The sequence below is a fragment of the Roseofilum sp. SBFL genome (assembly GCF_017746885.1).
Lineage (GTDB): Bacteria > Cyanobacteriota > Cyanobacteriia > Cyanobacteriales > Desertifilaceae > Roseofilum.
In genome coordinates this window covers 1-42,399 of sequence record NZ_JAGHZH010000013.1, presented here as the reverse complement: position 1 = coordinate 42,399, position 42,399 = coordinate 1, and the positions used below count along the sequence as shown (strand labels likewise).

Sequence of the window (42,399 nt, the reverse complement as noted above, 5' to 3'; positions counted from 1 at the left end):
GGTTAGGAATGGCGATCGCTAAATCAATCATTGCCCAAAAACATGGCGGTAAGATTACCTGTACTTCTCAATTGGGTAAAGGCACTGAGTTGGAAATCTCCATACCCATCGGCAACTAGCCCGTCGATTCTAGATTGCATACCATACCCCAAAGATGAGATCGCGATCGCATATTAGCGGCGATCGCTCCACTAGATTGAGATGAATATAATGGGTATGATGTTAGCCCAACCAGAAGTACCAGACAAATGCTCCCAATGCCCTCCAAGTTACCCGAGTTACCCGGTTATCAAATAAGAGAAAGCATATACGAAGGAGAGCGCACCCTGATTTATCGCGGGATTAGGATTTCCGATTCTCTAAAAGTAGCCATCAAATTGTTGCGTAACCCATACCCGGATTTTAGCGAACTCGTACAACTTCGCAATCAGTATGCTATTGCCCAAAATCTCAATCACCCTGGCATTGTGATGCCTTTAAGCTTAGAGCATTATGGTAATGGTTACGCCTTGGTTATGCCCGAAGAGGGCGCTATCTCTCTCGACAAAGCCCTAGCACAAAAGGAGCCATTAGACTTAACAAGCTGCTTGCAAATTGCCATTCAACTGGCTGATATTTTACAGGAACTCGATCGCCAGCGAGTCATCCACAAAGATATCAAACCCGCCAACCTTCTCATTCAACCAGAGACCAAAAACATTAAACTTATTGACTTTAGCATCGCCTCTCTACTATCAAGGGAAGCTCAGGAAATCTACAATTGCAACATTCTAGAAGGAACCCTAGCCTACATCTCCCCAGAACAAACCGGTCGCATGAATCGAGGCATCGACTATCGTAGCGACTTCTATTCTTTGGGAGTCACCTTATACCAACTGCTAACAGGACGCTTGCCCTTCACCAGCAATGACCCCATAGAGTTAGTCCATTGTCATATTTCACAACAGCCCATACCGCCAGCATCAATTCAACCCAATCCATCCAACCCGGCAATTCCCCTAGCTGTTTCGCAGATAGTCATGAAACTAATGGCTAAAAATGCCGAAGATCGCTATCAGAGTGCCTTGGGATTAAAATTTGACCTGGAAAAGAGTCTCAAGCAATGGCAAGAAACTGGCAAAATAGAAGCCTTTGAGTTAGCAAGTAGGGATATTGCAGATCGCTTCCTCATACCGGAAAAACTTTACGGAAGAGAAGTAGAGGTAGAGACTCTACTGGCAGCATTCGAGCGAATCGCTGAAGGAAAAACCGAAATGATGCTCGTTGCTGGATTTTCCGGCATTGGCAAAACGGCTGTCATCAACGAAGTCCACAAACCCATCACCAGGCAAAAAGGATACTTCATCCAAGGAAAATTCGACCAATTCAATCGCAATATTCCCTTTTCTGCCTTCGTCATCGCCTTCCGTAACTTAATCGACCAACTCCTGAGCCAATCTGATGCCGAGTTGGCCGATTGGCAAGACAAAATCCTTGCTGCTGTCGGCAATAACGGTCAAGTTCTCATTGATGTTATACCCGAACTCGAAAGCGTCATTGGCCAGCAGTCTCCCGTCCCAGAACTATCCGGGAGTGCCGCCCAAAACCGTTTTAACCTTCTGTTTCAGAAATTTATTGCCGTCTTTACCCGCCAAGAACATCCTCTCGTCATATTTCTCGATGACCTGCAATGGGCAGATTCTGCCTCGTTAAACCTGATGAAAGTCTTGATGAGGGAGAACAATACCGGGTATTTACTGCTGTTAGGTGCCTATCGAGATAACGAAGTCTTCCCAGCCCATCCTCTGATGTTGACCTTGGCCGAGTTGGAAAAACAAGAAGCTGCTATTTCAACTATCGCCCTGACTCCCTTAGCCCAACATCATATCAATCAGTTAGTGGCCGAAACCCTCAGTTGCAAGATGGAGCTAGCCGCTCCTTTAACCGAGTTAATCTATTGCAAAACCCAAGGCAATCCTTTCTTTACCACCCAGTTTTTGAAAGGGCTGTATAAAGATGAACTGATTGTATTTAATCGCTTGGGATATTGGGAATGCGATTTGGTGAAGGTGCAAGATGCAGCTCTCACAGATGACGTGGTCGAATTCATAGCGGGACGCTTGCAAAAGTTACCCGAAGTTACGCAAACCGCATTAAAGTTAGCGGCTTGTATTGGCAATCAGTTTGACTTGGAAACTTTGGCGATAGTGAGGGAAAGTTCCTTGGAAGAAGTCGCTGCGGAAATTTGGAGCGCACTTCAAGAAGGTATCGTTTTACCCATCAGCGAAGCCTACAAGTTCTTCCAAAGCGAGATAGAGTCTCCTCAAAGCGAGATGGTAGTTGTAGAGTATCGATTTCTCCACGATCGCGTGCAACAAGCCGCTTATACTCTCATTGCCGAGCTTGACAAAAAGACGACTCATCTGAAAATCGGTCAACTGCTGTTGACTAATACGCCAGACAGCCAAAGAGAAGAAAAATTATTCGATATTGTCAATCAATTGAATTATGGCGTTGAGTTAATTTGCCAGTCAAGAGAACGTCAGGAATTGGCAGAATTAAATCTCAAAGCTGCACAGAAAGCCAAAGCATCGACAGCCTACGCTGCTGCAGTTGAGTATTTGAATGCAGGCATCGATTGGCTTTCTCGCGATGGCCGATCGAACTGCGATTGTTTAACCCTAGCCCTTTACGAATTGGCAGCAGAAGTCAACTATCTCAATGGCGATATCGAGCAGATGGAATACTTTGCTTCCATCGTCATGCAAAATGCGAAAACGTTGCTCGATCGCGTCAAAGTCTGCGAAATTAAAGTGCAAGCGGCAATCTCCCAAAATCAACTTAACGATGCCATTCAATTGGGTTTGGATTTTTTGGGCAATCTCGATATTCACTTGCCCCAACAAGTAACGAGTTCGCAAATTGATGAGGCTTTTGCTGAAAATGATGTCTTATTGGAAAAAATTGTCATTGAAGAGGTGGTTCATTTTGATCGCATGAGCGATCCCAAAAAAGAAGCAGCCATACGAATGATTACCATCGTCGGGCTCGCCATGTATATTGCCAATCCAGAACTATTAATGTTAGGCGTGGCGCGACAAGTCAATCTATGTTTGCAATATGGCAACACTTCGACTTCTGCCGATGCTTATGCGACCTATGGTCTGTTCCTTTGCGGGGAAAGGGGAGAAATCGAAAAAGGCTATCGGTTTGGCAAACTGGCTGTGGCCGTCCTTGAAACCCTGCAAACTCTCGAAATTAAATCCTTAGTTTACGTCCTATTTAACGGCTTTATAAAACATTGGCACGACCCCTGCCGGGATACTCTCGCAGACTTGCAAAATGCCTATCACTGGGGTCTGGAAATGGGGGATCTGCAAAATGCGGCGCTCTCTGCCTACTGCTATTGCAGTCATAAATTTTTGTGTGGGATCGATCTTGGAGATATTCACAAAGAGATCGATAGCTACGTTCGTGCTGTTAAGTCCATTCAACAACTGGGAATCAAGGGTTGGCTCGACCCCTTAGCCGCATTAACGGGAAAACTCGTCGAACCCTCATCAACTTCGCTCCTTTTGTTATCGTCGATTGCTGCAGAAGAGCAAGCCCTTGAAGCGTATCGTCAGGATAACGATCGCACGGGAATCTTTATCTTTGCTTTTAGCAAAATGCTGTTAGCCTATCTGTGGAATCAGATCGCCGAAGCAATTGCTTATGCCAACATCGCCCGAGAACATCTTGATGGCATCACGGGCATGGCCTTGGTTCCTTGTTTCTATTTCTACGATACCGCTATTCTGTTAAGCGCAGAACCCACTGCCCTCTCATTTAAAGAGACAACCAAAATCAGCGAAAATAAATGCAAACTTCAAGAATTATCGCAGTATGGTTCGCAAAACCTACAACACAAATCTCAATTGTTGGAAGCAGAGTCTTGCCGTTGGAGTGGAGATCGTCTTCTGGCGATGGAACTGTACGATCGCGCCATCGCCGGAGCAAAAGAAAACGAATATATCCAAGAGGAGGCCCTCGCTAACGAACTCGCTGCTAAATTTTATCTCGACTGGGGCAAAGAAAAATTTGCCGCACTTCACATGCAAGAAGCCTACTATTGTTATTCTCAATGGGGAGCTAAGGCCAAAGTCCAAGACCTCGAAACACGCTATCCCGAACTGTTAAAGCCAATTTTGCAACAAGATAGGTTGCTGCGCGATCGCAAGTCTTTATCTTCAGGTGCAAGCATTTCTAAAATTACCAGTAATTCTCAGACCCAAACGGCAACTCTCGCCAATCTTTCCTCCCTTCTCGATTTCTCATCTTTATTGAAAGCCTCTCAAACTCTTTCAGTAGAAATCGAAATCGAACGCTTGCTTTCCACCCTCATAAAGATTATCCTCGAAAATGCCGGAGCAACTAAAGGAGCATTATTATTAAGTAACGAACAAGGATTAACTGTAGAAGCGATCGCGACTCGCACCGATGCGGAAAATGAGTTAAAACTCGATTCCCTGCATCAATCCATTCTCCTTGAAAACTATCCAGATTTGCCTGCCGGATTGATTAATTATGTCCGACACACGACAGAAACCGCTCTTTTAGATGCCAAGACCGCACAAGCTCGATTTGCCGCCGATAACTATTTACTGTGCTTTTCTCCTCAAAGTTTACTCTGTTTGCCGCTACTCGAACGGGGAAATTTAATCGGCATTCTCTACTTGGAAAATACGCTAATGGCGGACGCTTTTACCCGCGATCGCGTAGAGTTATTAGATGCCCTCTGCGCTCAAGCAGCGATTTCATTAACCAATGCGCGGCTTTACGAACAGGCACAACAGGCACTCAAAGACTTACAACAGGCACAGTTGCAATTGGTTCAGAATGAAAAAATGGCAACTTTGGGAACCCTGGTTGCGGGGGTTGCTCACGAAATTAACAATCCTGTCGGCTTTATCGGTGGGAATGTTGGTGTAGCGCAAGAACATTTGCGGGATTTGCTGGAAATCCTTTCTCTCTATCAAGAAAATGCGTCCCTTCCCGAGTCAATAGCCGAAGATATCGAAGACCTCGATCCCGATTTTATTGCCGAAGATTTTCCCAAGCTCATTGCATCGATGCAAACGGGATGCGATCGCATCCGCCATATCAGCCGGTCTTTACGGACTTTTTCGCGCACGGACAAAGAACATAAAGTCTCCTTTAACTTGCACGAAGGTATCGACAGCACCCTATTAATACTCAAATATCGCCTCAAAGCTAACGAAGAACGACCGGCTATTAAAATTGTAAAAAATTACGGCAATATTCCTGTATTAAAATGCTATGCGGGGCAGCTAAACCAAGTTTTTATGAATCTGATTGCCAATGCGATCGATGCTTTAGATGAAAAGAATCAGGAACGCAGTTTTGACGAGATTGCCAATCAAATTAAGATTACCACCTTTGCCACGGCACAAGAAGTAACCATTTGTATTGCCGATAATGGCATGGGGATGCTAGAAGAGGTGAAACGGCGCATCTTCGAGCAAGGGTTTACAACTAAAGCGGTGGGTAAAGGTACGGGGTTGGGAATGGCGATCGCCCGTCAGATTGTCGAAGAAAAACACGGTGGGGTGCTCTCTTGTCAGTCAGAGTTGGATAAAGGTACGGAGTTTACCATTTCTTTACCAGTTCATTAGCAGACTTTAACCAATAATGTCGGACATCTCTAGGTCACCAATTCAAAATATAGAGTCATGAATATATTTGGCAAAAAAAACGAAAACTCTAATCAAATCTCTTTACAAGTTATTCTCCTAGTTCCCTTCATTTTGCAAATGTTGGCCCTTGTGGGAGTAATCGGTTATCTCTCTTTCCATAATAGCCAAAAGGCAATTGAACATCTAACTCTTCAATTACAAGCAGAAGCCAATGAAAGGATCGAACAACATCTCCAGGAATACTTGAATACATCTAAAATCATTGTACAAGAAAATGCCGATGCTTTTTCTCAGGGAATCCTCAATCCTAACAATCTTAAACAAATTGGTCGCTATCTTTGGAAAAGGAGAGAAGTGCGAGACGGGGAATTAGGCTTTTTCTTGTTTGGCAGTATCAACCAGGATCATATTTCAGTTGGAGAGCATTTTGACGACGGTAGAATTACAATAAACCAAATTGATAGTCAGAGCAGCGATCGCCGTTTTAAAATCTATGAAGCAGACGGACAAGGAAATCAAAAAAATCTGCTTGCAACCGATCCAGACTATATCAATCAATTTCAGAAAGAGGCTTGGTATGCAGAAGCGATCCAGCACAAAAAACCGCTTTGGACTTCTATCTATCAATGGGAAACTGATCCATATCCTCTCAGTATTGCTGCTAGTTTTCCGATTCGCGATTCAAACCAAAATATTATTGGCGTTCTTGCGATTGAAAAGCGTTTATCTAATATTAGCGATTTCTTGAAAAAGCTTGAACTTAGTCCATCTGCTGAAATTTTCATTATCGATCGTAAGGGATTAATTGTGGCCAACTCTACTTCTGAAGAAGGTTTTATCTTAAGGGAGGGGAAGCCTCAACGATTGAACATTATAGATAGCCAAGAGCCTTTAGTTACAGCGTCGGCAAAATTCGTATTACAAAAATTCGGAAATTTCAATGCGATTCAAGATAATCGACAGCTTGAATTTGAGACAGAAGATGGTCGGCAGTTTATGAGCGTTACGGTATGGAAAGACTCTTGGGGAATAGATTGGCTAGTGGCGATTGTCATTCCAGAAAAAGACTTCATGGCAAAAATTTATGCCAATACTAGAACGACGATTATACTGTCTGCCCTCGCTGTCTTATTAGCCTTAATATTGGGGGTTTATACATCCCGTTGGATTGCCAAACCTATTTTTAATCTCAGTCGAGCTTCTGAAGCAATCGCGAATGGTGAATTAAGCCAAACGATTCAGCCATCCAAAATCAGTGAATTTTCCATATTAGCTCAATCTTTTAATCGAATGGCACAACAACTACAGGAATTTTTCACGGCTTTAGAAAAAAGTAAGGAAGAACTCGAACATAAAGTACAGCAACGAACTGCCGAACTAGAGCAAGCGAAAGAAAAAGCAGAAGTGGCGAACGAAGCAAAAAGTGTATTTATCGCCAACATGAGTCACGAGTTGCGATCGCCCCTCAACGCCATTCTCGGGTTCACGCAAATCCTGACTCGCTCTCAAACCCTACCCCCAGAACAACAACAAAATGTCAGCATTATTAACCGCAGTGGCGAACATCTCCTGACATTAATTAATAATGTCCTCGATCTCTCCAAAATTGAAGCCGGGCGTATCGTTCTAAACGAGAATAATTTTGACCTCTATCGCCTTCTCGACGACATTCACGATATGTTCCAACTCAAAGCAGCCGATAAAGGCTTGTACTTATTATTGGAACGGGCCGAAAATCTTCCCCGCTATATTCGCACCGATGAAGTCAAACTTCGGCAAATTCTGATTAATCTCATTAACAATGCCCTGAAATTTACTTCAGAAGGAGGGATTTGTATCCGACCAACCCACCAGTCACTCACCAATAATCAAGGGATAACAGTACATTTTGAAATTGAAGATACCGGGCCGGGAATTGCCCCAGAAGAACTTGACCAGCTTTTTGAAGCGTTCTCGCAAACCGCAAGTGGCAAATATGCCCAAGAAGGAACGGGCTTAGGACTGTCCATCAGCCGTAAATTTGTACAACTGATGGGAGGGGAGATGCACGTTAAGTCTAAATTGGGAGCCGGAACCGTTTTTAGCTTTGAGCTTAAAGTAGAAGAGGTTGCTGAGAGTGAAATAGAAAGCAAAAATATTCAACGTCGTATTATCGCCCTAGAACCCGGTCAACCTCGCTATCGCATTCTGATTGTTGACGATAAGTCTGTCAATCGGCAGCTTTTAATCCATTTGCTCAATCCCTTAGGCTTCGAGTTGCAACAAGCCAGTAACGGCAAAGAAGCTATAGAAATTTGGGAACAATGGCAACCTCATCTGATTTGGATGGATATGCGAATGCCTGTAATGGATGGGTTTGAGGCCACTCAAAAAATTAAAGCAACCACTCAAGGACAAGCAACGGCAATTATCGCCCTGACAGCCAGCGTTTTGGAAGAAGAACGGGCAGTCGTTTTATCGGCAGGATGCGATGATTTCCTACGTAAACCCTTTCGAGAAGAGCAAATATTCAAAGTGATGGAAGAGCATTTAGGTGTGGGTTATGTTTATGAAGAGCCAGTCTTCCTGATAGAAAATAAGCCTTCGATACTTGAAGCACTAACAGCAGAAAATATTCAGGCGCTTTCAGCAGAATTGCAGCAGCAATTGCGCCAAGCTACCCTCACAGGTAACCAACAGAAAATGGCTGAAGTAGTTCGGGCTATTGCTGAAGAGAATACTGCTTTGTCCGAGGCGATATCGACTTGTTTTCAAAACTTTGAATATGACAAAGTTTTGAACTTAATTCCCCAAAAAGATGCTTTAAAATAAATTTTTATGAAAACTGGCATTATCTATCCCTCTTCTGTCACTTTCGGAAAAAGGGGGGTGAAACCCTCATTCTTTCGTTGGCGATCGCGGGCTGTAATGAGGGAAATTAATCATCTATTTCAACTTTTGGCCAAATATGAATTTTTCATCAAGGGGTGATAATAAGGCTAAAAAGCAGATTGTATAAGGAATAGAGCCTATAGCCCTTTCTGAAAAAACAACCCCTTATGAGGTTTGCACTCCATTAATTCTTCAGCTAAAGAAGAGCAACATTGGAAGGAGTAAATCCACAATAATCCGTAGCATCCGATGTAAAAGTGACTATTAGGTTGGCTTTGTATCCAGATCAACAGTTATCGTTGTTTTAACACCAATAATGAGTCAGGATGGTCAAGGTTGAATCGATGAAGGTCTATGACTCGTATCCCCAAATTAACTTACGATCGCGGTACGCTGATTTTGCATCCCCCACCGAGGGGAAAAACTTGGGTTGATTATGCCACTTGGGACGATCGAGTAGAAAAATTTCGTATTTTGGGGATTCATTATCGCCGGTTAATAGAAACGTTGTGGGAGGAAAAGGCCGTATTTGACGATCGCGCAAAAGAATTTTACCCCATAGAGTTAATTCCTGCCTTAGAAATGACTCCCTATCCCCACCAGGTGGAGGCTCTGCAAGCGTGGCGGGATGCCCAACGTCAGGGGGTGGTGGTTCTGCCGACGGCTGCGGGAAAGACCTATTTGGCTCAATTAGCCATGCAGATTACGCCCCGAACGACATTGATTGTTGTTCCAACGTTAGATTTAATGCATCAATGGTATGCCCATCTGAAGGCAGCTTTTCCAGATGTGGAGGTGGGGTTATTGGGGGGTGGATCGCGCGATCGCTCTCCTGTCCTTGTGGCAACCTATGATAGTGCGGCGATTCATGCGGAGGCGTTGGGGTCTCGCTATGGGTTGCTCATCTGCGATGAGTGTCATCATTTACCGACTGAGTTTAGTCGCGTGATTGCTGAATATGCGATCGCTCCCTATCGGTTAGGCTTAACTGCGACGTTAGAGCGAGCGGACGGACGACATCAAGATTTAGCCTTCTTGTTGGGGGAAACGGTGTATCAGAAAACGGTGCAAGAGTTATCGGGTAAGGCTTTAGCCCACCATGAGGTGGTGCAAATTAAGGTGAAATTGTCCCAACAGGAAAAGCAGCGATATGAAGTATTAATTGAAGAGAGGAATCAATTTCTGCGATCGTCTAACATTTTCCTGGGTTCCGTGAAAGGCTGGCAACTCTTTGTCCGCGCCAGTTGCAGGTCTCCAGAAGGCCGTAGGGCGATGTTAGCACATCGTGAGGCCAAGGCGATCGCCCTGTCAACTGATAGTAAACTCCGCGTTCTTCAAGACCTCCTCAGTCAACATTATCCCGAAAAAATCCTCATTTTTACCGCTGATAATGCCACTGTTTATCAAATTTCCCAAACTCTCCTTATTCCCGCTATTACCCACCAAACCCCCGTCAAAGAACGCCATGATATGCTTACCCGCTTCCGTCAAGGAGAATATCAAACTTTAGTCGCTTCCCACGTTTTAAACGAAGGTGTTGATGTTCCCGATGCTCGCATTGCTATTATTTTATCCGGAACTGCATCCAAGCGCGAATATATTCAACGGTTAGGGCGAGTTTTGCGTAAAGGTTCTCAAAAAAATAAACAGGCTATTCTCTATGAAGTGATCGCTGAAAACACAGCAGAAGAGCGCACCTCAGAACGTCGCCGAGGAGAACCCAAACAAGAATCTACTTCCCTCACTCCCTTACGTTTGATTTATGGTCAAGGAGAGACTCAAACCCAGCGAGCAGCCGAACACTCTTCATCCTATTCCACAGATATAGAAAAGAACAAAGGCAAAGACGATCTCTAAATTATGCCTGATTGCGATTAGAATGATCGGCTAACCAATGGGATAAATCTTCCAGAGCAGCTAATTGAAAAATAGCAACGCTGAGTAACTCTAAATCAGATGAAGATAACTCTTCTATCTGTTTTTTGAGACTCTGTTCCAGCTCTCCAAAACGCTGTTCAAGTAACCGCAATATTAATTTAAGTTGTCCCAAAAATTCTCCCTCTGCGCGTCCTTCTTCACGTCCTTCTTCACGTCCTTCTTCACGTCCTTCTTCACGTCCCTGTGCAAGTCCTTCTTCACGTCCCTGTGCAAGTCCATCTATTCTCGCTTGCACCGCGTAACCTTGCTGGTCTAGCAGCCAGATTTCATTTTGGTGTAACTCTTCTGCTTCCTTTGGACTTAAATTAGCTCGATTAGCAATTTCTAGAGCTTTGCCAATTTCTGGCACTTCTTCTAGACGACTGGGAATCATCTGTAAATTAGGTGCTTCTTTCATAAAATAAATCCATTTGTCGGTCAAGGTATCCAATTCGTCCAGGGATTTATTAAATTTTTGTAACTCTACAAATATCAGTTCGATCTGTTCGCCCGGATAGTCAAATGATAATTTTTTTTCCTTTAAACAAAAGTGAGTGATAATGGGGTCAACCTTTGGAAACAGAGGAAAATCGACAATCGTTAGGGAAATTACCGGTTGCAGTCGGGTATAACTTTGGGCAACACTGAGTTGATTACCATAGGTTTTAGCACAGTTATATAAGACTCGCTTTTTAAATGCAGGGGTATTATATAATTGCATTTCGATCAGGACCGTGGTGCCGTTGTTTAAGATGGCTTTGACATCAAGATAGCTGTCTTTGATGATTCTAATGTCACTTTGATTAGAAGGATCGATAATGTCTAGGTCAGTAATTTCTGAGCGACCTTCATAGATAAGAGCGTTTAAGAAGCTAATCAGGATATCTTTACTTTGTTGGGAGCCAAAAATACGCTTAAAGGCGAAATCGGTTTTGGGACTGATAAATTCCATGATTTTATCCTCTAACTTTAGAATCCTGAAACTTGCTGGAGTAGATTTATTAATCCTACTTCTTTTAATTGTGCCAATTGTTGAGCATCTCGGACTAATAAAGCTCCAGCAAATCCTAGGGAATTGACAGAAATAGAGTGCCAAGAGTCCTGGGAGCGGGGAATGACCATCATCCAGCGGCGGGTCATAAGTAAATTATAGGCTCCGGTTTGTTGAATGCCTGGGTTGTCTTGTTCTAAGCGTCCCACATGCCGCAGGAGCTGATAGTAGCAGTTAAGGCTCACCTGAGCGGCGTTTTCTGGACTGTTAATTATCTGAGGGTCAAAAAAGCGAATCGCATGGGGAAAGGGCAGTTGATGGCTTTGATAGGGACTACTCTGAGGTGATTTGGAGTCGAATACCATCTCGATGGGAATGGCAATGCCTTGGGGAATCAGGGGAAGGGGAACGAGTTGTAGGTGTTTGTGGGGTTGACTTGCCCCCGCATCGGTTCCACCATTGTAGAATCCGAGACCGTCAATTTCCGCTAGGGCGAACCACAAAGCTTGAAAATCGGCAAGGGTAAGCCAATTGTCCTGGGGTTCAAAGTCACGGGTGACAATCAGGATATGGCGATCTACGACGTTGTATTTGTTGAGCAGACAGTGGTGGGTGGGGGAGATATTGGTAACGAAGAGGTCGCGATCGCAGGGCAAAAATGGATTAACTGGTTTGCTAGACTCTGAAGAGACTTGTTGCTTGCGTTTTTGGGCTTCTTTGCGGGCTAGGTTAGAAATAATTCTGACAAGAAAGGGAATACCCCGATCTTCGATGATTTCGTAGTCAGTGAGAATGGGATGTAGGGCCCCGCAACTTAAAGCATACTGAGTTTGTTGGCGAATTCGGTCACTTAATGTGCCAGGGGTGAATAATGGGGAATTCGTTTGCATCCGTAAATTGGGGGCCCTTAGTTTCTTCAGCCTTATGATAGGGCTTTCAGGGGTAGATTTAAACGGCCAGAGCTTCAGGTTCGCTGATGCAGAGGCGATCGCATAATATCTCAGTCACTAACTTGACATTTTCTGGCTCATGCCCTTGATAAATTTCCAGATGTGCAGAAGGGGGAGCTTCAAATAATAGGTATTCTTGGGGGAATACCACCCGTTCAAAATACCAGTTGGGAATATTGGTAATTCGGGCAATCTGAATCGATTCAGTTCCGTTTTTATAGCTACAGACTAAACGCTGAGACTGGAGTTGAGATAAGGCATCAAGAATTTGGCTCATGTTAAGAGGAGATTAATTGACTTTTAACTAAATGGTCTGCATCTCTGAGAACGGGATCAGAGCAGGGCTATATCCCAAAAAAACATAACCCAATACTATCATACCTATTTTTTTATCTTTAGGTCGATCATGGAAAAAATACATAACCAACATGCGAATTCAGGTGATTTTTGTCTGGAAAGTAAATATTCTAGGAAAAGATCGTGCTTAAATGTTGATCCTAAAATCTAGGATGAGAAATTGCCAATTGCCCGTTTGAGCGGTTGCGATCGCCCCCTTTTCCCCATATGCTAAATAAATCTAGACCAAATCTTACATAACTTGGGTCAATCGAGTTTAATTAACCATATGGGACAAAAACGTAACTTAACTGCAATCATCACAGGCGCATCCTCTGGAGTCGGCTTATACGCAACTAAGGCTATGGCTAAACGGGATAACTGGCATGTTATCATGGCTTGCCGTAACCTAGAGAAGGCTGAAGCGGCGGCTAGGGAATTGGAGATTCCCAAGGATGCGTATACAGTTATGCCTTTAGATCTAGCAGATTTACAGAGTGTGCGTAACTTTGTTAATACCTTCCATGAAAGTAAACGGCCTCTAGATGTACTATTGTGCAATGCGGCAGTATATCTACCGTTGCTGAAAGAACCCCAGCGATCGGTAGATGGTTATGAGGTTAGTGTCGCGACGAACCACCTGGGTCATTTTCTTCTATGCAACCTACTCTTAGACGATCTGATTCAGTCTAAATTCTCCAACCGTCGCCTGATTATCCTGGGCACAGTGACGGCAAATACGAAAGAGTTAGGAGGTAAAATTCCCATTCCTGCCCCTCCCGATTTAGGAGATATGAAAGGATTAGAACAAGGATTTAAAGCCCCAATTTCCATGATTGATGGTAAGAAATTTAAGTCAGGTAAAGCCTACAAAGATAGTAAACTTTGTAATATGCTTATTACCCGCGAACTCCATCGCCGCTATTATGAATCGACTCAAATTGTGTTCAATTCGCTCTATCCCGGATGTGTAGCGGATACGCCTCTATTCCGCAATCATTATCCCCTATTCCGTACAATTTTCCCCCTATTTCAAAAGAATATTACGGGTGGCTATGTTTCCCAAGAATTAGCTGGAGAACGGGTTGCCGACGTAATGGCAGAGCCAGAATATCAACAATCTGGAGTTCATTGGAGTTGGGGAAACCGGCAAAAAGAAGGTCGCCAAGCGTTCGCGCAAGAACTTTCAGCCGAAGGAAGTGATATGGAAAAGGCAAAACGTTTATGGGACTTGAGTGAAACGTTAGTGGGATTGTCTTAATCAGAATTGAGGAGGGAAAGTGCCTCTCTCACAAGAGAGGGCAATATCTTGTCGATTCACCAAACCAATCGTATCAAGAGGGGCAAACGGCTGTTCGCCCCTATACCCTGTCTGCTTTTCATTTAAAAACGCTATAGAACGCCTTTAGCAACTTCTCTTTCAAGGATCGATGACAGTACAAAGCGCTAATGTAGCGATGGATTTATGTTAACCATCAGTGTCCTCACCTGTTTCGTATCATTGTGTTAAACTCTGTTGCAGTTTAGTTACATTACTCCCCAACTGGCCCAGAAAATCCCCAGGAAATGGTAGGATTCGATCCGTGTTGTGTAACGATTGTGGAGAAAACCTTTGGGTATAAGGGTTGCTGTAGTAGGATCGGGGCCAGCAGGTTCAAGCACTGCTGAGACCCTAGCAAAGGCAGGGATTGAAACTTATCTGTTTGAGCGTAAGCTAGACAACGCGAAACCCTGCGGTGGAGCCATTCCCCTCTGTATGGTAAGTGAATTTGACTTACCCCCTCAGATTATTGACCGGCGCGTGAGAAAGATGAAAATGATCTCACCGTCTAACAGAGAAGTCGATATTAATATAGAGCGGGACGACGAATATATTGGCATGTGTCGCCGAGAAGTGCTAGATGGCTTCATGCGCGATCGCGCAGCCGAACTTGGCGCTACTTTAATTAACGGAACTGTCCAAAGACTGGAAATTCCCACCAATAGCACAGATCCCTATACCCTGCACTATAGCGACCATTCTCAGGGAGGCACGGTTGGAGTGGCGAAAACTCTCCAGGTTGATGTCGTCGTCGGTGCAGATGGGGCGAACTCCAAAGTCGCTAAAGCTATCAAAGCAGGAGACTATAACTACGCGATCGCCTTCCAAGAGCGTATCCGTATTCCCGATCATCTCATGAACTATTATGAAGACTTGGCAGAAATGTATGTCGGAGACGATGTATCGCCAGACTTCTACGCTTGGGTATTCCCCAAATACGACCATGTGGCTGTCGGAACGGGAACCATGAAAGTTAACCAAGCCAAAATTAAACAACTGCAAGCCGGAATTCGCGCTCGTGCAGCCAAGCGCTTGGTTGGTGGAGAAATTATCAAAGTGGAAGCTCACCCCATCCCCGAACATCCCCGTCCCCATCGAGTACGCGGTCGGGTTGCCCTCGTGGGTGATGCAGCAGGAACCGTAACCAAGTCTTCTGGAGAAGGCATCTACTTTGCTGCTAAGTCTGGTCGCATGTGTGCCGAGGCGATCGTCGAATTTTCTAACAACGGTCAACGCATTCCCACGGAAGACGATCTCAAGATTTACATCAAACGCTGGGATAAGAAATATGGCCTGACCTACAAGGTACTGGATATCCTGCAACAGGTTTTCTATCGTACCGATGCTACCCGGGAAGCCTTTGTAGAAATGTGTTCTGACAAAGACGTACAACGACTGACCTTTGACAGCTACTTGTACAAAACTGTGGTTCCCGCGAATCCCTTGATCCAAATGAAGATTACTGCGAAAACCATTGGTAGCTTGCTCCGGGGTCATGCCTTAGCCCCTTAGGTGCTGTAACTTACTGTACGTATCGCTAATACGAATCAACATCGATACGATCCTCCCTCCCATACAGAGGGGGGATTTTTAATGGTCATTGCTCTGGACTTATTTAGAATAATTTGCAATAATGATCTTGTTAAACCTCACGACACAGATGAGGGTGAACAACGAAATTGATTACAGATTGAGGAAATAGATAGATGCTCCAAACGACTCTGGCACAGACCTTATCGATCGCCATAGAATCAGTATGTCCTCTAGCTTTGTCAGCCTTATTTATTGGATTCTGCTCCGCAGTGGTTGCAGCCTTCCGAAAAGCCATCCCTCAGATGAAACGGCTGCATTCTGTGCCTTGCAATTATTGTGTTTATTTTACAGGCTGTCATTATCTCAAATGCACCGTTCACCCGTCTAAAGCATTAACAGAAGAGGCCGTTGACTGTCGGGACTTTGAACACCTATCGTACCGAAAATCTTGTTGCACCAAGGGTTGTAAGAGTTAGTGAATCGAAAGAAGGGAAACCCTGAATTTTCAAGGTTTCCCAATTAACCATCTATATAAAACAACTGGAGAACTCAGATCCTATTGAGGAGCAGCGATAAAGATCAGGGTTGTAATCAATATTACTACAGCAAGGGCAGGAACAATCAATAACACCCGACGGTAAACTGCGGCACTGCGATCTTGGACTCCATTGCCAAAAGTTCGCAATAATCCCAACCTTCGCAGTTGTTTCAGATAATAGGTATCATAACGGGCCATTCGTGCAAACGGAAGGTCACCTTGCGATCGCTGGGGCAAAATCCGCCGCCGTTGATACGGGACAATATCATCTCCGAAGTTTTCTTCATATTCTTCAGTATCAAGCAACTGATCGATAAATCCGCGCAACCCTTTGGTGGCTAAAACAATTGACCAAGCCAGCTTTTCTTGGGGATTATACACTTCACGTCCTAAAAAGCGTTGAATGCACATTTCGACAAACCGATAATTATTATTGGTGTCGTAATTCAAGCGCCGAAACGAATCCGACAGAGCCAAACCGCGCATAAAGCCGCGCACGGTAATTTCGCCGTGACGGAATTGTGATTCTAGAGCAGGTTGGCGATTAAACGCGATCATTTGTTGTTCATTAAACACCTGTCGATAACCGGCCCAAATAATTTCATCGATTTCTGTTCCTTTGGGCAAGTTTTCAGCGCTGTAAATCCTCGGTTGTTCATCCCCAGGAATTTCATAGTTTTTGACTCGCTGATTTTGGCTCGACAGTGGATAAGTTAAAAGGGGAAGGTTCATGTCACACTTTTGTCCGTTGAGTTGTCAAAAAGAGATACCGATCCCCCTGAAGAAGGGGGATTTTTGGCAATTAGGTCAGTCCTGCTCGACTGATTTCGAGCAAAATAAAACTGGCAAAAATTACGCCACCCAAACCCCCAACTAGAAAGCCGGAAGTGAATAAACTCCAATCTTTGTAGCCTTTGATGTTGTCCGGTAGAACTCCTCGTGGTTTTTGTCCGGGTTGGAAGATTGCCGATCCATATAAGAACAGACAAATACTGAGAATCAGTACTAAACCGGAGGCACTGCCAAATCCAGCTAAAAGAGCGGAATCTGTATCGCGCAAGGGCCCGAGTTTCAGGAATGGGCCCAGAAGTAAATAACCGTGGGCCATGCCAATTTCTAATCCTCGGGCAATGGGAGATAATCCTTTCCGATAAATGGGGAGATTTTTCACCCAAGTTAGACTAAGCTGACTGCTGTTTAGGGGAGTAGCGAGATTACCTTGTTGGAAGTCGTTTGCGTAGGGTTGTACGATCCCTGAAAATAGGGGCTGATTAAATTGAGTATCCCCAAATAAGGCTTCTGGATTGAACTTCATGTTACTGAAAACAAACCCAGCCGCGATCGCCCGTGCCCTCAGTGCATGCCAAAAATGACCGGCTAAGAGCAGACTGGCAAAAATGATATGAAACAACATTAACCAAGTTCGCACAGTGATGGTGCCATCGACCGTTAAGGTTTCAGCAGGCCCGTAGAATACGGAAGGATAGACCGTCTCATTCACCCAAACCAAGTAGGCAGCGAAGTAACCCATGTAAGCTAGAGCCGCTTGAGAGTAAGACAAATAAGCCTCACCCGACCAGACAAACAGCCCTTTAGCCCAAGTAGTGGGCTGGGTATAAATATGCCAAATTCCACCAAAAATACAGAGGATACCAATCCAAACATGACCGCCCACCACATCTTCTAGGGTGTTTACTGCGGCCATACCTTGCAGTGTCCAGCCATCGGGGGTAATGCCCACCACATAGCCAAAAATGGTTAGGGGGTTGAGTGTGGGATCGGTGACCAAGCGAACATCGGCGATCGCCGGATCGTATAATCCTCCTACTACAGTCGCCTTGAGTACCAGCAACAGCGCCCCCATTCCCAGCAACACCAAGTGAATGCCGAGAATACTGGTCATTTTGCCCCCATTTTCCCAGTCATAGCCAAACCCTTTTGCATCAAGGGTTTCCGGCCCAAGGACTGCATGATAGATTCCCCCAGCTCCCAGAATGGCAGAACTGATTAAATGAACCACACCAATGGAAAAATAGGGAAAGGTATCAATAATTTGTCCTTCAGCTCCCACTCCAATCCCTAATGTTGCCAGATGAGGCAGCAAGATCAGACCTTGGTTATAAATGGGCAAGTCAGGATTGAGGCGTGAGAGTTCAAACAACGTCATTGCCCCAGCCCAGAGGACAATTAATCCTGCATGGGCAATATGAGCGCCCAGCAACTTACCCGACAGATTGACAAAGCGGAAGTTACCCGCCCACCAGGAATAGGGATTAACAGAATCTTTAACGTAGTCGGTTTCCGGAGAACTTCCTGGAAACGCTACAGAAGTTAAGTTAGCACTCGTCATAATTAACTTACCTGCCCTCGTGTCGATGTAATGACACGGCCTTCAACAAAGCTGTATCCTGCTGCTCGCAAGGCATGGAAGAGATGGCCTTGTAGAAAGAAGAAGCCCAGCCAAAAGTGAGCGTTGGCGAGCCAAACCCGTACCGTTAATGCACCATCCGTGCTGGTAAAGACCGGGAAGCGATCGAACGTTAACGATAAGGTAGGGCCGTAAAATTCTGTGGGAAATACCGTGGAGTTAACAGAGACAAACAAGGTGGCGATAAAGGCCATTAGGCTAACCGCACCGATGCTATACGAAAGATAGCCCTCACCTGACCAAACAAAGAGGTTTTTGGCCCAAGAGAAGGGAGTTGTTTGGATGTGCCAAATTCCACCAAAAATGCAGATTGCACCGATCCAAATATGTCCACCGATGACATCTTCTAGGTTGTCCACACTGGCTAGCCAGTATTTTCCTTGAGTGCCAAAGAAATAACCAAAAATCACGGAGGGGTCTAAGGTAGGATTGCTGACGACGCGCACATTTTGTACTACAGGGTCATAAATTCCTCCTAAAATTATGGCTTTGGCCACAAGGAGAAACGCGCCTATACCGAGTAAGACCAGATGAATACCAAGAATCGTAGTCATTTTGTTGGCATCATCCCAGCGATAGCCGAAGAAGGGAAAGTTTTGTTCCAGAGTGTTCGGCCCTTTGAGGGCGTGGAATATTCCGCCAGCTCCCAGGAACGCAGAGCTGATGAGATGCAAAACCCCGATGACGAAGTAGGGATAGGTATCAATGATTTGACCTCCTTCTCCGACTCCCCAACCCAATCGCGCTAGGTTGGGCAGAACAATCAATCCTTGTTCGTACAGAGATTGATCGGGTTTATACCCAGATACTTCAAAGAGGGTAATTGACCCTGCCCAGAGTACAATCAGTCCAGCGTGGGCCACATGAGCGCCCAATAGTTTTCCAGAAAGGTTGACCAGACGAGCATTCCCGGCTCGCCAGGGAATGGCTTGCATGGTGTCAGTGGCAACTGCCATAAGATACACTCCTCTTATTCAGATTGTTGTATTTGTAAGCCTGTAGGTACGATTAAGGTGACATCTTTGGCTACGAAGTCAAAGAACGTGTTAAACCGTACTCCTTTTTCTGCTATGCGGGCCCGATAGGCGTGCCAGATATGACCAACCAGGGCGATAAATCCAAGGGCGGCATGGACGCTTGAGAGGACGGCTCGGATTCCGGATTCACCAACGGGGCCGTAAAAGGCACTGGGATAGGCAATGTCGTTGACGGTGACAAAGCAAGCGACGCTGAAACCGGCGATCGCCAACGCTCCTAAGCTGTAAGATAAATAGGCTTCTGCTGACCACACCAGCCTTTGCTTGGCCCAATCGAGGGGTTTAGAAACCAGGTGAAAAATCCCCCCACTAATGCAGAGTATGCTGACCCAGACATGACCTCCGATCACATCTTCCAAGCTATTCACGCTGGCCATTCCGGTCATCGTCCAGCCATCGGGACTAATCCCCACGAGATAACCAAAGATTTGTCCAGGATCGAGATTGGGTTGCACCAAGCGGACTTGCTCAATTAGGGGATCGTAGATGCCCCCAAAGCGAGTGGCTTTCATCACCAGTAGTGCCGCTCCCATTCCTAGTAATAGGAGATGAATGCCGAGAATCGTGGTCATTTTGTTGCCATCTTTCCAGTCATAGCCAAATCCTTTGATATCCAAAGTGTCCGGCCCGAGAACGGCGTGGTAAATTCCACCCGCTCCCAGGACAGCAGAGCTAATCAGGTGCAGCATCCCAATCAGGTAGTAGGGATAGAGATCCACGATTTGTCCTCCATCTCCTATCCCCCAACCGAGGGTGGCTAGATGAGGCAGCAAGATCAGGTTTTGCTCGAACATCGGTTGCGAGGGATCAAACTGGGACAGCTCAAACAGAGTCATTGCTCCTGCCCAGAGAACGATTAGACCCGCATGGGCAACATGCGCTCCTAATAATCGCCCGGAAAAGTCGATAAATCGAGCATTGCCTTCGAGTAAGGGGGCCCCAGATTGAGGATTGTCGCCTGGAGACCAGCCCAAGGCTTGGAAGGCTGGCTTCCAGAAGATTGATACGGCCATTTGCATTCCTCAAGTATCCAAACAACAGCGCAAATGAGAACTCGATACCCTCTATTCATGCAAGAATACTAAGGGAAAGAGAATTACTCAGATGAGAATAATTTTCACTAAATTGAATTATAGGGATAGAGGCAATTTTCTGGAATAAAATTCACATATCGTTACATTCTCTGGAAAAAATCGCTAAATAGTCCATTTTATAGGGTTTACAGTGCGATCGATCGTTACGAGATTTCAAGGGCTGAGAGGGCAAGCAAATCTTAATTAAGAGTATTTCTTAATTAAATAGACTCATAATAACTTTAATTTAGAGAATAGCTATTTAGTATCTCGCAGTATTTGAGATTTGTTGCAAGTCAGTAGGACAGGATTCCCCCTCTTCTGTCACTTTCCACAAAAAAGGGGGAATGATGGTTTCTGGGTCAAGTTTAAGAAGTGCGATCGCTGAACTCGATTTTGGGAAATAGTTGAAAATACTGAGTAATATCTAGCTGATCCGTCTGATTAAGACTGTCTTCTTGTAGTTGAGTGAGTAACGTTTTGCTTTGCAGGAGCAGTTGGTGAATATCTAATCCGGCGTATTCTGGTTGATAGCGACTTAAGCGGCTAATACCTTCACCAAGTAAAATCATCGCCCCCCGCAAATTTTGATGACTGAGATGATAAATACCGACAGCAATTTGCAAAATCCCTTGATAGAGCGTGCGTTCGGGTTCAGAGGCTTCTAGCCAAATGGCTTCTAGGGTATCGTGACAAGCATAAAACTCTTGTTGATTAAATTGTTGAATGCCGTGCCAAAATTCGGGGGGCAGTTGATTACACATGAGATTTGGTTTTACTCAGACTCTCGATCGTCTTGATGCAACTGTTCTAGGCTCTCTTCTAAACTATTATTACTAGAGGCGATCGCCCTCGAACAAGACCAACTACTGGGTAACATGGCTGGCCAGCCTTTACGGATTGCTTCTGGACAGATGGCATGAATGGTGAGTTGACAATCAATCATCTGTACACCGGTTTTCGAGGCTTGTTTTAAGCTTTGCTTGAGAATCGTATCATTCTTAAATTCTAGGGTTTGGTTGCACTGAACGCAGACAATGTGATGATGGTGATGGGGATAGGGATGATTTAACTCGTAATGTTTGTGACCTTCAGCAAGTTCTAGTTCACGAATAATCCCCATTCTAGCCATCAGTTTCACCGTGCGGTAAATAGTCGATAGGCTAATCCTCTCACCCCTCTGTTTGAGGAGATCGTGGAGTTCTTCGGCGCTCAGATGGTTTCCCCTAGGAAGATTCTGAAAAACATGCAAAATCGTTTCCCGTTGTGGAGTTAAGCGCCAACCTTTGGAATTGAGTTCGGCTTTGAGGGAAGTGGGAGTATAGAGAGACATAAAAATTCTCAATAACAGTGATGTTATTCATAATTATAAGGCGAGAATTACTGATTTGCAAAAAAACAAGCTTATTGAGAATAACTCGCAATGTACCCAACTCGACTGTTTCCGCTACATTCTCCATGACCGGACTCAAAGAATCCCCAGACTGAACAGATGGGGATTACTCCAGCGTCCTAAGCACTTTTATACTCGTCTTTAGATTCCGGTAAAGTAAGGATTTCTACTCCACTGTCGGTAACGGCGATCGTATGTTCAAACTGGGCAGAGAGCTTGCCATCTTTCGTGATGGCTGTCCAATTATCATCTAAAACCTGCGCTTCATAAGTTCCTTCATTAATCATCGGCTCAATCGTAAATACCATACCTTTACGCAAGCGTTTGCCCTTGCCCTTTACCCCATAATGGGGAACCTGGGGAGCCGTATGAAATTCACGATTAATCCCATGACCGACAAAATCGCGCACGACAGAAAACCCATGGGCTTCTGCATACTCTTGAATCGCTGCGCCAATATCTCCAATTCTCCCCCCTGGTTTGACCGCCGCAATCCCGCGCATCATACATTCATAGGTCACTTCTACTAACTTTTTGGCAACTGGAGAGGGTGTTCCCACAAAAAATGTCCGCGATGTATCGCCATAATAGCCATCGAGAATCGGAGTCACATCGATATTGATAATGTCGCCATCCTTGAGTTTTTGTTTAGCATTGGGGATACCGTGACAAATCACCTCATTTACACTGGTACAAATGGATTTGGGGAATCCGTTATATCCCAAGGGCGCACTAATGGCTCCATTTTCACGAGTCCAGCGCTCGGCTTCATCATTTAACTCTAAGGTACTGACTCCCGGTTGCACCATGGGTGCTAAGTGATCCAGTAACTGACTGGCTAAGATTCCTGCTTTCCGCATTTTGTCGATTTCACGCCGCGATAATAATACGATCGTTTCGCTTCCCATGTTTCTAATATCTCAAAGGTGATCACTCTTTACCCATGATAGGGGAATCGGGGGATAGGGGGATACGGGGATCTTTCAAGGGAATGATTTTAAGATTCGAGTCAGGAAGACACGGAGAAACGGGGACACGGGGACACGGAGAATGAGATGACTCTATAAAATTTAGGGCGCTCTGAGGGTCTATGGATGCACAATCATGAAAATCATTCACTTGTCAGGATACGGGGATGGGGAGATATCCACTAATCTCCGTAGGGTGAAGCACGACAAGAAAGTTGACAAAAATTCATCAAAACTAATACTCATTCACTTTAGTTCAAAAAAGTACCCCAATTGCTTTAAAAGAGATTGCGAGTTGTTCAATCTTGATGCAGAAGAGGTAACCTCAAAAAATAACGAAGTGATGGTGCATACCTGCAATAAAGGATAAAAAATGCCCATCATACCCTCCTTTACCTTAAGAATTGAGGAGAATATTATGAAAGAAACAGGAGTATTGAGCAGCCGTAATGTGGCCATTGTTGGCCCTTACATGAGTGGTAAAACCACGCTGCTCGAAAGTTTAGAATATGTCAGCGGCGCACTATCGCGCAAAGGCTCGACAAAGGACGGAACCAGTATTGGAGATGGATCGCCCGAAGCGCGATCGCAACAAATGAGTGTTGAAATTAATGTTGCCTCCACAGACTATCAAGACATTCATTTCACATTCCTCGACTGTCCCGGTTCCATCGAATTTGCCCAAGAAACCTACAACGCTCTTGTGGGCGTAGGTGCAGCCATTATTGTCTGCGAACCCGAACCCGATCGCATCCTCACCCTGGCTCCTCTGTTCAAATTCCTAGACGACTGGGAAATTCCCCATCTCGTCTTCATCAATAAAATGGATCGCGTCTGCACTGACGAAGAACGCTGCCTAACCAGTTTTTCCGCTCTGCTTACCGCTCTACAATCTGTATCTTCACGCCCGATCATTCCCCATCAATTCCCGATCGCCGCTCAAGACAAAATCATCGGTTATATCGACCTAGTCAGCGAACAAGCCTACCACTACCACCCCGATGCCCCTGCCGATCCGGTTCCCCTTCCAGAGTCCCTCAAAGATGCTGAAACTCAGGCGAGAACCCAGATGCTCGAAACCTTAGCTGACTTTGACGATCGCCTGCTCGAAGAACTGCTCGAAGACATCGAGCCTTCCCAGGAAGAAATCGTCAAAGACCTGAAAATGGAATTAGGAGCCGATTTAATCGTGCCCGTATTCCTCGGTGTGGCTTCCGAAGGCTATGGTGTGCGTCCGCTCCTGGATGCTCTGAAACGAGAAGCGCCCTCCCCAGATGTCACTTCAAAGCGGCGTGGAGTCGATCTAGACAGCGATACCCCCATTGCCCAGGTCTTAAAAACCTTTTACACTCCCCAAGGCGGAAAAATGTCTCTGATCCGCGTTTGGCAAGGAGAAATTACGGAAGGTCTAGTCCTCAATGGAGTCCGCCCTGGTGGAATTTATCGCCTATTCGGACAACAACAAAACTCAGTCTCCAAAGCCGGAATTGGAGAAATTGTAGCCCTAGCACGGATGGATGGGGTGTACACAGGAGATACCCTATCGCCAACGAAAAAGGTCGAAGGACTACCCAAAGCGGATAGAGTCCAACCGGTTTATGCCATGGCGATCGCCCCCCAAAACCGCAAAGACGAAGTCAAACTTACCCCGGCTCTCAACAAACTCCTAGAAGAAGACACTTCCCTCTATTGGGAACAACACGGAGACACCCATGAAGTTATCCTCTGGGGACAAGGGGAAATTCATCTCAAAGTCAGCCTAGAGCGACTCAACCGTAAATACAACATCCCCATGGCCACCCATTTACCCAGGGTTGCCTACAAAGAAACCATCCGTAAAACAGTTGAGAGCGTTCACGGACGCTATAAACATCAAAGTGGCGGTCACGGTCAATTTGGCGATGTCTACTTAAATATCCGCCCCTTGGAGAGGGGAGAAGGCTTTGCCTTTAATGACACCATCGTTGGTGGAGTCGTGCCTAAACAATATATTCCTGGTGTAGAAACCGGAGTACGGGAATATCTGAGCCAAGGGCCTCTAGGCTTCCCTGTGGTTGATGTGGGGGTTACTCTCACCAATGGGAGTTACCATAGTGTAGACAGTTCCGAACAAGCGTTTAAACAAGCGGCTCGGTTAGCGATGAACACAGGGATGAGTCAAGGTAAACCCACCTTACTCGAACCGATCGCCGCTATTACCATTTCTGCACCCACGGAATTTACCTCCAAAGTCTTGCAACTGCTCAGTGGTCGTCGCGGTCAAATTCTCGGTTATGAACCCTTCGACTCTTGGAAAGGATGGGATCAAACTTCTGCGTATCTTCCCCAAGCTGAAATGCAAAACTTTATTATTGAGTTGCGCTCTTTGACCATGGGGGTCGGTTTCTTTGATTGGAAGTACGATCACTTACAAGAAGTCCCGGATAAAATTGCCGATCGCGTTTTAGCAACCACGGGTGAATAGATGGCTTGCAGAAGTCAGGCAATTGTTAGGGTGGGCAGTGCCCACCCTCTTAAGGTGAGGAACAAGATGGCGAGTGGCGAGTTTGCGGCAGTTGGACAATTCTCCATCTCGAATATTGAGGAAAGAGACGATGCGCGAGTCAGTGATTTATCAGGAAATTCACGAAGAAGGTCTGCTCGAAGGCATTCAGCGAGGCATTCAGCAAGGCATTCAGCGAGGTTTACAACGGGAAATTTCTTTAGTTACTCGTCTCTTGACGCGACGAGTGGGGGAACTCTCTCCGGAATTGGAAGCGCAGATTCAGTCTTTGTCTGTGGAAACGTTGGAAGATTTGGGGGAAGCGCTGCTAGATTTTACTGGCGTTGAGGATTTAGTGTCTTGGTTGGGCGATCATGCTGGGTAGCGATCGCCCAAATTTCCCCTAACATAGACAATACCCTTCCGATTACCCTGAATGCCTTGGCCTACGACAACGCTTGCAAATACCTTGCCGAAAAATTTCCAGAGTCCTTCATCCAATGGTTGCTTCCCCTAGGGCCACCCACCCCCGTTGAAGTCCTCAAAACCGAACTGATACAAGAACCCATCCGTGCAGACTCCCTGACGTTCTTAAAAGCGGGTAATCAAATTCTGCACATCGAGTTTGAAACCCGTCCCTACTCCGAACCTCCCCTACCCTTCCGGATGCTTGACTACTATGTGAGACTCAAACGGCAATATGGTGGCTCCGTGCATCAAGTGGTAATTTTCTTGAGAGAAATAGTGTCAGAACAAGTTTTGCTCTCCAAGTATGAGGACGGAGCAACTCGACATCCCTACCAAGTGATTAGACTCTGGGAACAAGACCCCAATTTTCTCCTCTCTTCCACCGGTTTACTGCCCTTAGCTACCTTATCGAAAACCAACGAACCACGCCAGTTACTACAGCAAGTGGCTAATCAGGTTGCTACAATCGAGGAGACTAAACAACAAGCAGATGTCCTCGCTTGTAGTCAAGTGCTGGCAGGTTTGAGATTTGACAAAAAGTTAATTAGACAATTATTGAGGAAAGAGACGATGCGCGAGTCCGTGATTTATCAGGAAATTCATGAAGAAGGTCTTCTAGAAGGAATTCAGCAAGGAATTCAGCAAGGACAGAAAAGAGAAGCGGTCTCTTTTGTCATGCGCCAATTAACACGACGAGTGGGGGAACTTGCTCCAGAACTAGAAGTCCAGATTCAGTCTTTGTCAGTGGACACTCTGGAAGATTTGGGGGAAGCGCTGCTCGATTTTACGGGAGTTGAGGATTTGGTGTCTTGGCTTGGGGAGCGACTATCTTAATGTTGAGGAAGTGGAACTGATGACTGTTGACGAAGCGCTGGCGATCGCGTTAGCGATGCGTAGCATTATCGCCGAAACTCTTCTAGATGGAGAAGGACTCAACGATGTCCAGCAGTTCATCTTTCGGCAATGTTGGCAAGGAAGATGTTCCTATCCGCAAATCGCTGAAGCTTCCAATTACGATGATGAGTATATCAAATCCGTCGCCGCTAAACTCTGGAAACAACTCTCAGGGGTTCTCGACGAAAAGGTGAAGAAAGGTAACCTACAGGCAGTCTTTAAGCGATACTTGCGCCGAAATTCCATCATTTTGCATCGCACCCAGGAAATCGAAGTTAACCTCAATGGCGCAAATCTCAGTGGAGCTACCTTAAATTTAGCTAACCTCAGCAGTGAAGCTGTCTTACACGCTAAAACTTTAGAATCAGAACTACTGCCAGAAAATCCACCTGAAACCAACTCTTATCCAGAAGCTCCCAAATATCTCTGGAACGGTTGGCATTTTGATTGCGAAGCTCAACTCAAAATAGCCGAAGCCCTAGATCGCGCCAATGTTCTCTTCTTCCCCAATGCCAAAGCACGCCTCACCACATCAGACGGGAGAGAAAACAAAGACGCGCACTTCCTTGTGTTCCACCAAGGCAAATGGGGCATTCTGGAAGTCGTCTCTCCCGATCGGATAGCAAAAACGGGAGAGACAGACAACCCATTTGAACCCCATGGCATCTCCCTGATCCATTGCTGCGACTATAACCAATGCAACGAAGATGGCGATCGGGTTGTGCGAGAATTCCTAGAGCTTTTGACTCAAGAATAAAACTAGATAACAACGTACTAATTAGTCATCGCTCTAATTAAAACTTCTTTGAGAGCAATTCCTTCTTCTTCGATCTCATTAATTGTAATCGTGTCCACAATATCAAATCTTGCTCCTGCACTTTGCAGGTCATCATCCAACGTTTTCAAGAATGTTGTGGCTTCAGCATCATGTCCAATTTGGATAAACGACAATGCTAATTCATCATCTCTCTCAATTTTCTGGGTCGCAGTGATAATAGCATCAATAACTGCTTTCGGATGATCGGGTTGCCCATCAGTAACGACAAGAAATGTTTCACCACCCAACTTTGCTTGACCTTGTTCTTTACGTTGAAAATAGTTATTTAGAGCATCTTGTAGCACCTGAGCCATTTCGGTTCTACCAACAGGCTCATTTTCCCTGAAGATTTCTTCTACTTTTTCAGAGGTTACATGGTCATAACGCCTAAATTTAGATGAGAAGGTATATATAGTAACACCATCCGAATTCAATTGTTCACACTTGCTGGCTATAGCTAAGGTTGTTTCTTGCATGACTTCCCAACGACTTTTACCAGCTTCACAATCTTTTTTTGCCATAGTACCACTCTTATCGATAATCAGAGTGTAGCTACGATTTTCTAAATCAATAGACATAAACTCTCCCGAACTAAATCAACAGTATTTTTTAAACAGCACAGAAAATCTCTTTAGCCAAACGACCAAGAAAGCTTGTACTTTTTTTGATAAAATTTCCTATATCAGGATCGATTCCAGTATTGTCAACTAGCCAATCAATACCTTTTATTACACAATGAATGATTGCTGCATCTATTAATTCCTCTAGTCCTTCTTCAAGAGCCATGTTCATTTTGTTTTGTTCACCTAAACTCATTTCAATAAAATCCATGTCTAAACTCATAGCTATCACCTTAATTTACGTTTTTTTGTATCCATAACTTCAATATTTTTGAGTATTCAACCAACGACGAAATTCAAAAAGGGTCTTTTTATTTCCTGGGTCATATACTAATAAATTGCAAAGATTTTCAGTTTTTTCAAAAGGAACTCGATCTAGAGCATCACCAGAAACAATATGGCGAAATTGAAGGGTTGCTTCGTCTCCAAGCTTGTTTAGGATAACCAACATCAATTTGTTGAGATTATACCTCAAGATTGCTGAACATGGAATGACTCTGTAATTATCATACAAACGATCGAATAGATCTTGGTATTGAGAATATTTTTTTTGATATGTACTTAGTTTTTCATCATTCATATAACCTTTATAGTAAATCAGTCTTGAGATTTTGTCGCATTCAAAATTTTCTTCTGGAATATCAAAGTCACAATCATTATATGTTTTTGATACAATTAAGTTTCCATAAGGCTCAATAAAAGTCTTTTGATAAAATAAAGATTTTTGTTCCAGTGTTTCTTTTGTTTGTGGAGGAGGTAAAAACTTGACAAAATTACCGATTTTTGCAGCGATCCACGAAGGAGGATGCAGAACATCCGCTTTGGTCAAAATGAAGGTCAGTTTACTCATTAAGACAGCCTTCTGTTCTAGAGTATACCCCTCCATGATCTTTTTCAATGACTGTTGATCAAAAACCACAGAGCGATTGTCAGCATGAATTGCCCATAGGATAACATCAGAAGATTGCAAGTGTTCTCTATACTGTTTTAAATAGCCTTCATCTGCTTCCTCTGACTCTCCGATTCCCGGAAGATCGTAAAAATACAGTGTACCTCCTTCCTTAATTTGGACGGGTATCTCTTCTATCTCTTTCGTGCAGGGCTTCACTGGATCGGTCTTCAGATTAGTACCAAATAACGCATTGAGTAGAGAGGACTTGCCAACTCCAGTTTGACCCACAATCGAAACCCGAAACTGGCGATTATCGATTCGCTTTTTCAGTTCCTCTTGAACCAGTTTAATCTGATCTGGAGTTAAACTAACATCTTCCATTTGTCTTAGATGATTTGACCATAGGTCAGTTTACCAACTGAAGGCCACAGTGTCAGTGATAAAAAGGATTAAAAAGTAGCAAAAAGTGATTTATTTTGCGAAAATCTTGTAAACTTAAGTTAAGATGCTATTGTTTAACTCCCTTGGCCTACGACAACGCTTGCAAATACCTCGCTGAAAAATTCCCAGAGTCCTTTATCCAATGGTTGCTTCCCCTAGCGCAACCCACCCCCATTGAAGTCCTCAAAACTGAACTGATACAAGAACCCATTCGTGCTGATTCTGTAACCTTCTTAAAAGCGGGTAATCAAATTCTGCACATCGAGTTTGAAACCCGTCCCTACTCCAAACCTCCCCTACCGTTTAGGATGCTCGACTACTATGTGAGACTCAAACGGCAATATGGTGGCTCCGTGCATCAAGTGGTAATTTTCTTACGAGAAATGGTTTCCGAACAAGTTTTAGGCTCCAAGTACCAAGATGGAGAAACCCAACATCCTTATCAGGTAATTCGACTCTGGGAACAAGACCCCAATTTACTTCTATCGTCTCCCGGTTTATTGCCCTTGGCCACCTTATCGAAAACCAGCGAACCGCGCCAGTTGCTACAGCAAGTGGCTAATCGTGTTGCTACAATTGAGGAGAGCAAACAACAAGCAGATGTCCTAACTTGTAGTCAAGTGCTGGCAGGTTTGAGATTTGAGAAAAAGTTAATCAGACAACTATTGAGGAAAGAGATGATGCGCGAGTCAGTGATTTATCAGGAAATTCACGAAGAAGGTTTGCTAGAAGGAATTCAGCGAGGAATTCAGCGAGGTTTACAACGGGAAATTTCTTTAGTTACTCGTCTCTTGACACGACGAGTGGGGGAACTCTCTCCAGAATTGCAAGCGCAGATTCAGTCTTTGTCTGTGGAAGTGTTGGAAGATTTAGGGGAAGCGCTGCTTGATTTTACGGCAGTTGAGGATTTAATGTCTTGGTTGGCAGAGCGCCAATCTTAAGTTGAGGAAGTAGAACGGATGAGTGTTGATGAAGCGCTGGCGATCGCCGTTTCTAATCTGAATTTTTCTTATCCTGACCAACCTACAGTCCTGCAAAACCTCAATTTCACCATTCGAGAAGGGGAACGGGTAGGGTTAATTGGCCCCAATGGAGCCGGAAAAACTACGCTATTTTTTTGTTTGTGTGGAGTCTTATCCCCAACGAGCGGAGAGATTCAACTCTGGGATAAACCTGTTGAGGTGGGACAGTTTCGGCCAGAAATTGGTTTAGTCTTTCAAAATCCCAACGATCAGCTCTTTTCGGCTTCTGTCTGGGATGATGTGGCCTTTGGTCCAGAAAATATGGGTCTGTCTCCCGATCGCGTGAAAGCCTGTACTGAAGAAGCCTTGAGCTTAACTGGAGTGACCGAATTAGCCGATCGCCCTCCCCATCATCTATCAGGGGGGCAAAAGCGTATGGTGGCGATTGCCTCTGTATTATCCATGCATCCCCAAGCGATCATTTATGATGAACCCAGTGCTAATCTCGATTTGCGATCGCGGCGACGGTTAATCAACTTCCTCCAAGCGTCCCGAGAAACCCTCCTCATTTCCTCCCATGACCTCGATTTAATCCTAGAAGTCACCTCTCGCACGCTCCTCCTCGACTCGGGTAACATCATTGCAGATGGGCCGACTGTAGAAGTTATGGGAAACACGCAAACCATGATTGACCATGGTTTAGAGGTTCCCTACCGACTCCAATAATACAGCGCTTGCCCATTCCCCATTCCCCACTCACGTTTTCCTTTCCCTCACCAAACTTAAACGCTGCCATGCCCCCTGAGCATCGTAACTGCGAATTAACCGTAGGCGCTCAGTAGGAGAAATTAACCATCCCACCTCTAAAAAGAAGGGTTTTCCAGATTCCACCTTAATTGGGGTGGTTGTTGAACCGCCATCGGGGAGTAAGAGGACTTGTACCGGTTGAGATCCTCCAGTAAATTCTAGTCTTGAACCGTCTAAGGTGGTGGTTGAGTTCAGGGAAATATCGCCGCTCTTGAGCGTTTGAGTAATTTGATTACCCTCTCGTGAAATAGATAGGGTACTTCGAGTATAGTTTGGGGGACGTAAGTCAGGATAGAGAGCGATCGCTTCTCCTTCCCAAGTTCCTAAGAGTTGATCGATCGTTAAAAGGGGACGTTCGGGAACGGTTGTGTCTCGGAGTTTTTCCCGAATTAGGGTAATTCGATCCAGGTAGCCTTTTTGATAAAGGATAACAAATCGTAAACGGCGCTGTTCGTGAATGAAGCCAAATTCACCCCCAAAAGTACCTACTGGGTTATAGTGGGCGCTGCCTTGGGAAAAGTGCCCATTGTCAAAGAAGAGAAGGTTGCGATGGAGAGATTTGTATTCAAGTTCTAGAATTGGGGGCGGGGTTTCTCCTGGGGGAAAACGTTGTACGGTCTGATAAACAGTTTGGTTGTTATCTCTACCTTCAAAAGTAACGACGGTGGGGGTATCTTTTTCTACGATGCCTAGGGGGGAGAGTTGGGTAAAAGAACCGTCCCAAATACCGAGGTTTTCTAGGAGGTTTTGCCACTGCGATCGCATAATTTAGGGAATAGGGAATGGTTAATTTGTTGTATCTTCACAAACTTGTGGGAGTACTGCGCCGTTTACACAAGCCTGTTCTGCCATAGCTACGGCTACTGCGTCAAATACGGGAGTCGCCCATTGGGTAGCGGCTTCCCAGGATCTCGCTTTAGCAATAATTTCCCTGGCTTGGGCAACTTCTAGAATAGCGACATGGGGATTATATTCGGCTGCGCGTTCAATTAAGGGATGCCAAGCGAGGGAGTGACCTTCGCGATCGCTTTTTCCACCGCGAACTCTGGGTCCGATGTTGCGTAAACCCTGCTGTTGATAGAAGGGTTGCAGTTTAGCTTGAATCCGATTTTCCCATAGGCGATCGCGCTGATGCAACCCCGTAACGAGCATTTGTGCCCCTGGAAAGGGATTGGCTTCACTGACAACATGGGCATCGGCGGTTAAAACCATAGTCTGTACATTGCGATTCCCTTTATGTACACCCGCAATAAAATGTTCTAAGGCTTGAAACCCGTCGAGATTTTCGCCATACATTTGAATAGTGGGAACCAAGACATAAAATCCGAGGGCATTTAAGCGTTGATAGAGTTGATTAGCCGTAACCGTATTCCAATAGAGTCCTACATGGTAGTCATCAACTTTAGCTCCCGGTTGCATGGAGTTCCTGGTGTACTGAATAGGTAAAATGGCGATCGGACGGTTAGTGTTGATGCGAATGGGAGCAACATCGGCATGAGTCCAGTTTTGACCGGTGTAGTTATAACGCACGCGATAGATGCCTTGCCCGGCTTCAAAGCTATAGTTACGGCCATTGTCAATAATAGTAACTTGGGGAGTCGGGTCAAATATTGCAGTTTGGGCGCGAGTTATTGCCTGTGGAGTGAGTCCATACAATAGGCTAAGGGCAATAATGCGACCCATTGCTGACGAGACCACTATTCCCCAAATTTTGGATAAAAAGCTCATCGGGAACATTGGGTTTGAAACCCCACCCTAGAAGGGCGGCTTGACTCTCTTATTGTGCCACAATCACCGATTATGTACGATTTAGCTCTAAGTCGTATTAGAGAGCGACTCTCTCTTCTGTGGATTACAGCTTAAAGCCTTTAGGATCGGAGGATACGTTTTCCAAAGTCCAGGAGACGCTACACTGGGAAACTCCTTCATAATTAGAGAAACGAATCAGGAGAGCGACCTATATGTTTCTAGATGACTATCGTCAACGTGCCCAAGAGAGGGCAGCCCTCGGTATCCCTCCCCTACCTTTGGATGCCGCTCAAACCTTTGAGCTGTGCGAGATGTTGAAACAGCCGCCCGAGGAACTCAAAGAAGAGCTACTGATGTTATTGCGCGATCGCACTCCGCCTGGAGTAGATGAGGCAGCTTACGTGAAAGCGGGATTTCTCACGGCTGTTGCCAAGGGCGAGATTGAGTGTCCGTTGATTTCCCATCAGGGGGCGATCGACCTGCTAGGAACCATGGTGGGCGGATATAATGTGCAGAGCCTGGTTGATATCCTCAAAAGCAATGATAACGGCATGGCCAGTGAAGCGGCGGCGGCTCTAAGCAAAAGCACCCTCGTCTTCGATGCCTTTAACGAAGTCCTAGAACTCTCAGAAGTCAACCCCTACGCCAAACAAGTCATCGACGCTTGGGCAAATGCCGTCTGGTTTATTCGCCGTCCCAAACTCCCCGAAGCCATTACTGTCACCGTCTTCAAAGTGCCCGGCGAAACCAACACCGACGATCTCTCCCCCGCACCCCACGCCACCACCCGCCCAGACATCCCCCTCCATGCCCTCGCCATGCTAGAGTCGCGGATGCCGGAAGGGTTGCAAACCATTGCCAAACTGAAAGAAAACGGCCATCCCGTCGCCTATGTGGGGGATGTTGTAGGAACCGGTTCCTCCCGCAAGTCTGCCATTAACTCCGTTCTCTGGCACATTGGCGACGATATTCCCTTTGTGCCCAACAAGCGTGCTGGAGGATACATCCTCGGTGGTAAAATTGCTCCTATCTTCTTCAATACTGCTGAAGACTCTGGCGCACTGCCCATCGAATGCGATGTCAGCCAACTGAACACTGGCGATATCATCACCATCTATCCCTATAAAGGAGAAATTACCAACCCAGCCGGAGAAGTCATTTCCACATTTTCTCTGAAACCCGAAACCATCCTTGATGAAGTGCGCGCAGGTGGACGTATTCCCCTGCTCATCGGACGCAGTTTAACCGACAAAACCCGTGAAGCCCTGGGTTACGAAACCAGCCCCCTGTTTACTCGTCCCAGTGTGCCCACCGATACCGGGAAAGGCTTCACCCTGGCACAGAAAATGGTCGGGAAAGCCTGCGGACTGCCGGGCGTGCGTCCGGGAACCTCCTGCGAACCGATCATGACGACAGTTGGCTCTCAGGATACCACGGGACCGATGACCAGGGATGAGCTGAAAGAACTCGCCTGTTTGGGATTCAACGCCGATTTAACCTTGCAAACCTTCTGTCATACGGCTGCCTATCCCAAACCCGTAGACATCAAAACCCACAAGGACTTACCCGACTTCTTCTCCACCCGTGCCGGGGTTGCTCTGCGTCCGGGAGATGGCATCATCCATTCCTGGCTGAACCGGATGCTCTTACCGGACACCGTAGGCACGGGGGGCGACTCCCACACCCGGTTCCCTCTGGGGATTTCTTTCCCCGCCGGTTCCGGGTTGGTGGCGTTTGCGGCAGCCCTGGGGGTAATGCCCTTGGATATGCCAGAGTCGGTGTTAGTCAAGTTTACGGGAGAGTTGCAACCGGGGGTTACCCTGCGCGATATCGTCAATGCCATTCCCTGGGTAGCGATGCAACAGGGTAAGCTGACTGTTGCCAAAGAGAACAAGATCAATGTGTTTAATGGGCGCATTATGGAGATGGAGGGCTTACCAGACTTGAAGTTGGAGCAGGCGTTTGAGCTAACGGATGCTACGGCAGAGCGTTCTTGCGCTGGCTCTACGATTAAGCTCAGTACAGAAACGGTGGCGGAATATCTGCGCTCTAATATTGTGCTGATGAAAAACATGATCGCTAGGGGCTATGAGGATGCCGTTACTCTCACTCGTCGCATTGCCAAAATGGAGCAATGGTTGGCAAACCCGGAGTTAATGTCAGCCGATGAAGATGCCGAATATACCGATCGCATCGAGGTGAATTTAAGCGAGATCAAACAACCGATTGTTGCGGCTCCCAATGACCCGGATAATGTCAAGTTAATGAGCGAATGTTCCGGGGATACCATTGATGAGGTATTCATCGGTTCTTGTATGACCAATATCGGCCATTATCGGGCTGCCGCGAAAATTTTGGAAGGTGCAGGAACGGTAAAAGGTCGCCTGTGGATCTGTCCCCCAACCCGCATGGATGAACAACAGTTACGGGATGAAGGAATGTACGGTATTTTTGCCGCTTCCGGTGCAAGAACGGAGATGCCGGGATGTTCTTTGTGCATGGGAAATCAAGCCCGCGTAGAAGATAATGCCACGGTTTTCTCGACTTCTACCCGTAATTTTAACAACCGTATGGGTAAAGGTGCGAGGGTGTATTTAGGCTCGGCAGAGTTGGCAGCAGTCTGCGCTCTTCTCGGTAAAATCCCCACTGTTGAGGAGTATTTAGATATTGTCGCCCAGAAAGTCGATCCATTCAAGGCTGACTTGTACCGTTACCTGAACTTCAATGAGATTGAAGGTTTCGAGGATTTCGGTCGTGTGATTCCTGTGGAGCAGATGCCGAAGTTAGAGGAGGCTGTAGTATAGTAGTAAAATTATTGAGGTGGGTCTTTTATTGACTCACCTTGATCGATCAAGATTATAATTTATGGGAAAAAGTCATTTTAAAAAAGCAATATTATCTTTGGAGGCTCGGATTGCTGAACATCAAGAAAAAATCAGATTAGAATTAAATAAGGAGTTTCCAGATCAAGGATTGATTAACCATTGGCAAAAGGAAATTAAAGCCTTTGAAAAAGGTATTCAACAAGCATTAAAAAGGTTAGGGAAAAACTAATGCAATTAATTACTAAAAAAATTAGCACTCAAAATTCCACTTTAAATCAATTGATTATAGAATTACAGGAAGAATGTCAAAATGTTCTTTCTTTGATTAATCAATTACAACTTTCTGAGTTAAGCGATCGCCAAAAAGGTCAAATTTTATCAGAGTTATTAGTAGCCTCAATTCATTTACATTCTCACTGTGATGAGGATTGGCAAAATTTAATTTCTGATGAGTTAGAATCTTTAACTGATGATGAAAATTAAGGCTGAGTTGTACCGTTACCTGAACTTCTAGAAAATTTGATTACTTTAGGTGCCAAGGTTAAATCGCGATAAGCTAATTTAACCTTATTTTGTGTATTATTACTATCTTGAGGCTGATTTTGTGTATTGTTAACATATAAATTACCGTGAATATAATTAATGTTTTGCAACAGATAATGATTGCCTAAATTAATTAATTTTTTTATTGATGTAGCAAAATTAGATTTTTTAACATCAACTTCTTGACCCAACTCTTTTAATTCTTGAGATATAATACTATATAATTCTCTACTAATTTTACCTATATATTCCTCATTATAATTTATACTTTCGGCAATATCAGAGTAGGTTTGATGCTGCAAAATCCCTAAAATAGCCCTTCTTTGTAAGTCATCAAGAGAGTTTCCTGTGTGCTTAGATACTAACTGATCCATCAATTGTAAAATTTCTGTAACAGACATAAAAGTTAGATTCACTAATGGTTTCAGCGATTATAGCATAGTTTTAAATTCAGAAAAAATAAGGAAATAACGGTTTTTGACGGTTTTGCTGTAATTTTTGTTGACAAAAGAAGTCAGGAAATATAGGGAAATAACGGGTTTTTAAAGTAGTCGTGCTGTGAAATCTTTGGCATAATCGAAGTCAAATAGTAAATTTATAGACACAGGTAAAAAAATGGCAGAACCCATAACCGCAGCTACTTCAGTTGCCATCTTGGCAGGTTTAAAAGCAGCTTGTGCTGCAAAAGGTGTATCTGTTGGACTTGCTCCAATGGGTACTGTCGTCACTGCATATCTCACTGGAGGTAGTACTGCTGCAATTAATGCCGCATACGCAACCGGAATTTCTGGTTTTGGAGCATTAGTATCAGCATTTTTCGGCAGGTAGTTACATAAACTGGGTAATGCTTTTTAATCTTTGATTCTCATTAACAAATGATCTACATTGCCCACCAGATAATTAATTTTTGTAGGGGCATGACATTTTTTATGTTATTTATTGGTATCGTACATCAATGATGCCATTCCCTTACATTTGTTAAAATATTATTTACCTCCATTTACAGTAATTTTATCTAACTGTAAGCATTCAAGATTAAATTGTTCAAACAACTGAAAAAATAAATCAAAAGCTAACTTTTCATCTTCTACTTGAGACAAAATAATGCTTTCCCAACCTTCAGAAGAATTAATTTGATATTTCCTTTGTATCCATTGTTGAAACTGAGCAAATTGTTTTTCTTCTTGTGTTAATTGTAAACCCAATTCCCCCCTTGACATACTGTAACCCATTAACAACATTTTTAAACGGGTTAAAGAAACTTTCCCTAGATACATTCCCGGACGTTGTTTAATTCGTGCTAATAAATCATAGAGATATTTCTGACTATTCTTATTGCCGTTATTTGTGGTTAAATATGACATAATTTACTCCTAATTGTGATTAAAAATTTTCCTCAATAATTACTAATTCTTGTCCTAAATGAATTTTACCAAAAAATTGAAAATTAGCCAACCATTTTCCTTTAGATATTCCTTGAATATGATGATTGTCAAATACAATTTCAACACCATCTATTATAACAATAACACCTTCATGGTATCCTGTTTCCGAAATGGCATCACCTCCAATACTATCATCATAGAGAAAACAATTACGATAATCTAAATCTGCTTGAGTATTGATTTTAATTAATTTGCCTTTAATCCCTGCCAGTAGTAAATAATTTTTGATAGATGAAGCACATTGAATACATTGTAAATTAGGATAACTATTAGCTATTTTCGCTAAATCTTGTCTTTGTTTTGCTGTTAAATATTGCATGAAAATATATCTTCATTATCCTCAATCTTCTTAACTATCGATTCTTGTCTCAGATCAGTTGATAACATGATACTTACCTTCATGCAGTCTGGATTAAGATAATCCGATCATAACCTAAAACAGGGCTTCATGTGCCTGAAACTCACAAGTTTACGGAGTTGGCGATCGCCTGATAGGGTAGAGTAGGGAGAGGGCGATCGCTGGTTCTGGGGAGGCGATCGCTTGATGGGATGGAGTGGGGAGAGGGCGATCGCTCGGTTTGGAGGGGCGATCGCCTGATGGGGTGGAGTGGGGAGAGGGCGATCGCCTTTGATATAATATTCAGTATCCTCAATTCACACATAGGAGGACAATGCCAGCTAAAGACACTTACCATAAAGTTTTCAAAAAGGCTTTGATTAAAGATGGTTGGGAAATTGTTCGCGATCCCTATACAATCAGATACGAAGGAATGACCTTATTTGCTGATGTAGCAGGGAAAAAGCTATTTTCCGCGCAGAAAGAAGATAGCAATATTGTAGTCGAGATGAAAAGTTTCATCAATCCTTCTGCGGTTCATGAATTTCAATGTGCTTTAGGACAATACATTTTATATCGAACTCTATTATCTCAAATTCATCCCACTTACTGTCTCTACCTAGCTATTGACAAAGATATTTATGAAACATTCTTTCAGAAAAAAGGCATTGAGTTAGTCATTCAACAGTATCAAATATGGTTGATTGTCATCGATCTTACTCATGAGGAGATTGTCCAATGGATCAATTAGAAAACTATCGCTCTCTAGTGAAAAAAATATTGACAGAATACGATCGAATTACTAGTCAGACTCCTAACTTAGATGGAATCGATACAATATTATCCTTTGATGAAGAACGAGATCAATACCTTTGGCTTGATATTGGTTGGACTTCCAGAAAGCGAGTTAGAGCGATTTCAGTTTATGTAAGAATCAAAAACGAGAAAATCTATATCGAAGAAGACTGGACAGAGGAAGGTATTGCGACTGAGTTATTGAGAGAAGGAGTACCGAAAGAAGACATTGTACTGGCGTTTTATTCTCCAGAAAAGCGGAAGTTTACGGAGTTTGCGATCGCCTAAACCCTGGCGCTTGCTGAGATAGGGATAATGGGGAGGGAGGTGTGGGGGCGATCGCCTGATGGGGTGGAGTGGGGAGAGGGCGATCGCCTTTTTGGTTCAGCTCAATTAAATTCTTATAATTCTGACCAATTCTCTAAACTTAAACCTTCAACTCTGGCTAAATCCGTATCATTAGAAACCAGAATCAAATTCTTAACCATTGCACTCGCTGCAATTAAAACATCTTCAGTTTGTATCGGTAAACCTCTTAATCTCAAATTAGCATGAATTTCAGCCGCCTTTTCCAGTATAGCTAAATCATCTAAGAGAATAATCGGATACTTTTGACAAAAATCCTCAAACCTCTTCCTTTGTTTAGGAGCATCAACTGCTAGAAAACCTCTCCTAACCTCAAAATAAGTGATACAACTTATAAAAATTGTTTTTCTTTGAGCTTTTATCTCCCTAAATTTTTGATTAACTGAACTATTATTTTTGATAGCTAAAGAAACAATATTAGTATCTAAAAAGTAATCCATAATAAGCTATTTTCTTTTAATCGCATCCTCAAAAGCTGCCATTTGCGCTGGAGTAAAATCTTGTCCAATCTTCGACAAGAGTTCTATGGCTAATATGCCACTAGAATGTTCTTTTAATTCTTCGTCAGACATACCATTAAAATCATCAAAATTCAAATTGTCTTCAAACAACTTAACTAATAGTTTGACCATTTCTGAAGAATCCAGATCCTCTTTGAATAAAGGATCTTCTTGCATCAAAATAGAAACAATATCCTCAATTCTTTTAACTATCGATTCTTGTCTCAGCTCCGTGGATAACATGATACTGACCTCCATGCAGTCTGGATTAAGATAATCTCATCATAACCTAAAATAGCGTTTCACGAGCCAGAAACTGGAAAGTTTACGGAGGAAAGCGATCGCCTAAACCCTGGTACTCACTGGGATAGGGATAGTGGGGAGGGTAGTTTGGGGGCGATCGCCTGATGAGGTGGAGTGGGGAGAGGGCGATCGCCTTTGCTATAATACCTGTATCCTCACTCAAACATAGGAGGAAAATGGCAGCCAAAGACACTTACCACAATGCCGTCAAAAATGCTTTAATTAAGGAAGGTTGGACGATCGTTGCCGAAAAAGAAATATGAAACTTGTTTAATATTTGATGAAAATCGAGACCATTACCTATGGATGTCTATAGATTGGGTGAATGAAAAAAGAATTAATAACATTCATGTTCACATTCGGATTAAAAATGAGAAAATTCATATCGAAGAAGATTGGACAGAGGAAGGTATTGCGACTGAGCTATTGAGTGAGGGAGTGCCAAAAGAAGACATTGTACTAGCGTTTCATTCCCCTGAAACTCGGAAGTTTACAGAGTTTGCGATCGCCTAAACCCTGATACTCCCTGGGATAGGGAGAATGGAGAGGGGAGTGTGGGGGCGATCTATTTTGTTATAATACCAGTATCCTCAACTCACACATAAGAGGAAAATGCCAGCCAAAGATACTTACCATGATGCCGTAAAAAATGCCTTAATCAAGGAGGGTTGGACAATTACTGCCGATCCTTATCCCATTAAATACGAAGAAGTTAAATTAGTTGCCGATCTCGCGAGTCAAAAAACAATTGCTGCAACTAGACAAGAACGACAAATTGTAATTGAAATAAAAAGTTTTCTCAGTCGCTCTCCTATGCGGGAATTAGAGAGAGCACTAGGTCAATACCTAATTGACAAAACTTTCCTTTCCATTAACCAACCTGACTGTGAAATTTACTTAGCAATTGGAAAAGATATTTATCAAAAGTTTTTTGAGCAATTAGCAATTCAACTGATTATCCAAACCTATAAAGTCTCATTATTAGTTGTAGATCTGAATCAAGAGGAGATTACTAAATGGACAAACTAATCCACTATCAAACCCTGATCAAAAACATTTTAACTGAGTACGATCGCATTTCTGCACAAGTCCCCGATCCAGATATCGATGAAGTGTTAATGTTTGACGATGACAGAAGTCAATATCTCTGGTTTAATATTGGCTGGAAAAATAGCAGAAGAATTAAAGCTGTTTCTGTCTATGTGAGAATCAAAAATGAGAAAATCTATATCGAAGAAGACTGGACGGAGGAAGGTATTGCGACTGAGTTATTGAGAGAAGGAGTACCGAAAGAAGACATTGTGCTAGCGTTTCATTCTCCGGAAACTCGGAAGTTTATGGACTTTGCGATCGCCTAAACCCTGATACTCCCTGGGATAAGGAGAATGGAGAGGGGGGTTTGGGGGCGATCGCCTTTGATACAGCGCTTTGCGCTGCTATGAGGGACAGTATTGAATCCTTAAAGCCATATACCACAACCCTATTCCCTATTCCCTATTACCTATTCCCTAGCGCAAAGCGCTATATAATAGCACTATCACCTACTCAGACATAAGCCGACATAAGCCCAAGATGCCAGAAAAAGATATTTATAGCGCTTCGCGCGGCAGAAGGGTAATAGGTAATGGGTAATGGGAAAACCATTTTTCACGCTATAATGCTCATTTTTAAGATATCAATTAGGAGCGAAATTAAAAACGCCTCCACCTTACAGTATAAAGAATAATAAAGAAGCCGAAGAAACGTTGCCACTAAAATCTAAAAAGAGTTGGAGTCCATAGGCAAGGGTGGCTAACCATAAATCTCAGTTTTCCCGGATTGACTCGACCAATAGAGGATGCAGACGCTGAATAAAAATACACCATAGAGAAGGGAGGTGAAGCTCATTGGTTATGGAGTGGGACAATAGAGAAATAGGTGGGCAGGGAGACAGGGAAGATCGTTAAAAGTTAAAATTATAGATGCTCAACATCATAAATGCTTCATCCATAAACATCAATTAAATTCCCCGTAGGGGCGGGTTATACCCAAATCTAGAACACCCACCCATCAACCCTCAAAACCCGCCCCCACCCCACTTGTACCCTCAAAAAGTAATTCAAGAAATCACCCAGTATAATAT

44 protein-coding genes and 1 pseudogene are annotated in these 42,399 nt (G+C 44.2%); 23 read left to right on the top strand and 22 right to left on the bottom strand.

Annotated features, from left to right (window positions below):
* The first annotated feature begins 8 nt into the window (after positions 1-8).
* The 4 genes from J7545_RS23840 (at position 9) to J7545_RS01035 (ending at position 10,403) form a co-directional block, all read left to right on the top strand.
* Positions 9-119, top strand: coding sequence for a hypothetical protein (locus tag J7545_RS23840; RefSeq protein WP_413039277.1), 111 nt, complete (start codon positions 9-11; stop codon positions 117-119).
* A gap of 138 nt (positions 120-257) precedes the next feature.
* Positions 258-5,654, top strand: a complete 5,397-nt coding sequence (locus J7545_RS01045; protein ID WP_318698851.1) for an AAA family ATPase — start codon at positions 258-260, stop codon at positions 5,652-5,654.
* 57 nt (positions 5,655-5,711) lie between these two features.
* Complete coding sequence (locus J7545_RS01040) at positions 5,712-8,486, top strand: ATP-binding protein (RefSeq protein WP_318698850.1); 2,775 nt, start codon at positions 5,712-5,714, stop codon at positions 8,484-8,486.
* 414 nt (positions 8,487-8,900) lie between these two features.
* Positions 8,901-10,403: a DEAD/DEAH box helicase gene (locus J7545_RS01035; RefSeq protein ID WP_318698849.1), complete on the top strand. Its 1,503-nt coding sequence runs from the start codon at positions 8,901-8,903 to the stop codon at positions 10,401-10,403.
* A gap of 1 nt (position 10,404) precedes the next feature.
* Here J7545_RS01035 and J7545_RS01030 read toward each other — a convergent pair whose 3' ends face one another.
* Genes J7545_RS01030 through J7545_RS01020 form a run of 3 tightly spaced genes read right to left on the bottom strand, consistent with a single transcriptional unit; the run spans position 10,405 to position 12,681 of the window.
* Positions 10,405-11,415: an Rpn family recombination-promoting nuclease/putative transposase gene (locus tag J7545_RS01030; RefSeq protein WP_318698848.1), complete on the bottom strand. Its 1,011-nt coding sequence runs from the start codon at positions 11,413-11,415 to the stop codon at positions 10,405-10,407.
* Positions 11,416-11,432: 17 nt separating this feature from the next.
* Entirely contained in the window at positions 11,433-12,344 is a 912-nt protein-coding gene (locus J7545_RS01025) for an ATP adenylyltransferase family protein (protein WP_318698847.1), read from the bottom strand.
* Positions 12,345-12,402: 58 nt separating this feature from the next.
* Positions 12,403-12,681: a DUF1830 domain-containing protein gene (locus J7545_RS01020; RefSeq protein ID WP_318698846.1), complete on the bottom strand. Its 279-nt coding sequence runs from the start codon at positions 12,679-12,681 to the stop codon at positions 12,403-12,405.
* Positions 12,682-13,029: 348 nt separating this feature from the next.
* On the opposite strand from J7545_RS01020, the gene J7545_RS01015 reads away from it, so the two are divergent.
* The 3 genes from J7545_RS01015 (at position 13,030) to J7545_RS01005 (ending at position 16,070) form a co-directional block, all read left to right on the top strand.
* Positions 13,030-14,001 (top strand): protochlorophyllide reductase, encoded by a 972-nt coding sequence (locus J7545_RS01015; protein ID WP_318698845.1) that lies wholly within the window; start codon positions 13,030-13,032, stop codon positions 13,999-14,001.
* A 351-nt stretch (positions 14,002-14,352) separates the two neighbouring features.
* Positions 14,353-15,573: a geranylgeranyl reductase gene (chlP, locus tag J7545_RS01010; RefSeq protein WP_318698844.1), complete on the top strand. Its 1,221-nt coding sequence runs from the start codon at positions 14,353-14,355 to the stop codon at positions 15,571-15,573.
* Positions 15,574-15,767: 194 nt separating this feature from the next.
* The gene (locus J7545_RS01005) at positions 15,768-16,070 is read left to right on the top strand and encodes a hypothetical protein (RefSeq protein ID WP_318719007.1); all 303 of its coding nucleotides are present in this window, start codon (positions 15,768-15,770) and stop codon (positions 16,068-16,070) included.
* 80 nt (positions 16,071-16,150) lie between these two features.
* Here the strand turns inward: J7545_RS01005 and J7545_RS01000 are convergent, their stop codons facing one another.
* The 7 genes from J7545_RS01000 to map all read right to left on the bottom strand — a co-directional run bounded on the left by J7545_RS01000 (position 16,151) and on the right by map (position 22,971).
* Complete coding sequence (locus J7545_RS01000) at positions 16,151-16,864, bottom strand: phycobilisome rod-core linker polypeptide (RefSeq protein ID WP_318698843.1); 714 nt, start codon at positions 16,862-16,864, stop codon at positions 16,151-16,153.
* A gap of 70 nt (positions 16,865-16,934) precedes the next feature.
* Entirely contained in the window at positions 16,935-18,482 is a 1,548-nt protein-coding gene (locus J7545_RS00995; RefSeq protein WP_318698842.1) for a chlorophyll a/b binding light-harvesting protein, read from the bottom strand.
* 2 nt (positions 18,483-18,484) lie between these two features.
* On the bottom strand, positions 18,485-19,516 hold the full coding sequence (locus tag J7545_RS00990; protein ID WP_318719006.1) for a chlorophyll a/b binding light-harvesting protein: 1,032 nt from the start codon (positions 19,514-19,516) through the stop codon (positions 18,485-18,487).
* Between the two features lie 14 nt (positions 19,517-19,530).
* A complete protein-coding gene (locus J7545_RS00985; RefSeq protein WP_318698839.1) occupies positions 19,531-20,610 on the bottom strand; it encodes a chlorophyll a/b binding light-harvesting protein in 1,080 nt (359 codons plus the stop codon).
* Positions 20,611-21,038: 428 nt separating this feature from the next.
* Positions 21,039-21,434, bottom strand: coding sequence for a DUF309 domain-containing protein (locus tag J7545_RS00980; RefSeq protein WP_318698838.1), 396 nt, complete (start codon positions 21,432-21,434; stop codon positions 21,039-21,041).
* An 11-nt stretch (positions 21,435-21,445) separates the two neighbouring features.
* Entirely contained in the window at positions 21,446-22,003 is a 558-nt protein-coding gene (locus J7545_RS00975) for a transcriptional repressor (RefSeq protein ID WP_318698837.1), read from the bottom strand.
* A 179-nt stretch (positions 22,004-22,182) separates the two neighbouring features.
* Positions 22,183-22,971, bottom strand: a complete 789-nt coding sequence (gene map, locus J7545_RS00970) for a type I methionyl aminopeptidase (protein WP_318698835.1) — start codon at positions 22,969-22,971, stop codon at positions 22,183-22,185.
* A 478-nt stretch (positions 22,972-23,449) separates the two neighbouring features.
* Here map and J7545_RS00965 point away from each other — a divergent pair, with 478 nt between their 5' ends.
* The 4 genes from J7545_RS00965 to J7545_RS00950 all read left to right on the top strand — a co-directional run bounded on the left by J7545_RS00965 (position 23,450) and on the right by J7545_RS00950 (position 27,632).
* Positions 23,450-25,495 (top strand): elongation factor G, encoded by a 2,046-nt coding sequence (locus J7545_RS00965; protein WP_318719005.1) that lies wholly within the window; start codon positions 23,450-23,452, stop codon positions 25,493-25,495.
* 130 nt (positions 25,496-25,625) lie between these two features.
* Entirely contained in the window at positions 25,626-25,898 is a 273-nt protein-coding gene (locus J7545_RS00960; RefSeq protein ID WP_318719004.1) for a DUF4351 domain-containing protein, read from the top strand.
* Positions 25,899-25,954: 56 nt separating this feature from the next.
* A complete protein-coding gene (locus J7545_RS00955) occupies positions 25,955-26,815 on the top strand; it encodes an Rpn family recombination-promoting nuclease/putative transposase (RefSeq protein ID WP_413039276.1) in 861 nt (286 codons plus the stop codon).
* Positions 26,816-26,834: 19 nt separating this feature from the next.
* Positions 26,835-27,632, top strand: a complete 798-nt coding sequence (locus tag J7545_RS00950) for a hypothetical protein (RefSeq protein ID WP_318719002.1) — start codon at positions 26,835-26,837, stop codon at positions 27,630-27,632.
* Between the two features lie 17 nt (positions 27,633-27,649).
* Here the strand turns inward: J7545_RS00950 and J7545_RS00945 are convergent, their stop codons facing one another.
* Genes J7545_RS00945 through J7545_RS00935 form a run of 3 tightly spaced genes read right to left on the bottom strand, consistent with a single transcriptional unit; the run spans position 27,650 to position 29,585 of the window.
* Positions 27,650-28,270 (bottom strand): VWA domain-containing protein, encoded by a 621-nt coding sequence (locus J7545_RS00945; RefSeq protein WP_318719001.1) that lies wholly within the window; start codon positions 28,268-28,270, stop codon positions 27,650-27,652.
* Positions 28,271-28,301: 31 nt separating this feature from the next.
* Positions 28,302-28,535 (bottom strand): hypothetical protein, encoded by a 234-nt coding sequence (locus J7545_RS00940; protein WP_283766353.1) that lies wholly within the window; start codon positions 28,533-28,535, stop codon positions 28,302-28,304.
* Positions 28,536-28,574: 39 nt separating this feature from the next.
* On the bottom strand, positions 28,575-29,585 hold the full coding sequence (locus J7545_RS00935; RefSeq protein ID WP_318719000.1) for a GTPase family protein: 1,011 nt from the start codon (positions 29,583-29,585) through the stop codon (positions 28,575-28,577).
* A 143-nt stretch (positions 29,586-29,728) separates the two neighbouring features.
* Here J7545_RS00935 and J7545_RS00930 point away from each other — a divergent pair, with 143 nt between their 5' ends.
* Entirely contained in the window at positions 29,729-30,586 is an 858-nt protein-coding gene (locus tag J7545_RS00930) for an Rpn family recombination-promoting nuclease/putative transposase (RefSeq protein ID WP_318718999.1), read from the top strand.
* Positions 30,587-30,604: 18 nt separating this feature from the next.
* Positions 30,605-31,333: an ABC transporter ATP-binding protein gene (locus J7545_RS00925; protein WP_318718998.1), complete on the top strand. Its 729-nt coding sequence runs from the start codon at positions 30,605-30,607 to the stop codon at positions 31,331-31,333.
* Positions 31,334-31,363: 30 nt separating this feature from the next.
* On the opposite strand, the gene J7545_RS00920 is transcribed toward J7545_RS00925, so the two are convergent.
* Entirely contained in the window at positions 31,364-32,179 is an 816-nt protein-coding gene (locus J7545_RS00920) for a DUF3598 family protein (RefSeq protein WP_318701014.1), read from the bottom strand.
* Between the two features lie 21 nt (positions 32,180-32,200).
* Positions 32,201-33,142 carry a hypothetical protein gene (locus J7545_RS00915; protein WP_318701015.1) on the bottom strand — a complete coding sequence of 314 codons (942 nt, stop codon included), beginning with the start codon at positions 33,140-33,142 and terminating at the stop codon, positions 32,201-32,203.
* Between the two features lie 233 nt (positions 33,143-33,375).
* Between J7545_RS00915 and acnB the strand changes: the two genes are divergently transcribed.
* The 3 genes from acnB (at position 33,376) to J7545_RS00900 (ending at position 36,471) form a co-directional block, all read left to right on the top strand.
* The gene (gene acnB, locus J7545_RS00910) at positions 33,376-35,967 is read left to right on the top strand and encodes a bifunctional aconitate hydratase 2/2-methylisocitrate dehydratase (RefSeq protein WP_318701016.1); all 2,592 of its coding nucleotides are present in this window, start codon (positions 33,376-33,378) and stop codon (positions 35,965-35,967) included.
* 61 nt (positions 35,968-36,028) lie between these two features.
* The gene (locus tag J7545_RS00905; protein ID WP_318701017.1) at positions 36,029-36,217 is read left to right on the top strand and encodes a hypothetical protein; all 189 of its coding nucleotides are present in this window, start codon (positions 36,029-36,031) and stop codon (positions 36,215-36,217) included.
* Complete coding sequence (locus tag J7545_RS00900) at positions 36,217-36,471, top strand: hypothetical protein (RefSeq protein ID WP_318701018.1); 255 nt, start codon at positions 36,217-36,219, stop codon at positions 36,469-36,471. The genes J7545_RS00905 and J7545_RS00900 overlap by 1 nt, the downstream gene beginning before the upstream one ends.
* Here J7545_RS00900 and J7545_RS00895 read toward each other — a convergent pair.
* Positions 36,468-36,932, bottom strand: coding sequence for a hypothetical protein (locus tag J7545_RS00895; protein WP_318701019.1), 465 nt, complete (start codon positions 36,930-36,932; stop codon positions 36,468-36,470). The genes J7545_RS00900 and J7545_RS00895 overlap by 4 nt on opposite strands.
* A gap of 214 nt (positions 36,933-37,146) precedes the next feature.
* Here J7545_RS00895 and J7545_RS00890 point away from each other — a divergent pair, with 214 nt between their 5' ends.
* Positions 37,147-37,359 (top strand): hypothetical protein, encoded by a 213-nt coding sequence (locus J7545_RS00890; RefSeq protein ID WP_318718997.1) that lies wholly within the window; start codon positions 37,147-37,149, stop codon positions 37,357-37,359.
* 158 nt (positions 37,360-37,517) lie between these two features.
* On the opposite strand, the gene J7545_RS00885 is transcribed toward J7545_RS00890, so the two are convergent.
* From J7545_RS00885 to J7545_RS00875, 3 genes are all read right to left on the bottom strand, one after another.
* Positions 37,518-37,895 (bottom strand): hypothetical protein, encoded by a 378-nt coding sequence (locus J7545_RS00885; RefSeq protein ID WP_318701022.1) that lies wholly within the window; start codon positions 37,893-37,895, stop codon positions 37,518-37,520.
* 19 nt (positions 37,896-37,914) lie between these two features.
* A complete protein-coding gene (locus J7545_RS00880) occupies positions 37,915-38,295 on the bottom strand; it encodes a papain fold toxin domain-containing protein (RefSeq protein ID WP_318701023.1) in 381 nt (126 codons plus the stop codon).
* A gap of 142 nt (positions 38,296-38,437) precedes the next feature.
* Positions 38,438-38,638, bottom strand: coding sequence for a hypothetical protein (locus J7545_RS00875; protein WP_318701024.1), 201 nt, complete (start codon positions 38,636-38,638; stop codon positions 38,438-38,440).
* A gap of 9 nt (positions 38,639-38,647) precedes the next feature.
* Here J7545_RS00875 and J7545_RS00870 point away from each other — a divergent pair, with 9 nt between their 5' ends.
* Together J7545_RS00870 and J7545_RS00865 are read left to right on the top strand one after the other, a co-directional pair.
* The gene (locus J7545_RS00870; RefSeq protein ID WP_318701025.1) at positions 38,648-39,064 is read left to right on the top strand and encodes a XisH family protein; all 417 of its coding nucleotides are present in this window, start codon (positions 38,648-38,650) and stop codon (positions 39,062-39,064) included.
* Positions 39,052-39,396 carry a XisI protein gene (locus J7545_RS00865; protein ID WP_318701027.1) on the top strand — a complete coding sequence of 115 codons (345 nt, stop codon included), beginning with the start codon at positions 39,052-39,054 and terminating at the stop codon, positions 39,394-39,396. The genes J7545_RS00870 and J7545_RS00865 overlap by 13 nt, the downstream gene beginning before the upstream one ends.
* Before the next feature lie 113 nt (positions 39,397-39,509).
* On the opposite strand, the gene J7545_RS00860 is transcribed toward J7545_RS00865, so the two are convergent.
* The 3 genes from J7545_RS00860 to J7545_RS00850 all read right to left on the bottom strand — a co-directional run bounded on the left by J7545_RS00860 (position 39,510) and on the right by J7545_RS00850 (position 40,464).
* Positions 39,510-39,914, bottom strand: a complete 405-nt coding sequence (locus J7545_RS00860) for a type II toxin-antitoxin system VapC family toxin (RefSeq protein WP_318701028.1) — start codon at positions 39,912-39,914, stop codon at positions 39,510-39,512.
* 6 nt (positions 39,915-39,920) lie between these two features.
* The gene (locus J7545_RS00855) at positions 39,921-40,217 is read right to left on the bottom strand and encodes a hypothetical protein (protein WP_318701029.1); all 297 of its coding nucleotides are present in this window, start codon (positions 40,215-40,217) and stop codon (positions 39,921-39,923) included.
* An 82-nt stretch (positions 40,218-40,299) separates the two neighbouring features.
* On the bottom strand, positions 40,300-40,464 hold the full coding sequence (locus J7545_RS00850) for a hypothetical protein (protein ID WP_318701030.1): 165 nt from the start codon (positions 40,462-40,464) through the stop codon (positions 40,300-40,302).
* On the opposite strand from J7545_RS00850, the gene J7545_RS23835 reads away from it, so the two are divergent.
* From J7545_RS23835 to J7545_RS00835, 4 genes and pseudogenes are all read left to right on the top strand, one after another.
* On the top strand, positions 40,454-40,540 hold the full coding sequence (locus tag J7545_RS23835) for an element excision factor XisH family protein (RefSeq protein ID WP_413038750.1): 87 nt from the start codon (positions 40,454-40,456) through the stop codon (positions 40,538-40,540). The genes J7545_RS00850 and J7545_RS23835 overlap by 11 nt on opposite strands.
* Positions 40,530-40,790, top strand: a pseudogene (locus tag J7545_RS00845) (XisI protein); the annotation flags it as partial. The gene J7545_RS23835 and the pseudogene J7545_RS00845, both read left to right, overlap by 11 nt.
* Before the next feature lie 99 nt (positions 40,791-40,889).
* On the top strand, positions 40,890-41,306 hold the full coding sequence (locus tag J7545_RS00840) for a XisH family protein (RefSeq protein WP_318701033.1): 417 nt from the start codon (positions 40,890-40,892) through the stop codon (positions 41,304-41,306).
* Complete coding sequence (locus J7545_RS00835; RefSeq protein ID WP_318701034.1) at positions 41,294-41,635, top strand: XisI protein; 342 nt, start codon at positions 41,294-41,296, stop codon at positions 41,633-41,635. The genes J7545_RS00840 and J7545_RS00835 overlap by 13 nt, the downstream gene beginning before the upstream one ends.
* Positions 41,636-42,399: the final 764 nt, after the last annotated feature.

Coding starts and splice junctions, on each gene's coding strand:
- J7545_RS23840 (WP_413039277.1), top strand. CDS start 9: ATGGCGATCGCTAAATCAATCATTGCCCAAAAACATGGCGGTAAGATT.
- J7545_RS01045 (WP_318698851.1), top strand. CDS start 258: ATGCCCTCCAAGTTACCCGAGTTACCCGGTTATCAAATAAGAGAAAGC.
- J7545_RS01040 (WP_318698850.1), top strand. CDS start 5,712: ATGAATATATTTGGCAAAAAAAACGAAAACTCTAATCAAATCTCTTTA.
- J7545_RS01035 (WP_318698849.1), top strand. CDS start 8,901: ATGACTCGTATCCCCAAATTAACTTACGATCGCGGTACGCTGATTTTG.
- J7545_RS01030 (WP_318698848.1), bottom strand. CDS start 11,415: ATGGAATTTATCAGTCCCAAAACCGATTTCGCCTTTAAGCGTATTTTT.
- J7545_RS01025 (WP_318698847.1), bottom strand. CDS start 12,344: ATGCAAACGAATTCCCCATTATTCACCCCTGGCACATTAAGTGACCGA.
- J7545_RS01020 (WP_318698846.1), bottom strand. CDS start 12,681: ATGAGCCAAATTCTTGATGCCTTATCTCAACTCCAGTCTCAGCGTTTA.
- J7545_RS01015 (WP_318698845.1), top strand. CDS start 13,030: ATGGGACAAAAACGTAACTTAACTGCAATCATCACAGGCGCATCCTCT.
- J7545_RS01005 (WP_318719007.1), top strand. CDS start 15,768: ATGCTCCAAACGACTCTGGCACAGACCTTATCGATCGCCATAGAATCA.
- J7545_RS01000 (WP_318698843.1), bottom strand. CDS start 16,864: ATGAACCTTCCCCTTTTAACTTATCCACTGTCGAGCCAAAATCAGCGA.
- J7545_RS00995 (WP_318698842.1), bottom strand. CDS start 18,482: ATGACGAGTGCTAACTTAACTTCTGTAGCGTTTCCAGGAAGTTCTCCG.
- J7545_RS00990 (WP_318719006.1), bottom strand. CDS start 19,516: ATGGCAGTTGCCACTGACACCATGCAAGCCATTCCCTGGCGAGCCGGG.
- J7545_RS00985 (WP_318698839.1), bottom strand. CDS start 20,610: ATGGCCGTATCAATCTTCTGGAAGCCAGCCTTCCAAGCCTTGGGCTGG.
- J7545_RS00980 (WP_318698838.1), bottom strand. CDS start 21,434: ATGTGTAATCAACTGCCCCCCGAATTTTGGCACGGCATTCAACAATTT.
- J7545_RS00975 (WP_318698837.1), bottom strand. CDS start 22,003: ATGTCTCTCTATACTCCCACTTCCCTCAAAGCCGAACTCAATTCCAAA.
- map (WP_318698835.1), bottom strand. CDS start 22,971: ATGGGAAGCGAAACGATCGTATTATTATCGCGGCGTGAAATCGACAAA.
- J7545_RS00965 (WP_318719005.1), top strand. CDS start 23,450: ATGAAAGAAACAGGAGTATTGAGCAGCCGTAATGTGGCCATTGTTGGC.
- J7545_RS00960 (WP_318719004.1), top strand. CDS start 25,626: ATGCGCGAGTCAGTGATTTATCAGGAAATTCACGAAGAAGGTCTGCTC.
- J7545_RS00950 (WP_318719002.1), top strand. CDS start 26,835: ATGACTGTTGACGAAGCGCTGGCGATCGCGTTAGCGATGCGTAGCATT.
- J7545_RS00945 (WP_318719001.1), bottom strand. CDS start 28,270: ATGTCTATTGATTTAGAAAATCGTAGCTACACTCTGATTATCGATAAG.
- J7545_RS00940 (WP_283766353.1), bottom strand. CDS start 28,535: ATGAGTTTAGACATGGATTTTATTGAAATGAGTTTAGGTGAACAAAAC.
- J7545_RS00935 (WP_318719000.1), bottom strand. CDS start 29,585: ATGGAAGATGTTAGTTTAACTCCAGATCAGATTAAACTGGTTCAAGAG.
- J7545_RS00925 (WP_318718998.1), top strand. CDS start 30,605: ATGAGTGTTGATGAAGCGCTGGCGATCGCCGTTTCTAATCTGAATTTT.
- J7545_RS00920 (WP_318701014.1), bottom strand. CDS start 32,179: ATGCGATCGCAGTGGCAAAACCTCCTAGAAAACCTCGGTATTTGGGAC.
- J7545_RS00915 (WP_318701015.1), bottom strand. CDS start 33,142: ATGAGCTTTTTATCCAAAATTTGGGGAATAGTGGTCTCGTCAGCAATG.
- acnB (WP_318701016.1), top strand. CDS start 33,376: ATGTTTCTAGATGACTATCGTCAACGTGCCCAAGAGAGGGCAGCCCTC.
- J7545_RS00905 (WP_318701017.1), top strand. CDS start 36,029: ATGGGAAAAAGTCATTTTAAAAAAGCAATATTATCTTTGGAGGCTCGG.
- J7545_RS00900 (WP_318701018.1), top strand. CDS start 36,217: ATGCAATTAATTACTAAAAAAATTAGCACTCAAAATTCCACTTTAAAT.
- J7545_RS00895 (WP_318701019.1), bottom strand. CDS start 36,932: ATGTCTGTTACAGAAATTTTACAATTGATGGATCAGTTAGTATCTAAG.
- J7545_RS00890 (WP_318718997.1), top strand. CDS start 37,147: ATGGCAGAACCCATAACCGCAGCTACTTCAGTTGCCATCTTGGCAGGT.
- J7545_RS00885 (WP_318701022.1), bottom strand. CDS start 37,895: ATGTCATATTTAACCACAAATAACGGCAATAAGAATAGTCAGAAATAT.
- J7545_RS00880 (WP_318701023.1), bottom strand. CDS start 38,295: ATGCAATATTTAACAGCAAAACAAAGACAAGATTTAGCGAAAATAGCT.
- J7545_RS00875 (WP_318701024.1), bottom strand. CDS start 38,638: ATGTGTGAATTGAGGATACTGAATATTATATCAAAGGCGATCGCCCTC.
- J7545_RS00870 (WP_318701025.1), top strand. CDS start 38,648: ATGCCAGCTAAAGACACTTACCATAAAGTTTTCAAAAAGGCTTTGATT.
- J7545_RS00865 (WP_318701027.1), top strand. CDS start 39,052: ATGGATCAATTAGAAAACTATCGCTCTCTAGTGAAAAAAATATTGACA.
- J7545_RS00860 (WP_318701028.1), bottom strand. CDS start 39,914: ATGGATTACTTTTTAGATACTAATATTGTTTCTTTAGCTATCAAAAAT.
- J7545_RS00855 (WP_318701029.1), bottom strand. CDS start 40,217: ATGTTATCCACGGAGCTGAGACAAGAATCGATAGTTAAAAGAATTGAG.
- J7545_RS23835 (WP_413038750.1), top strand. CDS start 40,454: ATGGCAGCCAAAGACACTTACCACAATGCCGTCAAAAATGCTTTAATT.
- J7545_RS00840 (WP_318701033.1), top strand. CDS start 40,890: ATGCCAGCCAAAGATACTTACCATGATGCCGTAAAAAATGCCTTAATC.
- J7545_RS00835 (WP_318701034.1), top strand. CDS start 41,294: ATGGACAAACTAATCCACTATCAAACCCTGATCAAAAACATTTTAACT.